This is a genomic window from Virgibacillus ndiopensis, from assembly GCF_900187325.1.
Taxonomy (GTDB): Bacteria; Bacillota; Bacilli; order Bacillales; family Amphibacillaceae; genus Virgibacillus_E; species Virgibacillus_E ndiopensis.
The window spans coordinates 920,602-978,272 of sequence record NZ_FZMZ01000004.1; the positions used below are offsets into that span (position 1 = coordinate 920,602).

Annotated in this window: 59 protein-coding genes and 3 riboswitches (2 of these 62 only partly in view); of the genes, 18 read left to right on the forward strand and 41 right to left on the reverse strand. The window is 37.1% G+C overall.

Annotated elements, in window-relative coordinates; genetic code table 11:
• The 14 genes from CS937_RS06950 to CS937_RS07015 all read right to left on the reverse strand — a co-directional run.
• Window positions 1–1,282: the 5' portion of an adenine deaminase C-terminal domain-containing protein gene (locus tag CS937_RS06950; protein WP_099157700.1), read on the reverse strand. It extends 461 nt beyond the left edge of the window; the window shows 1,282 of its 1,743 coding nt (coding positions 1–1,282); it begins with the start codon at window positions 1,280–1,282; the stop codon falls past the left edge of the window.
• A 208-nt stretch (window positions 1,283–1,490) separates the two neighbouring features.
• Window positions 1,491–2,741: a phosphoribosylamine--glycine ligase gene (gene purD, locus CS937_RS06955; RefSeq protein WP_099157701.1), complete on the reverse strand. Its 1,251-nt coding sequence runs from the start codon at window positions 2,739–2,741 to the stop codon at window positions 1,491–1,493.
• A 21-nt stretch (window positions 2,742–2,762) separates the two neighbouring features.
• Window positions 2,763–4,289, reverse strand: coding sequence for a bifunctional phosphoribosylaminoimidazolecarboxamide formyltransferase/IMP cyclohydrolase (gene purH, locus CS937_RS06960; RefSeq protein ID WP_099157702.1), 1,527 nt, complete (start codon window positions 4,287–4,289; stop codon window positions 2,763–2,765).
• Between the two features lie 250 nt (window positions 4,290–4,539).
• Window positions 4,540–5,133 carry a phosphoribosylglycinamide formyltransferase gene (gene purN, locus CS937_RS06965; RefSeq protein WP_099157703.1) on the reverse strand — a complete coding sequence of 198 codons (594 nt, stop codon included), beginning with the start codon at window positions 5,131–5,133 and terminating at the stop codon, window positions 4,540–4,542.
• Window positions 5,130–6,149 carry a phosphoribosylformylglycinamidine cyclo-ligase gene (gene purM, locus CS937_RS06970; protein WP_099157704.1) on the reverse strand — a complete coding sequence of 340 codons (1,020 nt, stop codon included), beginning with the start codon at window positions 6,147–6,149 and terminating at the stop codon, window positions 5,130–5,132. Before purM ends, purN begins: the two co-directional genes overlap by 4 nt.
• 43 nt (window positions 6,150–6,192) lie before the next feature.
• Entirely contained in the window at window positions 6,193–7,602 is a 1,410-nt protein-coding gene (gene purF, locus CS937_RS06975) for an amidophosphoribosyltransferase (RefSeq protein WP_099157705.1), read from the reverse strand.
• On the reverse strand, window positions 7,578–9,821 hold the full coding sequence (gene purL, locus CS937_RS06980; protein ID WP_099157706.1) for a phosphoribosylformylglycinamidine synthase subunit PurL: 2,244 nt from the start codon (window positions 9,819–9,821) through the stop codon (window positions 7,578–7,580). Before purL ends, purF begins: the two co-directional genes overlap by 25 nt.
• Window positions 9,805–10,488, reverse strand: coding sequence for a phosphoribosylformylglycinamidine synthase subunit PurQ (purQ, locus tag CS937_RS06985; protein ID WP_099157707.1), 684 nt, complete (start codon window positions 10,486–10,488; stop codon window positions 9,805–9,807). The genes purL and purQ overlap by 17 nt, the downstream gene beginning before the upstream one ends.
• Complete coding sequence (gene purS / locus CS937_RS06990) at window positions 10,485–10,736, reverse strand: phosphoribosylformylglycinamidine synthase subunit PurS (RefSeq protein ID WP_099157708.1); 252 nt, start codon at window positions 10,734–10,736, stop codon at window positions 10,485–10,487. Before purS ends, purQ begins: the two co-directional genes overlap by 4 nt.
• Entirely contained in the window at window positions 10,733–11,446 is a 714-nt protein-coding gene (purC, locus tag CS937_RS06995; protein ID WP_099157709.1) for a phosphoribosylaminoimidazolesuccinocarboxamide synthase, read from the reverse strand. Before purC ends, purS begins: the two co-directional genes overlap by 4 nt.
• 1 nt (window position 11,447) lies before the next feature.
• Window positions 11,448–12,752, reverse strand: coding sequence for an adenylosuccinate lyase (gene purB / locus CS937_RS07000; protein WP_099157710.1), 1,305 nt, complete (start codon window positions 12,750–12,752; stop codon window positions 11,448–11,450).
• Window positions 12,752–13,879: a 5-(carboxyamino)imidazole ribonucleotide synthase gene (gene purK / locus CS937_RS07005; protein WP_099157711.1), complete on the reverse strand. Its 1,128-nt coding sequence runs from the start codon at window positions 13,877–13,879 to the stop codon at window positions 12,752–12,754. The genes purB and purK overlap by 1 nt, the downstream gene beginning before the upstream one ends.
• Window positions 13,866–14,360 carry a 5-(carboxyamino)imidazole ribonucleotide mutase gene (gene purE, locus CS937_RS07010; RefSeq protein WP_099157712.1) on the reverse strand — a complete coding sequence of 165 codons (495 nt, stop codon included), beginning with the start codon at window positions 14,358–14,360 and terminating at the stop codon, window positions 13,866–13,868. The genes purK and purE overlap by 14 nt, the downstream gene beginning before the upstream one ends.
• A gap of 128 nt (window positions 14,361–14,488) precedes the next feature.
• Window positions 14,489–14,588: riboswitch (purine riboswitch) on the reverse strand.
• Window positions 14,589–14,773: 185 nt separating this feature from the next.
• Window positions 14,774–15,388, reverse strand: coding sequence for a DUF2179 domain-containing protein (locus CS937_RS07015; protein ID WP_099157713.1), 615 nt, complete (start codon window positions 15,386–15,388; stop codon window positions 14,774–14,776).
• A gap of 138 nt (window positions 15,389–15,526) precedes the next feature.
• Between CS937_RS07015 and CS937_RS07020 the strand changes: the two genes are divergently transcribed.
• Complete coding sequence (locus CS937_RS07020; protein WP_099157714.1) at window positions 15,527–15,961, forward strand: Hsp20/alpha crystallin family protein; 435 nt, start codon at window positions 15,527–15,529, stop codon at window positions 15,959–15,961.
• A gap of 39 nt (window positions 15,962–16,000) precedes the next feature.
• Here the strand turns inward: CS937_RS07020 and CS937_RS07025 are convergent, their stop codons facing one another.
• The 4 genes from CS937_RS07025 to CS937_RS07040 form a co-directional block, all read right to left on the reverse strand.
• Window positions 16,001–16,135 (reverse strand): YvrJ family protein, encoded by a 135-nt coding sequence (locus CS937_RS07025; protein ID WP_099157715.1) that lies wholly within the window; start codon window positions 16,133–16,135, stop codon window positions 16,001–16,003.
• 328 nt (window positions 16,136–16,463) lie between these two features.
• Window positions 16,464–16,679 carry a DUF2922 domain-containing protein gene (locus CS937_RS07030; RefSeq protein ID WP_099157716.1) on the reverse strand — a complete coding sequence of 72 codons (216 nt, stop codon included), beginning with the start codon at window positions 16,677–16,679 and terminating at the stop codon, window positions 16,464–16,466.
• A 36-nt stretch (window positions 16,680–16,715) separates the two neighbouring features.
• Window positions 16,716–16,937, reverse strand: a complete 222-nt coding sequence (locus tag CS937_RS07035; RefSeq protein ID WP_099157717.1) for a DUF1659 domain-containing protein — start codon at window positions 16,935–16,937, stop codon at window positions 16,716–16,718.
• A 283-nt stretch (window positions 16,938–17,220) separates the two neighbouring features.
• Complete coding sequence (locus CS937_RS07040; RefSeq protein WP_245835709.1) at window positions 17,221–17,931, reverse strand: MOSC domain-containing protein; 711 nt, start codon at window positions 17,929–17,931, stop codon at window positions 17,221–17,223.
• Window positions 17,932–18,037: 106 nt separating this feature from the next.
• Here CS937_RS07040 and msrA point away from each other — a divergent pair, with 106 nt between their 5' ends.
• Complete coding sequence (gene msrA / locus CS937_RS07045; protein ID WP_281251882.1) at window positions 18,038–18,568, forward strand: peptide-methionine (S)-S-oxide reductase MsrA; 531 nt, start codon at window positions 18,038–18,040, stop codon at window positions 18,566–18,568.
• 133 nt (window positions 18,569–18,701) lie between these two features.
• Window positions 18,702–19,880 (forward strand): MFS transporter, encoded by a 1,179-nt coding sequence (locus CS937_RS07050; protein WP_099157720.1) that lies wholly within the window; start codon window positions 18,702–18,704, stop codon window positions 19,878–19,880.
• 82 nt (window positions 19,881–19,962) lie between these two features.
• On the opposite strand, the gene CS937_RS07055 is transcribed toward CS937_RS07050, so the two are convergent.
• From CS937_RS07055 to CS937_RS07095, 10 genes are all read right to left on the reverse strand, one after another.
• Window positions 19,963–21,336, reverse strand: coding sequence for a DUF2254 domain-containing protein (locus tag CS937_RS07055; RefSeq protein ID WP_099157721.1), 1,374 nt, complete (start codon window positions 21,334–21,336; stop codon window positions 19,963–19,965).
• A gap of 169 nt (window positions 21,337–21,505) precedes the next feature.
• Window positions 21,506–22,840, reverse strand: a complete 1,335-nt coding sequence (locus CS937_RS07060; protein WP_099157811.1) for an NCS2 family permease — start codon at window positions 22,838–22,840, stop codon at window positions 21,506–21,508.
• 152 nt (window positions 22,841–22,992) lie between these two features.
• Window positions 22,993–23,094, reverse strand: a riboswitch (purine riboswitch).
• Between the two features lie 89 nt (window positions 23,095–23,183).
• Window positions 23,184–24,722: a glutamine-hydrolyzing GMP synthase gene (guaA, locus tag CS937_RS07065; protein ID WP_099157722.1), complete on the reverse strand. Its 1,539-nt coding sequence runs from the start codon at window positions 24,720–24,722 to the stop codon at window positions 23,184–23,186.
• 114 nt (window positions 24,723–24,836) lie between these two features.
• Window positions 24,837–24,938: riboswitch (purine riboswitch) on the reverse strand.
• 75 nt (window positions 24,939–25,013) lie between these two features.
• The gene (locus CS937_RS07070) at window positions 25,014–27,041 is read right to left on the reverse strand and encodes a DUF4129 domain-containing transglutaminase family protein (RefSeq protein WP_245835710.1); all 2,028 of its coding nucleotides are present in this window, start codon (window positions 27,039–27,041) and stop codon (window positions 25,014–25,016) included.
• Window positions 27,042–27,211: 170 nt separating this feature from the next.
• Window positions 27,212–28,480, reverse strand: a complete 1,269-nt coding sequence (locus CS937_RS07075; protein WP_099157724.1) for a DUF58 domain-containing protein — start codon at window positions 28,478–28,480, stop codon at window positions 27,212–27,214.
• Window positions 28,480–29,442, reverse strand: a complete 963-nt coding sequence (locus CS937_RS07080; RefSeq protein WP_099157725.1) for an AAA family ATPase — start codon at window positions 29,440–29,442, stop codon at window positions 28,480–28,482. The genes CS937_RS07075 and CS937_RS07080 overlap by 1 nt, the downstream gene beginning before the upstream one ends.
• Window positions 29,443–29,675: 233 nt before the next feature.
• Window positions 29,676–29,840, reverse strand: a complete 165-nt coding sequence (locus CS937_RS19415) for a hypothetical protein (protein ID WP_176555774.1) — start codon at window positions 29,838–29,840, stop codon at window positions 29,676–29,678.
• Window positions 29,840–31,024, reverse strand: coding sequence for a Ger(x)C family spore germination protein (locus CS937_RS07085; RefSeq protein ID WP_099157726.1), 1,185 nt, complete (start codon window positions 31,022–31,024; stop codon window positions 29,840–29,842). The genes CS937_RS19415 and CS937_RS07085 overlap by 1 nt, the downstream gene beginning before the upstream one ends.
• Window positions 31,017–32,123: a GerAB/ArcD/ProY family transporter gene (locus CS937_RS07090; RefSeq protein ID WP_099157727.1), complete on the reverse strand. Its 1,107-nt coding sequence runs from the start codon at window positions 32,121–32,123 to the stop codon at window positions 31,017–31,019. Before CS937_RS07090 ends, CS937_RS07085 begins: the two co-directional genes overlap by 8 nt.
• Window positions 32,120–33,694, reverse strand: a complete 1,575-nt coding sequence (locus CS937_RS07095) for a spore germination protein (RefSeq protein ID WP_099157728.1) — start codon at window positions 33,692–33,694, stop codon at window positions 32,120–32,122. Before CS937_RS07095 ends, CS937_RS07090 begins: the two co-directional genes overlap by 4 nt.
• A gap of 158 nt (window positions 33,695–33,852) precedes the next feature.
• On the opposite strand from CS937_RS07095, the gene CS937_RS07100 reads away from it, so the two are divergent.
• The 3 genes from CS937_RS07100 to CS937_RS07110 are packed head-to-tail and all read left to right on the forward strand — an operon-like array spanning window position 33,853 to window position 36,389.
• Window positions 33,853–34,860 carry a DUF3231 family protein gene (locus CS937_RS07100; protein WP_176555775.1) on the forward strand — a complete coding sequence of 336 codons (1,008 nt, stop codon included), beginning with the start codon at window positions 33,853–33,855 and terminating at the stop codon, window positions 34,858–34,860.
• A gap of 14 nt (window positions 34,861–34,874) precedes the next feature.
• Window positions 34,875–35,882 (forward strand): DUF3231 family protein, encoded by a 1,008-nt coding sequence (locus tag CS937_RS07105; RefSeq protein WP_099157730.1) that lies wholly within the window; start codon window positions 34,875–34,877, stop codon window positions 35,880–35,882.
• Window positions 35,883–35,891: 9 nt separating this feature from the next.
• Entirely contained in the window at window positions 35,892–36,389 is a 498-nt protein-coding gene (locus CS937_RS07110; protein ID WP_176555776.1) for a hypothetical protein, read from the forward strand.
• 148 nt (window positions 36,390–36,537) lie between these two features.
• Here the strand turns inward: CS937_RS07110 and CS937_RS07115 are convergent, their stop codons facing one another.
• Window positions 36,538–37,602 carry a lactonase family protein gene (locus tag CS937_RS07115; protein WP_099157731.1) on the reverse strand — a complete coding sequence of 355 codons (1,065 nt, stop codon included), beginning with the start codon at window positions 37,600–37,602 and terminating at the stop codon, window positions 36,538–36,540.
• Between the two features lie 115 nt (window positions 37,603–37,717).
• Between CS937_RS07115 and CS937_RS07120 the strand changes: the two genes are divergently transcribed.
• From CS937_RS07120 to CS937_RS07135, 4 genes are all read left to right on the forward strand, one after another.
• Complete coding sequence (locus tag CS937_RS07120) at window positions 37,718–38,410, forward strand: response regulator transcription factor (protein ID WP_099157732.1); 693 nt, start codon at window positions 37,718–37,720, stop codon at window positions 38,408–38,410.
• 166 nt (window positions 38,411–38,576) lie between these two features.
• Window positions 38,577–39,500 carry an ABC transporter ATP-binding protein gene (locus CS937_RS07125; RefSeq protein ID WP_099157733.1) on the forward strand — a complete coding sequence of 308 codons (924 nt, stop codon included), beginning with the start codon at window positions 38,577–38,579 and terminating at the stop codon, window positions 39,498–39,500.
• Window positions 39,493–40,245: an ABC transporter permease gene (locus CS937_RS07130; RefSeq protein WP_099157734.1), complete on the forward strand. Its 753-nt coding sequence runs from the start codon at window positions 39,493–39,495 to the stop codon at window positions 40,243–40,245. Before CS937_RS07125 ends, CS937_RS07130 begins: the two co-directional genes overlap by 8 nt.
• 38 nt (window positions 40,246–40,283) lie before the next feature.
• Window positions 40,284–41,168, forward strand: a complete 885-nt coding sequence (locus CS937_RS07135) for a sensor histidine kinase (protein WP_425445456.1) — start codon at window positions 40,284–40,286, stop codon at window positions 41,166–41,168.
• A gap of 113 nt (window positions 41,169–41,281) precedes the next feature.
• Here the strand turns inward: CS937_RS07135 and CS937_RS07140 are convergent, their stop codons facing one another.
• The 3 genes from CS937_RS07140 to CS937_RS07145 form a co-directional block, all read right to left on the reverse strand.
• Entirely contained in the window at window positions 41,282–41,608 is a 327-nt protein-coding gene (locus CS937_RS07140; RefSeq protein ID WP_099157736.1) for a CotD family spore coat protein, read from the reverse strand.
• 472 nt (window positions 41,609–42,080) lie between these two features.
• Window positions 42,081–42,194: a hypothetical protein gene (locus CS937_RS19950; protein ID WP_425445457.1), complete on the reverse strand. Its 114-nt coding sequence runs from the start codon at window positions 42,192–42,194 to the stop codon at window positions 42,081–42,083.
• Between the two features lie 273 nt (window positions 42,195–42,467).
• Complete coding sequence (locus CS937_RS07145) at window positions 42,468–43,091, reverse strand: CGNR zinc finger domain-containing protein (protein WP_099157737.1); 624 nt, start codon at window positions 43,089–43,091, stop codon at window positions 42,468–42,470.
• Between the two features lie 364 nt (window positions 43,092–43,455).
• Between CS937_RS07145 and CS937_RS07150 the strand changes: the two genes are divergently transcribed.
• Window positions 43,456–43,917 carry a hypothetical protein gene (locus tag CS937_RS07150; RefSeq protein ID WP_099157738.1) on the forward strand — a complete coding sequence of 154 codons (462 nt, stop codon included), beginning with the start codon at window positions 43,456–43,458 and terminating at the stop codon, window positions 43,915–43,917.
• Between the two features lie 390 nt (window positions 43,918–44,307).
• Here the strand turns inward: CS937_RS07150 and groL are convergent, their stop codons facing one another.
• Together groL and groES are read right to left on the reverse strand one after the other, a co-directional pair.
• Complete coding sequence (groL, locus tag CS937_RS07155) at window positions 44,308–45,948, reverse strand: chaperonin GroEL (protein WP_099157739.1); 1,641 nt, start codon at window positions 45,946–45,948, stop codon at window positions 44,308–44,310.
• Window positions 45,949–45,996: 48 nt separating this feature from the next.
• Window positions 45,997–46,281 carry a co-chaperone GroES gene (gene groES / locus CS937_RS07160; RefSeq protein WP_099157740.1) on the reverse strand — a complete coding sequence of 95 codons (285 nt, stop codon included), beginning with the start codon at window positions 46,279–46,281 and terminating at the stop codon, window positions 45,997–45,999.
• A gap of 295 nt (window positions 46,282–46,576) precedes the next feature.
• Here groES and CS937_RS07165 point away from each other — a divergent pair, with 295 nt between their 5' ends.
• Both CS937_RS07165 and CS937_RS07170 read left to right on the forward strand, forming a co-directional pair.
• Window positions 46,577–47,290, forward strand: coding sequence for a CPBP family intramembrane glutamic endopeptidase (locus CS937_RS07165; RefSeq protein ID WP_099157741.1), 714 nt, complete (start codon window positions 46,577–46,579; stop codon window positions 47,288–47,290).
• A gap of 7 nt (window positions 47,291–47,297) precedes the next feature.
• Window positions 47,298–47,501 carry a YdiK family protein gene (locus tag CS937_RS07170; RefSeq protein ID WP_099157742.1) on the forward strand — a complete coding sequence of 68 codons (204 nt, stop codon included), beginning with the start codon at window positions 47,298–47,300 and terminating at the stop codon, window positions 47,499–47,501.
• Between the two features lie 21 nt (window positions 47,502–47,522).
• On the opposite strand, the gene CS937_RS07175 is transcribed toward CS937_RS07170, so the two are convergent.
• The gene (locus CS937_RS07175; protein WP_099157743.1) at window positions 47,523–48,242 is read right to left on the reverse strand and encodes a ZIP family metal transporter; all 720 of its coding nucleotides are present in this window, start codon (window positions 48,240–48,242) and stop codon (window positions 47,523–47,525) included.
• 212 nt (window positions 48,243–48,454) lie between these two features.
• Here CS937_RS07175 and CS937_RS07180 point away from each other — a divergent pair, with 212 nt between their 5' ends.
• The 4 genes from CS937_RS07180 (at window position 48,455) to CS937_RS07195 (ending at window position 50,982) form a co-directional block, all read left to right on the forward strand.
• Window positions 48,455–48,760 (forward strand): ArsR/SmtB family transcription factor, encoded by a 306-nt coding sequence (locus CS937_RS07180; protein ID WP_099157744.1) that lies wholly within the window; start codon window positions 48,455–48,457, stop codon window positions 48,758–48,760.
• A gap of 99 nt (window positions 48,761–48,859) precedes the next feature.
• The gene (locus CS937_RS07185; protein ID WP_099157745.1) at window positions 48,860–49,792 is read left to right on the forward strand and encodes a cation diffusion facilitator family transporter; all 933 of its coding nucleotides are present in this window, start codon (window positions 48,860–48,862) and stop codon (window positions 49,790–49,792) included.
• A gap of 367 nt (window positions 49,793–50,159) precedes the next feature.
• The gene (locus CS937_RS07190; protein WP_099157746.1) at window positions 50,160–50,747 is read left to right on the forward strand and encodes an SCO family protein; all 588 of its coding nucleotides are present in this window, start codon (window positions 50,160–50,162) and stop codon (window positions 50,745–50,747) included.
• A gap of 97 nt (window positions 50,748–50,844) precedes the next feature.
• Entirely contained in the window at window positions 50,845–50,982 is a 138-nt protein-coding gene (locus CS937_RS07195; protein ID WP_099157747.1) for a YpzI family protein, read from the forward strand.
• Window positions 50,983–51,070: 88 nt separating this feature from the next.
• Here CS937_RS07195 and CS937_RS07200 read toward each other — a convergent pair whose 3' ends face one another.
• Together CS937_RS07200 and moaC are read right to left on the reverse strand one after the other, a co-directional pair.
• Entirely contained in the window at window positions 51,071–51,709 is a 639-nt protein-coding gene (locus CS937_RS07200) for a redox-sensing transcriptional repressor Rex (RefSeq protein ID WP_099157748.1), read from the reverse strand.
• A gap of 3 nt (window positions 51,710–51,712) precedes the next feature.
• Window positions 51,713–52,207: a cyclic pyranopterin monophosphate synthase MoaC gene (moaC, locus tag CS937_RS07205; protein WP_099157749.1), complete on the reverse strand. Its 495-nt coding sequence runs from the start codon at window positions 52,205–52,207 to the stop codon at window positions 51,713–51,715.
• A gap of 138 nt (window positions 52,208–52,345) precedes the next feature.
• Here moaC and CS937_RS07210 point away from each other — a divergent pair, with 138 nt between their 5' ends.
• Complete coding sequence (locus CS937_RS07210) at window positions 52,346–54,268, forward strand: ABC-F family ATP-binding cassette domain-containing protein (RefSeq protein WP_099157750.1); 1,923 nt, start codon at window positions 52,346–52,348, stop codon at window positions 54,266–54,268.
• A gap of 35 nt (window positions 54,269–54,303) precedes the next feature.
• On the opposite strand, the gene CS937_RS07215 is transcribed toward CS937_RS07210, so the two are convergent.
• The 4 genes from CS937_RS07215 to tsaB form a co-directional block, all read right to left on the reverse strand.
• Window positions 54,304–55,476, reverse strand: a complete 1,173-nt coding sequence (locus CS937_RS07215; protein ID WP_099157751.1) for an FtsW/RodA/SpoVE family cell cycle protein — start codon at window positions 55,474–55,476, stop codon at window positions 54,304–54,306.
• 234 nt (window positions 55,477–55,710) lie between these two features.
• Window positions 55,711–56,721: a tRNA (adenosine(37)-N6)-threonylcarbamoyltransferase complex transferase subunit TsaD gene (gene tsaD / locus CS937_RS07220; protein WP_099157752.1), complete on the reverse strand. Its 1,011-nt coding sequence runs from the start codon at window positions 56,719–56,721 to the stop codon at window positions 55,711–55,713.
• The gene (gene rimI, locus CS937_RS07225) at window positions 56,708–57,169 is read right to left on the reverse strand and encodes a ribosomal protein S18-alanine N-acetyltransferase (protein ID WP_425445458.1); all 462 of its coding nucleotides are present in this window, start codon (window positions 57,167–57,169) and stop codon (window positions 56,708–56,710) included. Before rimI ends, tsaD begins: the two co-directional genes overlap by 14 nt.
• Window positions 57,159–57,671, reverse strand: partial view of a tRNA (adenosine(37)-N6)-threonylcarbamoyltransferase complex dimerization subunit type 1 TsaB gene (gene tsaB / locus CS937_RS07230; RefSeq protein WP_099157813.1) — the 3' portion only. Its footprint extends 192 nt past the window's final position; the window shows 513 of its 705 coding nt (coding positions 193–705); the start codon falls outside the window, past its right edge — the gene reads right to left on this strand; its stop codon occupies window positions 57,159–57,161. The genes rimI and tsaB overlap by 11 nt, the downstream gene beginning before the upstream one ends.

Below are 57,671 nucleotides of genomic sequence, written 5' to 3' on the forward strand. Positions count from 1 at the left end.
CAGGTAGCATTTCAAGTGTAATATCTGTTTCGATTGGATATGGTTTGATAATAACATCATTTATCATATCAAGCCCAATCGGTAATGAAAATTGCAGGTCAGTCGTTTGTAAATTCCAATCTAGCTTCAGTGGACCTATTTCATGCTTCTCCCAATCGATACGTAACTGTTTATTTTCTTCCTTGCCATCCCGTTTAATCCACTTGCCACTTGCCAAAACGCTAATTGGATGCGGATTCTCTTTTTCTTGCAATATATTAATATGTGCAATTCGACCAGGTGCGATACTTCCTATTTGTTCGGTCAATCCAAAATGTTTTGCAACATTATAAGTTGCCATGCCATATGCTTCTTCAAGTGGCACTCCCTTTTTAATAGCAATTTCAAGACAAACATTCATTAAACCATTTTCATAAAAATCTGGTGTTGAACCATCCGTGGTCATAGTTACATTTCCAAACGTGTTTATACCTTCAGCCAGAATTTCATCTAGTAATTTTGGTAAATCAGGTCTGATCGATGAGTGTCTAAGTCCCACTTGATATCCAAGCTGCATTCGTTTAATCGCTTCTGCACCAGTCATTGATTCATGATCAGCATTCACACCTAGAAGCTTCATCTTTGTTAAGGTAGCTTCAGACGCTCCAGGTAAATGACCCTCAACCGGTTTTCCTTTTCGTTTGGACTCCTGCATCCAATATAATAATCTATCATCACCAGCAAGTAGACTCGGCCATGATGTCAGCTCTCCACCTTGGACGACAGAATGATGAGATAGCCAACTAAGTACTTCCTCACTGTTGAACAATGATTCTTCATCCTGCAATGCTGTTTGTGAATCAAATCGCGCCCACCAATACATGGATATTGGTATATGGTTAAACTCTTCCAATAAAGAAAACGCTTTCTTTTTATCTAACAAAAAATGCCACATTAAACTATCATTAATTAACGATGTTGTTCCAAATTGAGCTGCATGGTTCGCAAGTTCTTCAGGATTATATAATTGAAATGGGTGTGCATGTGGTTCAATATAGCCTGGTACAATATATTGATTTTTGCAATCTACTATTTCTGTTGATGTACTATTCTTTGGAAGATTCTCTCCTACATAAATAATACGATTTTCAAAAATCCAAATATGCGCTTGTAACCATTTCATTGTAAACATATTCAAATAGGTGCAATTTTTTAAAATAAGTGTAGGTGCTACCTTGCCATCAATAACAGCAACGTGTTCACGTAATTCGCGATTTCGCCAGTAATACCCATTTTCGTGCATATACAACTCTCCAATTTATAATTTTCTCTATCGTACCATATCTTGTGCTTTAATACTGTAAAGTTACTGTTAATTGAGATGAATTTTTTGTGACAGAGGATGATGTTTCTTTTTTTAGGGATTATTTTTCGCGGATCGGGATGATGCAATGCCGCTCGTACTTGTTGCTCTTTCCCAACATAACAAAAAAGACACCCCTTAGGATGTCTTAACTGTCTTTCCCTATATCTTTCCGATAAAAAAAATCATCCATCTTCCCTACTGGTGCAAGCACTTGATATACATTGTCAATTGCCCCACTAAGAGAGGTGTTTTTTGACCCGACCAGCAAAACTCTGCCGCCATCAGATTGAAAAATATTATCCACTTGTTTAGTCCCTGCATGCACTACAAACGATTCCCCATCCGTTTTAAAATCAGGAAGTTCAATTCCTTTTTGATATGATGCCGGATAACCCTTTGAGGCTAAAACGACACCTGAACAAAAGCTTTCTTCCCAATCTAAATTAGGATTTTTTCCATCTAATACGTCTAACAAAACCTGATCTAGATCATTTTTTAATAATGGCAATACTACCTGTGTCTCTGGATCACCAAAGCGTGTGTTAAATTCAATTACTTTCGGACCGTCCTCAGTCATCATGAGCCCCGCATATAAAATACCAGTAAATGGACGCCCTTCGTTCATTAGCCCTTCAGCCGTTTTTTGCAGGATTGCACGATAGGTGTAAACCAATGTTTCCCCCGAAATATCAGGTACTGGGGCATATGCACCCATTCCACCAGTGTTTGGTCCTTGATCATTGTCATATGCACGTTTGTGATCTCTTGCTGGAATCATTGGATAAACGTTACCCTCATGAACAAATGCCATTAGAGAAAATTCCTTACCTTCCAAACATTCTTCAATAACGATTGTTGCGCCTGCATCAGCAAAAGTTTTAGATACTAGCATTTCATCAACCGCTTGGAGCGCCTGCACTTCTGTTTCAGCAACAACAACACCTTTTCCTGCTGCCAATCCATCAGCCTTAATCACAATAGGTGCACCTTTTGCTAAAATATAATTTTTAGCATCATCTACTTTAGTAAAAGTAGCAGATTCTGCAGTCGGAATTTGATATTTTTTCATAAATTCCTTAGCAAAACTCTTACTTCCTTCCAAAAGTGCTGCTTCTGCTGTTGGAGCAAAAATCGCGAGCCCCTCTTCTTGAAAACGATTCGCAATACCCGCGTTTAAAGGATTTTCCGGTCCAACAATAGTAAGGTCAATCGATTCTGACTTAGCAAAATCTACTAGTCTAGCAATATCCAATTCGTCAATCGCAACACATGTGGCAATCTCTCCAATACCACCATTACCTGGTGCTACGAATAATTGACTAACTCGCTTGCTCTTTGCCAATTGCATCACAATACTATGTTCACGTCCACCTCGACCGACAACTAATATGTTCATCTGAAAGCTCTCCTTATCGAATTAATGTTTAAAATGACGTGTTCCAGTGTAAACCATAGCAATCCCATACTTATCACATACATCAATTGAGTCCTGATCTCGTTTTGATCCTCCGGGCTGAATAATTGCCGTAATCCCTGCTTCGGCAGCTGCTTGAACAGTATCAGGCATTGGAAAAAATGCGTCTGAAGCAAGAACTGCTCTATTCGCTTTTTCTCCCGCTTGTTCAATCGCAATGTTCGCTGCACCGATTCGGTTCATCTGGCCTGCACCTACACCAATTGTTTGATTATCTTTCGCTAAAATAATTGCATTTGACTTCACATGCTTAACAGCCTTCCATGCAAACAGTAAATCCGTAAGCTCATCTTTAGTTGGTTTACGTTTGGATGCGAAAGTGATATCCGCTTCGGTAATTTTGCCATTATCATAGTCTTGCACTAACAAACCACCCATTACTGCAGTAACTTTTTGTCTATTATTTACACCATTGTTGTTCCTTTCAAGCTCCAGCAAACGGATATTTTTCTTTTTCGTTAACACCGAAAATGCTTCATCACTAAAGCTTGGTGCAATAACGATTTCCAAAAATATCTCACTTAGCTGCTGTGCAGTTTCTAAATCTATTTCTCTATTAATAGCTACAATTCCACCGAAAATGGAAACTGGGTCTGCTTGATATGCGCGCTTAAACGCATGATATATCGTGTCTCCGATACCAATTCCACATGGGTTCATATGTTTAATCGCAACAGCAGCCGGTTCATTAAAGTCAGCAATAATCTCAAGTGCTGCATTAGCATCCTGAATGTTATTATAGGAAAGCTCTTTGCCATGAAGTTGTCTTGCTGCTCCTAGTGTTCCAAATACTTCCTTTGGATTTTTATAAAATGCCGCTGACTGATGAGGATTTTCACCATAACGTAACGTTTGTACTTTTTCATACGTAGTTGTAAGTACTTCTGGGAAAGCTTCATCTGTAAAATGATCTGCAATCATTGCATCATAATTGGCTGTATGACGAAAAACCTTTGCAGCTAATTGTTTACGTTTTGTTACATCTAATGTATTTGTTTGGAGTGAATTTAGTACTTCATCATAATCATCCGGATCGACAACTACTGCTACATCCTCAAAATTCTTCGCAGCTGCACGAAGCATTGTCGGACCACCAATATCAATATTTTCAACAATTTCTTCCTCTGTTACCCCTTCCTTAGCTAACGTTTGTTTGAATGGGTATAGATTAACGACAACCATATTAATTGGGGAGATTTCATATTCGTTTAGCTGTTTTTGATGATTAGCATTTTCTCTTTTCGCTAATAATCCTGCATGAATATAGGGGTGTAATGTCTTAACTCTTCCATCTAATATTTCTGGAAACCCTGTAACTTCTTCCACTGCCTTTGCATCGATTCCAGCATTTTGTATAGCCTTTAACGTTCCACCAGTTGAGATAATTTCATAACCATTTTCAATGAGTCCTTTTGCAAAAGTTTCGATGTTTTCTTTGTCCGATACGCTGATTAACGCTCTCTTCTTCATAAAAAAACTCCTCGCTCATTTTACGTATTGTAAAAATACAAATTTGACATTATAGATGACTATACATATTCAGTCACGTCCAGCTCCAGTTCCCAGCGACCTTCTTCCCACCCTTACGATAAGTCAACATCGGTTCTTTTCAGCTCACCGTGTTTCCTTAATCTCATACGGTAGGTATGTTCGATTAAGTTCGCCACTTTGCCCGTGGCAACATCGAGCCACTCGTGTTGCACAGGCGCTCCATACATCGCTAATCGGTCACTTCCACTTTTAGTGATTGCTTGATTAGTTGGTTAATTATACGTGGGTACAACTTGTGTTCAACCTGTTGAATTCGCTTCTGCAATACTTCTTTTGTGTCATCCGGGAAAATTTCAACAGATTCCTGCGCGATGATTGGTCCAGTATCAATTCCAGCGTCGACATAATGAATGGTGACACCAGTTATTTTTACCTTTGCTTGAAAAGCTTGACCAACTGCATCTTTGCCTGGAAATGCCGGTAACATGGATGGATGAATATTAACAATTTTTATTTCATACGCGTTAAGTAAAGTTGGACCAATAATTCGCATGTAACCCGCTAGAAAAATCCACTCTACATTCATTAGTAGTAACCTCTTAACGACTTTCTGCTCGTATTCCTTTTTAGGAATGTTTTTTGGATCAAAGACAAATGTTGGAATATCGTACTCATTGGCAATGTCTATCACTTTTGCACCAGGTTTATCGCAAACTAGGATAGCAACGTCACATGCTAACTGGTTTTCGATTGCCTGCTCAATTATTGCTTCAAAATTACTACCTGTACCTGAGGCAAAAATAGCAACCTTTACTTTATTCATGATAGAAATTGCACTCCTTTTCCATCTGTCACTGCTCCAATACACTTTGCCTCTTCTCCTTTTTCACGTAAAACTTCCAGCGCACACTCTAAATCCTTTTTGTCAACAACAACCGCCATACCAATACCCATGTTAAAGATACCGTACATTTCATCATCTGACATATCTCCTAACTCTTGTAACAATGAAAATATCGCTGGTCGATCATAGCTTTCAGGATTAATAGATGCACCGAGTCCCTCTGGTAGCATCCTTGGAATATTTTCATAAAAACCACCGCCGGTAATGTGAGAAATTCCTTTTACTTCAACGTTTTTCATTAAAGCATTGATAGAATCAGCGTATATTTTGGTTGGCTCTAACAACACTTCGCCTAGCGGTTTATCAAAACTATCATACTGTTTCGTAAAGTCGAGATCCTTAATCAGATTTCTAACAAGCGAATACCCATTAGAATGGATACCACTGGACGGTAATCCAATGATACAATCACCCGCTTTTATCGATTCACCTGTAACAAGCTTTGATTTCTCAGCAATTCCAACGGCAAATCCTGCTAAATCAAATTCGTTATCTTGATACATCCCGGGCATTTCAGCTGTTTCACCGCCGATCAATGCAGCCCCTGCTTGGACACAGCCCTCTGACACGCCTGCCACAATTTGCTCTAATCTTTCTGGATTATTTTTCCCACAAGCAATATAGTCGAGGAAAAATAAAGCCTGAGCACCTTGAGCAACAATATCATTTACACACATAGCGACTAAATCGATACCAACCGAGTCATGTTTATCCAATTGAAAAGCTAGTTTAAGCTTCGTTCCAACCCCATCTGTTCCAGAGACTAGTACCGGTTCCTTATAGCTAAAGCCACTTAGGTCAAACAACCCGGCAAATGCACCAATGCCCCCAAGAACTTCTTTACGGTTTGTTCTTGCAATATGTTTTTTCATTAATTCAACAGCTTGATAGCCCTTTTCAACATCAACGCCTGCTTGCTTATAACGATTAGACATTTGGCATACTCCTTTTTTGAGGGTCAGACCCCGCATCCCATATTCAACACTTCGTATATTCGATCGTTTTTTGACCTTTTTCAACAACAGGATAATTTCCGGTAAAACATGCCGTACAAATTCCTTGATGAGGCAAATCTTCTCGAACAATCGCTCGTTCTAATCCTGCTTCAGATAAGTAGGCAAGACTGTCTGCACCTATTAAGTCTGCCATTCCATCCAAAGAATAATTTGCTGCAACAAGTTCTTCTTTAGTCGACATGTCAATTCCGTAATAGCATGGATTAGTAATCGGTGGTGAAGCAATACGAACATGTACTTCCTTCGCTCCTGCTTCTTTCAACATTCGGACAATTCGTTTACTTGTAGTCCCTCTTACGATTGAATCATCGATCATAATAACGCGTTTTCCTTCTACAATCCCTCGAACTGGAGACAATTTCAGCTTTACTCCTTGTTCGCGTAAATCCTGTGATGGTTGAATAAATGTTCTTCCAACATAGCGATTTTTAATTAAACCTAATTCATATGGCAAACTACTTTGCTCCGCATAACCGATTGCTGCCGAAATACTTGAATCAGGCACACCTGTTACAACATCAGCTTCTACTGGTGATTCCTTAGCCAGCTCAATCCCCATCTTCTTCCGTGATGCGTGGACATTAACCCGATTTACATCACTATCTGGCCGTGAAAAATAAACATATTCCATCGCACACATTGTTCGCGGCTCTGCTTCAGCGAATGTTTTCGATGTAAGACCGTTATCATCAATGATCACTAATTCTCCAGGAACTACTTCACGCTCAAACGTTGCACCAATCAAATCAAATGCACAGGTTTCAGATGCAACAACATACGCCCCTCCTAGTCTACCTATCGATAACGGCCGTAAGCCTCTTGGATCTGTTGCAATATATAATTTGTCTTCTCTCATAATAAGAAATGCATAAGCCCCCACTAAACTCCGTAATGCTTCCATTAGGGCTGTTTCATAATTCTTCGTGCTGTTTCGTTTAATTAAATGTGCAAGAACTTCAGTATCTGATGTAGTTTGAAAAATACTACCCTCTTCCTCTAATTCACCACGAAGCTTATAAGCATTCATGATATTACCATTATGGGCTAATGCTACACTCCCTGTCTGTGAACGGAATAATAATGGTTGAATGTTGTCAATGCCTCCATCGCCTTGTGTTGCATATCGGACATGACCGATTGCCGCATGACCCTGTAGCTCCTGAAAATTGGCATTTTTAAAAACATCATTTACAAGTCCTAAATCTTTATGAATCCTTAACCCTTCACCATCACTCGTCACAACACCTGCACCATCCTGCCCTCTGTGCTGCAGTGCATGCAAACCGTAGTACGTAATCTCTGCTGCTTTCTCATGACCCCAAATTCCAAAAACGCCACATTCTTCGTTTAAGCCTTTGATTTCAGCAAGCATGAAATAGCTCCTTTCCAACGTTTGCAAAGTGTATGAACATTTGCCTCTATTACCTTTTTACCATTTCCAGTTACTGAGTATGTGCTATCACTAGTTACAACGCCAATTTGTCTGGCATCATTAACTGCCTCAGTAAAACGTTTTTCATCCTCGGGTTTTACCGTTACTAGAAAACGCGACTGTGTTTCACTGAAAAGCTCAACCGTCATATCTCCATCTAAATAAGCGCTCACCCCAAAGCCTTTTTCATTAAAAATACTCTCCGCTAAAGCTACCGCGAGACCACCCTCAGCTAAATCATGTGCAGATTGAACTACCCCATGATGAATTGCATCCAAAAGCTGCGTTTGTCGTTTTGCTTCCGTCTTTAAATCAATTGCTGGTGCTTTGCCAGAATAAACTTCATCCGAGTCTTTTCCGGCCAATACATTTTGCAGTTCACTTCCGCCGAACTCTGCTTTTGTTTCACCGATCAAGAATACAAGATCACCCTCATGTTGAAAGTAGCTTGGTGTAAGATGGTCTAATGACTCTAGTAAACCGACCATTCCAACTACAGGTGTTGGAAAAATCGCTTTCCCTCTTGATTCGTTATACAACGAAACATTTCCACTAATAACCGGAGTCCCTAAAGCGCGACAAGCCTCACTCATGCCATCGACGCTTTTTTCCATTTGCCAAAATATTTCAGGTTTAGTCGGGTTTCCAAAGTTTAATCCGTCGGTAAGTCCTAAAGGTTTAGCGCCCGAACAAACAATATTACGGGACGCTTCTGCTACTGCAATTTTCCCGCCAGTTTCCGGGTCTAGATAGATGTAGCGTGAATTACAGTCCGTTGTTATCGCGAGAGCCTTATCGGTACCTTTAATTCGTACAATGGCTGCATCTGATCCCGGCGTCACGACCGTGTTTGTTTGCACCATGGAGTCGTATTGATTGTAAACCCATTCTTTACTTGCGATTGTTGGCTGCTCCAGTAATTTACCAAGCATTTCTGTGTAGTCTGTCACCACTGGAATTTCCATTTCCATTTGTTGAAATTCCTTGAAATACTCCGCTTTCTTTGAAGGCATCTGATAAACAGGAGCTTCCTCTGCTAATGCGTCAACCGGGATGTCGGCAACAATTCCACCATGCTGCTTAAGTCGAAATATTTTTTCTTCGATTACTTCCCCCACTGCAACAGCCTGTAGTCCATATTTTTCAAATACGTCGGTTATTTCCTGCTCGCGTCCTTTTTTAACAACGAGTAGCATACGTTCCTGCGATTCTGACAGCATTAATTCGTATGCACTCATGTTCAGTTCACGCTGTGGAACTAAATCAAGATTCATTTCCATACCCGTTCCTGCTTTACTTGCCATCTCACTTGCTGATGATGTGAGGCCAGCTGCGCCCATATCCTGCATACCAACTAAAGCATCGGAATGAATCACTTCTAAACTTGCTTCGATTAACAATTTTTCCATGAACGGATCACCAACCTGAACAGCTGGGCGGTCTTTATTCGCATCTTCTGCCAAGTCATCAGAAGCAAATGTTGCTCCGTGAATTCCGTCCCGGCCAGTTGGTGCACCTGCATAAAGAACCGTATTACCGATACCAGCTGCAATCCCTTTTTGAATTTCATCATGATTGATTAACCCAACACACATAGCATTAACTAATGGGTTCCCTTCATAGCTGTCATCAAATTGGACCTCGCCACCAACTGTTGGAACACCTACACAATTTCCGTAGCCAGCAATTCCATGAACAACTTCTTTGAACAAATATTTCACACGCTCAGATGTTAAATTTCCAAATCGAAGGGAATTCATTAAAGCAATTGGTCGAGCCCCCATTGAAAAAATATCACGTATAATACCGCCCACACCTGTAGCTGCACCTTGATACGGTTCAACTGCTGATGGGTGGTTATGACTTTCAATTTTAAACACTACCGCTTGATCATCACCAATATCGATTATCCCTGCACCTTCACCAGGTCCTTGTAATACATTTGGTGCTTTTGTTGGGAACTTTTTCAACAATGGTTTTGACGTTTTATAGCTGCAATGCTCCGACCACATAACGGAAAAAATACCTGTTTCCGTAAAATTTGGTTGGCGCTTTAAAATCACTTTAACCATGTCATATTCCTTGTCACTAAGTCCCATCTCTTTATATAGTTGTTCCGCTTCAATCTGCTCCGGACTTATATCAAACGTTTGCAACATGGGATTCCCTCCAGTTTCTGACTATTGACTGAAATACGTTTAGCCCATCATCACTACCGATGATTGCTTCTACTGCCCGTTCAGGGTGTGGCATAAGACCTAATACATTTCCTTGTTTATTAATAATGCCAGCAATATCTGCAGTCGACCCATTCGGATTGTTTTCATACGTAAAAACGATTTGATTATGCCGTTTTAAATCATTAAGTGTTTCCTCATCGCAGAAATAGTTGCCTTCACCATGTGCTATTGGGAATCGAACAACTTCATTTTCCACATATGACTGGGTGAAAAGTGTCCTGTTGTTTACCACACGTAACGCTTCCTGATGACACATAAATGCAAGATCCTTATTGCGCAGCATTGCCCCGGGTAAGAGACCCGCTTCTAATAAAATCTGAAATCCATTACAAACACCTAAAACCGGCTTCCCTTTTGCAACATGTTCTTTTATTTGCTTCATAACATCTGATGTTGCTGCGACTGCTCCTGAACGAAGGTAGTCCCCATACGAGAACCCACCTGGTAAAAGAATCGCGTCATAGTTTTCAAGATTACTATTTTCGTACCAAACGAGATCCGCTTCCTCGTTCAGTACTTCTTTCACTGCATGGTACATATCTCGGTCACAATTTGAACCTGGAAAAACAATCACCGCAAACTTCACGTGCGAACAGCCTCCTCCACCTCAAAACGATAATCTTCAATAACTGGATTCGCTAGCAATTTATCACACATTTCTTTCACACGTTCATCAACGTTTTCATGATCTTCAACTTGTAATTCAATATACTTACCAACACGCGCTTCTGCGACCTCTTGAAACCCTAATGAATGAAGTGAAGCTTGAATTGCTTTGCCTTGTGGATCTAAGACACCTTCTTTTAACGTAATAAACACAGTTACCTTTTTCATGATAAATCCTCCAGTCGTTGTAAAATAACGTTGTATACCTCTATTAAATCACCGGTGCCCTGGCGAAATACGTCTTTATCCATTTTTTCCTGTGTGTTCAAGTCCCACAATCTACATGTATCTGGTGATATTTCATCGGCTAATACAATTGATCCACATGCTAGTCGACCAAACTCGAGCTTAAAGTCTACTAGACTAATATTGATAGATTGGAATAGTTCTGTTAACGCAACATTGATTTTTAATGCTTTTTCTTTAATTTCTTGTAATTCTGATTCTGTAACACTACTTAAAAATAATGCATGTTCATCATTTATCAGAGGATCGTTAAGTTCATCATCTTTGAAAAAAAGCTCGACGATCGGCGGGTCAAATGGTGTATTCTCTTCAATTCCCAATCGTTTCGTAATGCTACCAGTTGCAAGATTACGAACAACTACTTCCAATGGAATTATCTCTGTTTGCTGAACGATTTGCTCATTTTCATTCCATTTTTCAATGAAATGGGTCTCGATTCCCTTATCGTGAAGGAACGAAAAAATCCGCGATGAAATTTCATTGTTCAATCTACCTTTACCATCAAAGCTTTCTTTCTTTTTTCCATTAAAAGCAGTTGCATCGTTTTTATAAGATAAGACAAGCTGATCCATGGTTCCCTCTAACCGGTATACCTGCTTTGCTTTTCCTTCATATAAAAGTTCTGCCTTCACCTTATTCACCTCGTTTTAGTCCGATTCGGTCAAAAATTTGATCAACATTTTTCAAATGGTACGTGTAATCAAAACAATCCTCGATTTCCGCTTGTGATAATTTGCTCGTTATTTGTTCATTTTGTTCCACTAGTTGCTTGAAATGAGTTGCCGTTTCCCATGCTTGCATAGCTTTTGGCTGAACTAAATCGTATGCTTCTTCTCGTGTCATACCTTTGTCGATTAGTGCTAGCAGTACGCGCTGAGAAAAAATAACTCCATGTGTTTTATCAATATTTCGTTTCATATTTTCCGGAAATACGGTAAGATTTTTCACGATATTTGAAAAACGATTTAGCATATAATTAAGTGCTATTGTTGTATCAGGTAAAATAACCCGTTCTGCGGATGAATGGGAGATATCGCGTTCATGCCATAGTGAAACATTTTCATATGCTGTAACCATGTGTCCGCGTACCACACGTGCAATTCCTGTCATATTCTCGGAACCAATTGGATTACGTTTATGCGGCATTGCGGAAGAACCTTTTTGACCTTTTGCAAAAAATTCCTCCACCTCGCGTGTCTCCGTTTTTTGTAATCCGCGAATTTCCGTGGCGAATTTTTCAATTGACGTTGCAATCAACGCTAAAGCTGAAATGTAATTTGCATGACGATCACGCTGTAACGTTTGTGTCGATACCGGTGCAGGCGATAAACCTAATTTTCCACATACATATTCTTCAACAAATGGATCAATATTGGCGTACGTTCCAACTGCTCCCGAAAGCTTACCGAATTCAATCATATTTGCCGCTAATTCAAAACGCTCTAGATTACGCTTCATCTCCTCGTACCACAATGCGAGTTTTAGCCCAAACGTTGTTGGTTCAGCATGGACACCATGTGTTCTCCCCATCATGACTGTATGCTGATGTTCAATTGCTTTATCTTTTAAAATTTGAATAAAGTTTGTAACATCTTTACGGATAATTTCATTTGCTTGTTTTAAAAGATAAGATAGTGCTGTGTCCACTACATCTGTAGACGTTAAGCCATAATGGATCCATTTACGTTCTGTGCCCATTGTTTCCGAAACTGCACGGGTGAATGCCACTACATCATGTCTTGTTTCCTGCTCAATTTCATAAATTCGATTTATATCGAACGAAGCGTTCTTGCGGATTTTACCAACATCTTCTTTTGGAATAATACCGAGTTCACTCCACGCTTCACATGCTAAGATCTCTACTTCCAACCATGCTTTAAACTTATTTTCTTCTGTCCAGATATTACCCATTTCTTCTCGTGTATAACGATCAATCATTATTCTTCCCCCTCGTATGTACTGACTAGCTTGTTTACTTCCTCAATTGTTTCTGCGATAAATGTAATATGCCCCATTTTCCGTTTTGGCTTGATTCCATCTTTTCCATACAAATGGATTGAGGCATTACCTAGTGCTGGCATCATGTTTAAAACATGCTCCATGTCTTCGCCAAGAATATTAACCATCGTTGCTGGTTGAAGAAATTTAATTGGTGTTAACGGTAATCCACAAATGGCTCTAATATGCTGGCCAAACTGTGAAATATTACACGCCTCTATAGTGTAATGACCAGAATTATGTGGTCTGGGTGCCATTTCATTAAGGAAAATTTCATCCCCTTTTACGAACATCTCAATCGCAAATGTTCCAACAATCTGCATTCTTTCAGCCAGGATAGTTGCTGCTTGAACTACCTTCATTTCTACTTGGTTGTTAATCGAAGCTGGCACAACTGTTTCATAGAGAATATGATCTTTGTGTGTATTCTCTGCAATTGGGAAAAATTCTAATCCTCCATCTTGTGTACGACTAAAAACAACTGATATTTCTTTATCAAATGGAACCCACTGTTCAATTATGCAGTGCTCATTTTTCTCAGCAAATTCCATTGCCTCTGTTCCATCACTTTTTGCTGACAATTTAATTTGACCTTTGCCATCATACCCACCCCGACACGTTTTTATTACGCATGGAAATGTTGTGTTTTCTAAAGCCCTTTTACACTCCTCACCATTCGTGACGATAGAAAATGCAGGAACTGGTAATCCCGCTTCCTTCATCAGTTGTTTTTCTTTTTCACGGTTTTGTGTGATTTCCAATGCAAAAGCACCTTGTGGTAATTTGCCTTGTTCTTCTATATATTTAGCTGCTTTAAGATCAACATTTTCAAATTCATATGTGATCACATCACTCATTTCGGTTAATTTCTTGATCGCTTGCATATCATCATAAGCAGCAATAATTTGCTCGTCAGCCACTTGTGCTGTTGGACAATTTGGTGTTGGATCAAGAACCACAATTTTATACCCCATATACCTTGCAGCAATAGCCATCATTCTTCCGAGTTGGCCACCGCCGATAATCCCTATTGTCTTTGGTGGTAAAATTGTTCTATTTTCCTGCAAGATCATCCCTCATTTCCGCCACTTTTTCCTTCATGCTTACACGATAAGTAAGTAGTCTTTCCGTAACATCCTCATTAAAAGCACCAATTATTTGTGCTGCAAGAATCCCTGCATTGGTTGCTCCAGCTTTTCCAATTGCCACTGTTGCAGTTGGGACCCCACCAGGCATTTGCACAATCGATAATAGGGAATCCAAACCGTTTAATGTTTTACTTTGCACCGGGACACCAATGACAGGCAGAGTTGTTTGAGATGCCACCATTCCAGGAAGGTGCGCTGCGCCACCAGCTCCAGCAATAATCACTTTTAGTCCGCGTTCCCGAGCCGATTTTGCATAAGCAAACATGTCGTCAGGTGTACGGTGAGCAGAAATAACTTCTTTTTCATATGAAATTTCTAGCTCGGCTAACATGTCGCATGTATGTTTCATCGTTTCCCAATCGGATATACTCCCCATAATCACGCCAACTTGTGGTGTCATCAAATCCCTCTTTCTATTTGGAATATATTTGTTTATAAGCATTAAAAAAGTCTATTCGAATCCTCAAAAAATGAGAGAAGACGAATAGACATTATCTTGACATAGCAAAACGTATCATTGCTTACGCACAACGATTCACCCTCCCTCATAGTCCAGCATTTACGGTGCTGGGTAGAAACTTCGAGCCATATTCTCAGGAAATATATGAGGAACCGTATTTATTTGTGTCTTAAGCATACCAAATAGCATAATTACATGTCAATAAAATATCGAACAATGGTAAAATATTTATATTTAATGTTCGGTTTTTGACCGAGATTGATGTAGTTACGTTCAGATAAGGACTCAATACCTATTAAGAACTTACCATTTACCTTGTTTATATGAAAACCCTACCAGAACATAGAACGAATCTATTCAGGCTTTTCATTATTTGTTTCTGTAAATTGCTGCTGAACGCTAGGCTTGCTTGCCGCAGCTACGTTCTTCTTTCCCAATCTTCCTTTACGTACTTGCTTCACCCAAAACCCGCCATTGATTTGCTTAGGTTCGTAAGAGATAATAAAAGCTTTCGGATCGATTGTTTTGATTGTTTCATATAACATCAGCTCATATTTTCTTGGAGTTAAAATCTGCATTGCTAATCTATCACCTTCCATTCCATAAGCAAACCAGCTCGTTACACCATACCCCTTTTCCCGTAATTTACGTGTAAATTCGATATCTGGATTAGATGAAATGACATTTACTGTTATGTAACCGAGAGCGAGTTTTTCTTCAATCTTCGTACCAACAACAACACCGATTCCGAATCCAACAGCATAGGCAATAATATTTTGAACTTCATTTAAATTATCAAGCACAAGACCTAACCCTAAAATATAAACGACAACTTCAAACATACTTACAAATGCCGCAAGATACCTGCGCCCTTTTAATGTTAATATCATTCGGATTGTAGAAAACGAGACATAAACAATATTTATTGCCAGAATGATGATAACCATTACATATGCATTACTTAGCAAAATGAACCCTCCAAGACTGTTATTATTATAAGAATACCTTAATTCTTTCTAAAGTTAAATACTATTGAATTCACCCAAAAATTATGTCACGCATATACATATTATTAATTCTAAATTGCAATAGAAGAGGTGATTCTCATGGACCCTTTCAAACAGATGGGTGATTGGAAAAAAAATATGGATCATTTTTTTGGCGAAAATTTTTGGAATGAGTTTGAAGGCATTATCAAACCTACTATTCCACAAATCAATGTCTATCACACTGAAAATGAAATTACATGTATTTTAAATATCCCCGGATTAACGGATTTAAACAAAATAGATATATTTGTCGATTATGCAGCACTTGAAATTAATGGGGTAATAGATATACAACATCAAGGTGGAACAGTTGTGAAAGAAGAAATTCTCCAAGGTGCATTTGATCGAAGAATTAGCTTACCTTTTCCTGTACGCTCAGATAAGATAAAAGCAAGTTATAAAAACGGAATTGTGCTTATCCAATTATATCGATTAATTTCGGATGCAAGCAGTAAACATAGGGTTCCTGTACGATTATTAGAAGATAAGTAAGAAAGAGGCTGGATACCAATTGAGTTCCAGCCTCTCTTATTACTTCATTTTTCCCGGTAATGCATGTATCGATTCAATCAATGTATTGAGCTTGCCTTCGATTCGGTGTAACAAATAAAAGGTTACAACGATTGGAAAGCCAACATCTGTCACAAAAGATATCCACGCTTCCATGTACTCGACCTCCATTTCAACTGTAAATAATAGAGTAAAACGTTTGTTTTTTGCTTTATGGAGCTATCAACAGCGTAAGCAACGTCCAGAGACTGATTTAAGTTCCCTCACCTTCATACGATAAATCAACATCGATTCGCTACACTTATCGTATTCCCTTTATCTCTTACGGAAGGGATGTTCTGTTAAAACCCCGCTTTACGTAGCAATACCGAACCTCCCGTATTGCACTGGCGCACTACACACGTCGCTAAACGGCGCTTGTGCTTTTGTACTAAAAAAACCAGTGGCGAGACATTTGCCAAGCCGCTGGTCTGTTTGCAAGTTATTATGCTAGTTCAATATCAACTACATTTCGTTCCACAATACGTGCACTTTTTGTTGATACAAGATTCCCACCTGAAGATGTGAAAGCATTTTGTGTAATGATTTCTTCCATAGCAGCTTTCACAGCGGCCGGATCGACCGGTTCAACTGGTTGTTCCAGTGAATATGTGACTGTTTTCCCGTCTTGATTCAAAAACTTAAGCTCTAGCTTTTTCATCGTCTAACCTCCTTTCTTTATTTTACTGTTGAAAAACTAGCCTTGAATTTCGAAGCTATCATCGCGTTCAATACTGTAAAGCGGACGCTCTTGTAAACCTGCAACAGCTTGTGCAATTGTATATAATTGGTCAGCTGTTGCATCGGTCTTTACATTGTTGAAGCTTTTTAATTTAAAAATTTGTTTACCAGATTCGGGATCAATACCTTCATCAAGCACTAACTGTAACGTAGATTTATATTTTTCTGCTACTGCCATGTTCTCCCCCTCCTTTCACCAATACTATCGAATGGTAGGAAGGAAAAGGTGGCATGCATTTATGATAAGTTTAAATACTTTTGACAATATTGTGCCGACGGGGGGATGTTCTCGCTCTCGGGATGATGTTCTCGCTCTCGGGGTGATGTTACTACGCCCGGGACGATGTTTACACTCTCCGGACGATATTCCAGCTCTACGGGAGATATTTTCACTCTCGGGGTGATAAACTTGATATCCTCATATAAAAAGGGCTCTCTGCACTGCAGAAAACCCTTTAACCTTAATCTTTATTCGGTCCATATATCCGCTTCTCAATCGAAGACTTTTTACCATTTAATCGTTTATGTAAAGTACGCTTCCAATTTTCCGCCAAAGCTTCACAAGCAGCAAGTTCCTCAGTAAGCTTTACATCATCCTTTTTCACATGCATAACATCATTACAATTTGCGATTGTCCATCGTGGGTATGGACGTTCTAATAACGTTAATTCCACCTCTCCTTGGACATAAGCCTCTTTCAATACACGAAAATACCAACCCGTTCTACCTGACTGTTGAATCCTTAAGGCGAAATCCATCACGCGAAAGCGACGTGCTGGTTTCCAGCATGGTTGACGTGGTTGTGACACCTGAATAACTGCATCTCCAAATTGATACGTATCACCAATACATACCGAATGTTCATCCATATATTCAACAGCTAAGTTCTCCCCCATTGCACCGATTCCTATCGTTTCCATATCGAGGTTCCCTCTCCAAAATTCATAATGCTTTGCGGGATACGTAAATATCGCTTTTTCCGGGCCACCGTGGTTTTTCTTATCTGCTACTTCATCACCAGATAGTCCCGTTTTCCCCAACCATATTTTACCCTCAGCACAATCTTTAAACATTCCACTTTCCCACTGCCTATCCAACCGATTTGTTGCATTAGGTTTTCCGACCTGTTTAACTTTTCCAGTTAGTAGTTTTATAATGTATGGTGCATTCACCGTGCTTCCCCCTTTCAACTTATGGTATAGTAAATAAAATTCTACACTTATTTTACTTGAAATACAGTTACATTGTAAGAGGAACATTATTATGGAGGTATCGGGCGTGGATAATACATTAAAAAAAGCTACATTTGCTGGTGGATGTTTTTGGTGCATGGTAAAACCATTTGATCAGTGGGAAGGAATTCATCGTGTAGTCTCAGGCTATACAGGTGGCCATGTAGAAAATCCAACATACGAGGATGTTAAAACAGGTAAAACTGGTCATTATGAGGCAGTTGAAATCACCTATGACCCAACCGTTTTTTCCTACCGTGATATTCTTAAAATCTATTGGCAGCAAATCGATCCAACAGATGATGGTGGACAATTCCAAGACCGTGGCGATTCATATCGGACAGCTATTTTTTACCATGATACAGATCAAAAAGAATTGGCTGAAGCTACCAAGCAGGAGCTTGAACAAAGTGGTAAGTTTCAAAAGCCAATCGTTACAAAAATAGTACCTGCAGTAACTTTCTATCCTGCTGAGGACTATCATCAGGATTTCTACAAGAAAAATGAAACAGAATACAAAGAGGACCGCGCTAAGTCTGGCAGGGACGAGTTTATCGAAGAGGTCTGGAAAAACTAATACCTTAAAAGAGCTTCCATCAATTTGGAAGTTCTTTTTCATATCTTCCTTCTTCCTCTTGTTTGTTCGGTTTAGTACAGTATAATAGTATAATATGCTTTTCAATGTCGTTCAGAGATTAGGAGAATGTGATTTGCTAAATAACGAATCATTAACACCATTAAAAATGCTATTGTTTTGTTTTCATGCGACAAACACAATTATTATTAGTTTTTTACCATTATATCTAAAGCATAAGGGGTTGAATGGCACAGAGATTGGTTGGGTACTAGCTGTTGGACCACTTGCTTCCATATTTGCACAGCCTTTTTGGGGATATATGAGTGATAAATATAAGACGGTAAAGCGAATGCTAGTAATCTGTATCGTTGGTCTTCTCATTAGTAGTGTGCTTTTCTTTCAAATGAGTAGTTTAATTGCAATCATCCTAATGGGAGCAGTGTTTTACTTTTTCACATCCCCGATTGGCGCACTCGGAGACAGTTTAGCACAACGACGTGCAGATGATCTCAACGTTTCTTTTGGCGGCATTCGCATGTGGGGATCAATTGGATTTGCTACATCTTCCCTTATTGTCGGTGAAGTTCTCTCTAAGATTGGTGTTCAATATATGATATGGCCATACGTGTTCTTTGGAACGATCGCATTACTGGTCGCATTCCGCTTAACCGATGTAAAAGTTGAATCAGATCCTATCCAACTAAAAGATATTAGTAAAATACTTACCAATAGACCGTACATCATCTTTTTAATAATCATTATGTTTTTAACCATTTCACACCGGGCGAATGACAGTTTTATTGGGTTGTACATTGCACAGCTTGGTGGAAGTGAGAGTCTAATTGGTTTAGCATGGTTTGTTGGTGTTATTAGTGAAGCAGCAGTATTTGCTTTTGCACGATTTTGGTTCAGAAAATTCCATACATTAATATTTATTATTATAGCTGGTGCTCTCTACAGCTTGCGTTGGTTTATTTATTCTGCTGTTGATGATCCAAGTTACATCATTGCACTACAAGTATTACATGGCTTAACATTCGGTATATTCTACTTATCTGCATTTCAATATATTACTAGATTAATTCCTAAACTATTGCAGTCTACCGGACATCTAGTATTTTTTGCCGTATTCTTTGGAGTTTCTGGAATAATCGGATCCCTTACAGGCGGCGCATTGATCGACTCCTATGGTGGAAATACCCTTTATCGAATAATGGGATTCTGTGCATTAATTGGGACTGTTGGAATGATTTTATATCATATATTACCGTATGGCAAGGAAGTGCAACAGCGTAAAAGTGAACAAATTTAAAGAGAACTTTCTCGAATGAAAGTTCTCTTTTTTTGTACCATCAAATTATCTCCATAATTCCAATGGATACCAAGGCAACTATTTAGATTTGTGCCTTCTCCATTAGCTTGTGATAAGCATCAATATTATTGGTAGTTTCAGCGATATTATAGATAGCATTGTAAAATTTTCGTTTATCCAATTCATATACAAAATTATTTTCAAACCCCTTGGTAGTATATACCACGAATTCCCATATCGGTTTATAATCTCGCCTGCACACTGCTTTTGCAATTCCATTTAGCACCCCTAAAAGTTCTAAGGTAACTACTACATTTTCCCTAGCATAATGTCGAATTGATGCAAAAGCAATATATAAGTAATCATCAAATTCCAGTTCTTCTAATATCAAACGCAGATTCCCATCTTCATCTCCTAAATAAGGTGTAAAATTTACTTCCTTAGAGATATGGATAAGCAAATCACCAATTTCAGACATAGTACCAATAGCTGTTTTGGGATCATCATTACCTAGTGCATGGATAGCAATCTCAACAAATTTATTAATGCTGAATTCAATGTCTTGTATTTCTTTCTGTTGTTCTCCAATATGGAACATGTTTAAATACTTTTCTTGATTGATGTCCTCCTCATTTCCGTTCCAATAAGTTATGAGCGGGGTCGAACTATAAACATACTCGCCAACTTTGTATTCAGATTGAATTACCAAACCATCTTTTCTAGCTTCATGAATTATTGAATTATAATCTATTGTTTGTAAATACCCTGAACAATTGCATACAATTTCTACTCCCTTTTTTACCTTAATGTAATCCTTAATTTTACACATATTATTTATACGGTTAGGCTCAATTTCAGTCAGAAGTGAATTTTTAATAATCGAAACTGATTCTTTCTTCATTTGTCCTGTCATTTTTGTGACTTGCATCCAACTAACGATATGATTAATAAAAAACACGAATGTTCCTAATGTTACCGCTGCTAGTAAAGTAGCTGTAACAGGAATCATGCAATATTGCTCTGTGGCCTCATCATTAATAAAAAATAGACAAAAAAGCATATAAAGGAAACTTCCACTAAATATCCCCAAAGACTGTTGAGTATATTTATGTCGCATAAAATTACTTAATACCCTAGGAGAAAACTGAACGGAAAAAGTTGAAAATGCTCCCATAACACCATAAAAGGTAAATGATGTTAAGGATAAAATTCCACCAGTAAGCGTAGCTAAAATTGATTTTGTCAGCTGATAGTTTACAGTTAGTAAAGAATCTATGCCTTTCCCTATCTTTATTCCTATATCTATCCATACCGTAATAGCAATTAGAGGTATTGTTATTAAGAGGTAAATGGTTGGCGTAACCCAAAGATTACTAAAAATTTCATGCCATTTTTCTCTTTTAGACATGCTTTTATAGCTTTTTATAATTAAAGGGAGATTAAGCAATTTATACATTGATACCACATCCTGATGTTATTTGTTCTCTATTAATACCCTGTATATTCTATAAATTAACTTAAAAAGCTCTCTTTTCTCCGACTTCTATAATTCAAAATATTAAGATTTAATACCGTAAAAAAATACTAGTGCTTTCTAACACACTAGTATTTTATCGAGATCCTATTTAACTCAAGAAAATAAAGTACAAAATAAATATTACAAACAACAAATACATAATGCCGTTAATTTCTTTTCTACGGCCCTTCATAATCATTGTAATCGGATAAAAAATAAATCCCATAGCAATCCCAGTAGCAATACTATACGTTAATGGCATCGCAACGATTGTTAAAAACGCTGGAACAGCAATTTCAAATTTATCCCAATCAATGTTTTTTAAGGACGATGACATTAACACCCCTACGATAATCAACGCTGGCGCGGTTACCTCTGCTGTTACAACACTTAGCAATGGTGAGAAAAATAATGCTAGCAGGAATAATCCAGCAGCTACAACTGCGGTAAATCCTGATCGACCACCTGCACCAACCCCAGCAGTTGACTCAACATAAGAGGTTGTTGTTGATGTCCCAACAACTGAACCAACAACAGTTGCAGCAGAATCTGCGAACAATGCCTTTCCTGCACGTGGTAATTTATTATCTTTCATTAATCCAGCCTGTGTAGCAACTGCTACCAACGTTCCTGCTGTATCAAAAAAGTCTACGAATAAAAACGTTAAAATGACGACAAGCATTTCAATTGAAAAAATGTCACCAAAATGAGCAAACGCCTGACCAAATGTAGGAGCTAAGCTTGGTACTTCTCCAACAATACCATCAATTCCTGATGGTGGTGTGATCAATCCAGTAATGATTCCAACAATAGCAGTTAGAACCATTCCATAAAAAATTCCACCTTTTACATTTAAGCTTAGTAAGATAACAGAAACAATAATTCCAAATATCGCTAGTAATACTGTAGGCGATGTAAGATCACCTAACGCCACCAATGTTGCATCATTTCCAACAATAATTCCAGCACTCTGAAAACCAATAAATGCTATAAACAAACCAATTCCTGCACCTACAGCCATTTTCAAATTAGCCGGAATCGCATTAATAATTTTTTCTCGAAGCCCTGATAATGTTAATACAATAAAAATAAGTCCAGAAGCTAATACACCTGATAGTGCTGTTTCCCAGGGAATCCCGTATCCAAGCACAACCGTATAAGCGAAAAATGCATTTAACCCCATACCCGGAGCAAGCACAACAGGATATTTTGCAATAATACCCATGAACAATGACCCGACGGCTGCTGCGATTGCAGTAGCAGCAAAGACAGCGTCTGCATCCATCCTAGTAACTCCAGCTGGTAAATCTTCAATTCCAGCTAATGAGAGCGTAGATGGATTAACAAATAAAATATATGCCATTGCTAAGAACGTTGTTAGTCCTGCGATAAATTCTGTTCGATAGTTTGTTCCTAACTCATCAAATCGGAAAAACTTCTTCACGTTTTCTCCTCCTTTTTCTTTAAACAGCTTTGTCTTACCACTTTTCTTTAAAAAATAAAAGCACCCTTGATTGAATACCAAGAGTGCTACCTTCACTATGCAAGAAAAAGTAATCGGAAAGAAAATGTAAGTAGCTGTTGATCTCTCATTTTCACCATTACTGTAATCTGCGTAGTCAGACCATTTACGGCAGTCTGGTAGAAACTCATGGGCCATATCCCCGAAATTATACGCGTAACATTTATTCGATTTTCGCCAATTTCCAATACTATAGTACTACTAGATAAATAATATGTCAACAAAATACGAACTAAATTTACATTTTAACTAATAATGTTCGTTTTTATTCCCACTCAATCGTAGCAGGTGGCTTACTGGTTACATCATACACAACACGGTTAATATGTTCTACTTGATTGACAATACGTGTAGAAATCTTTTCCAAAATATCCCATGGGATACGTGCCCAATCAGATGTCATTCCATCAATTGATGTAACAGCACGAATTCCTATTGTGTAATCATATGTCCGTGCGTCCCCCATTACACCGACACTGCGAATATCCGGAAGCACGGTGAAGTATTGCCATATATCCCGATCTAATCCTGCTGTAGCAATTTCTTCACGTAAAATTGCATCTGACTCCCTAACTATTTCCAGTTTTTCTTCTGTTACTTCACCTAAAACTCGAATCGCTAAACCCGGACCCGGGAACGGCTGGCGCCAGACAATATTTTCAGGAATGCCAAGCTGAATACCAAGTTCTCGAACTTCGTCTTTAAATAATGTGTTTAAAGGTTCAATCAACTCAAACTGCATATCTTCAGGTAGTCCACCAACATTATGATGGGACTTAATTGTTTGTGCAGTTTCAGTACCACTTTCAATAATATCTGTATAGAGGGTTCCTTGTGCCAGAAAATCTATATCCTTCAATTTTGCCGACTCATCGTCAAACACATAGATAAATTCATTACCAATTATTTTCCGCTTCTTCTCCGGATCATCGACACCTGTAAGCTTAGATAGGAAGCGATCTTTAGCATCAATTTTAATAATGTTCATGTGGAAATCATCAGCAAATGTTTCCATTACATCATCTGCTTCATTCTTACGGAGTAATCCATGATCAACAAAAATACATGTCAGTTGGTCACCAATTGCTTTATGAATAAGTGCTGCAACAACAGACGAGTCAACCCCACCGCTTAATGCGCACAATACTTTCCGGTCCCCAACCTTTTCTTGAATTTTTTTAACTTCCATTTCAATAAAGTTCTCAATCGTCCAATCCCCGTCACATTTACATACGTCATACACAAACTGCTTTAACAGATGATTTCCATATTCTGAATGACGCACCTCTGGATGAAATTGTACACCATATAATTTTTCGCTTGGATTACTCATTGCAGCAATTGGTGTTGACGGACTGGTTGCATCAATTTGAAATGAAGTCGGTTCCTCCATCACTTTATCACCATGACTCATCCATACGGTTTGATTTTTTGGCGTATCTTTAAAAAGAAATGCATCATGACTAAGATCAATAAGCGCTTTTCCATATTCACGATTTTTTGCTCTTTCAACCTTTCCACCAAAGTGCAAGGTCATAAGCTGCATACCGTAGCATATCCCTAAAATAGGAATGTCTAAATCGAAAATTTCCTCATCGCAGCGAAAGCTATTTTCATCATAAACACTGTGCGGTCCACCAGATAAAATAATACCTTTAGGGTTCATGCGCTTAATCGCTTCAGCAGTCAGTTTATGTGAATGAAGTTCACTATAAACACCCAATTCCCTTATTCTTCTCGTGATTAACTGATTGTATTGACTACCAAAGTCTAGTACTAAAATCATTTCATTGTTAGTATCCATATCTTCTCTCCTCCATTAAAAAACCTGAATTCCTTACCTAAAATGTAATCTAGACAAATAAAATTCTCATCTAAATACAAAAAGGCAGAAATCCAGGTTAATTATATTCAAACCATACAGATATTCCGCCTTCATAGTCAGAGCATTTACGGCGCTCCGGTAGAAACTTTCGAACCATATTATCGAGGATATACGAACGGCGTATGAATTATTCAATTGACTTTAATTGTTGGCGAATTTGGAAGCATCCGCTTTTACTCTTTCTAATTCTACTAACCTACATTAACTTGGTCAAGCCATTATTCGTTTGATTAAATTTTTCCATAATTGTGTGAGTTTTTTTGTTTCTGTTTCGCTTATTTCATTATTATATAACATTCGCTCATAATAATCGGTTAAATGTCCCATTTCATCTGAACTGTACCTGGAATCAATCCGCTTAGCATATTCACGTAACGTTTGGTTAGGGTTTCTTGACAAACCATTATATGACAATAATTGTAACAAGTAATGATAGGCATCTTGATACGTCTTAGCATCATGTTTACTTCTGAACCTCATTGATAATATAATTGCCTTTATATGATATCTTTTACGATACAGCAAAAATGCAAGGATGATAAAGACAGTAAATCCGATAGCAACATAGCCCCAATTTATATCAAGTTTCTCTATCGTATTGTTTTTAACCACAGGTGCCGTATCTTTTTCTTCCTCTTTTTCCATTTTCTTTTCTGGTTTTTCTTGTTCAGGTGCCTCTAATGTGTCATCTTGTTCGTCAACATTATCCAGGTTAATTTCAAAGTCAGTTAAATTGGAAAATCCTTGTGTTGGTTCAAATGGCACCCAACCATACTCAGGGAAATATGCTTCCACCCATGAATGGGCATTGGCATTTGTCACCTCGTATACATCATACGATTCGTCTGTGCCACCGATATTTTCCGCTACCTTCTCACCACTAGTAAATCCTTTAACCCATCTTGCTGGTATATCTAGAGTTCGTAACAGTACAACCATCGAAGTGGAGTAATTATCGCAATAACCCACCTTTGATTCGAATAAAAATTGGTCCACATAATCCTGATTTTCTTTGGGAATTGGGACGTCATTCGTTTGATATTGAAACCCATTTTGTCCAAAATAATTTTCAACTGCACGTACTTTGTCATAACGATTATCGCCTGATGCTGTAATCTCTTTCGCTAGTTCACCAATTCTTGCAGGTAGATTTTCTGGTAGTTGTGTATACTGGTCATTTATCTCACTCGGATCGTCAAGACTTACTTTACGTAATTTATCTATAGCAAAAGATGGCATATCATAGGTGATTCTATATTGAGCAAGAGCTCTATCGACATTATTCACTTGCGTACGAATTTCACCCGAATTTTGATCTAGTAAAAACGATGTTGCTTCCCTAGCTTCTACTTGATTAATTCCATATGGATATATAAGTTTCTCAATCACATTATTGCCTTGAAATTCTATTACGGTATCATGTTCTTCTGTTTTAACATTATCTGAAAAAGTATCAAGCTCTATATAACCATTAACCTGTGTCTCATAGTTGGGATCGGCAGACCTTTTCCAACCTTTCCCAGTATAGACGTCTTTCGTCTCTATACGCCAATAATGTTCTTCCTTAACAGCTGCCTGAAAGACAGGAGTATAATCCTGGACAAACGAACCACCTAACTTGGAATCATCCTCGCCATATCCTACTCTGCGAACGGTAGAACTGATATCTGAACCTCCCGCATTTTCAGCAGCACTTTTTAAAAAAGGCACTGGGTCCGGCCATTGCGGATCATACTTTGGTGCCGCATAGCCTACAAGCGATGAAAATAATACAACAGCTATTAAAGGAAAAATCCATATCGATGATTTCTTTGTCCATACAAAACGAATAGACTCTCTATCGATCTCTTTAAACAAGTTAGCCATACCTAACGACACAAATGAGATAATAAATGTTCTTACAATAGCCCCATCAGCATCGTAAACAGTGAACGTATCCAATACAGTCAAATATATTATTGTAAAAAGAACAAATAGAAATATACGTTTCATGATGACAAACCAATAGTGTAGTAGATAGCTCATAAGCCATATAAGCAACAAAAATAAGAAACTACGAAACAATGGGGTTAGCTCATACCACTCCTGATTAAATAATCCATTTATATTAAAAGAAATTTCCATGAAAATATACTTAAACCATAGCTTACTTAGAAAAGGATACGTTGTCATAAATAAACTATTCATAATAAAAACAAGAGCAAATCCTTTTAATAGAAAAGAAAACCACCACTTCATTTGTAGCATCGATATAAAAAAGCAAAATACCGTGAACAAAATAAAAACGTTCAAGTCACTCGTGTCGGTAACCTCTTGAAGAGGATATAACCACTCTAAAAACAGAAAAAAACCGCATAAATAAAGAATTGAGGTGTATAGTAAAGGAATTTTGTTGTCTCTCACGAAATTCATAGTACATTCACCTCAATCGTATTTTGTACTAATTGTTGCTCTGTCAGCATTGTGACAGCTACTCCTTCAAACTGAAGTTGTTGGATGATAGAATATTCTTGTTGCGAGACTAAAGAATGTGCCTGAATAAATATAACGATAACGCGTTTAGATCGTTGTTTAACCTGTTGTAACGATTCCTTTAATGCGTCATCCAGGAGTGTCGTAATAATCATAACAATATTACCACTCGACAACTTCATCGTTTCCTCTTTTAGTTTTACAGCGAAAGGTCGTTTACCACTTGGTTGAATCCGTGTTAAATGTTGTCTCATCCATTCTTTCTTGGTTGGATCATGATGCAATGGAAAATAGACAGCATCTTCACCAACAGATACCAACCCTACTTGTGATGCTTGTTTTCGAATTGCCTCCAATAATGAAATGGTGACTTCAATTGCAGCTTCAAAGGCTAATGGATTAATCCCCTCATGATAACAACAATCCAAAATCAACATTGTATCCGTGCTTTTTTCTTGTTCAAACTCTTTTGTCATAACGGAGTTTTTTCTAGCGGTTTGTTTCCAATCTATCCACGAAAACTTGTCACCAGGCATATATTCACGAATCCCTGTTGCTACATTAGTGTTTTTCAAATTTAATGTATAAGATGAAATTGACCCCTGTTCAAAGCTACTTATTCGTTCCGTCATATGAATTGGGCATTCATTTGGGTATGCAACAAGCTGGTCCGCTACAAGGAAAACGTGTTCCTTTTTTATAAATCCGAATACATCTCCTGTTTTAATACGAATCGCATGTAGCTGGTGTTCACCACGAGGAACTTGCTCAATTCGATATGGAAGTTCAATCTCCTTACGAAACCCTGGAAAAACAACCTTCTTTATCATTCTATTAACCTGTAATTCTGCTGGTTGATCCAAATAACGGTATTTTTCTTTACGGTCATCAACCTTGTTCAGTGAACTAGGGAAAATTTCCTCACAAATACAGTAATATAATGGATATGGTACTTTCCTTTTAACCCTAACCGCCACAGATACACTATCCCCCGCACGGATGACATGATGGGATAAGCTTCGTGTAACCTCCCATTTCTTAATTGGGTAAATGAGTAGTCCAAAATGATAAAGAAAGATTGGTAGATAGCCAAAAAATAAAAACCAGCTTACAAATCCGCCTTGGAACATCGCAAATGAAAAAAGTAGTAGCAGCAAAATTACGATAAAAATGAGCTTGCCAATAAATCGCATTGTGCCATTCATTAACGAAATTCCTTTCGTATCGGGATATTTGTATTTTTAATAACTGAATGAATAACCTGTTCAGTTGATAATCCATCATATTTTGCTTCAGAAGTTAAAATAATCCGATGCGAAAGAACAAAAGGCGCCAAATACTTCACATCATCCGGTATTACATAATCGCGGGCATGAATATACGCATATGCCTTTGCCGCTTTCATTAAAGCCATTGATCCCCTTGGACTAACCCCAAGATAAATTGCTGGATGTCTTCGTGTTCCTGATGTTAAATTTACAATGTAATGCTGGACATTTTTATCAATGTATACACTTTTTACTTGTTCTTGGATGTTGACTAATTCATCTTTGTCTATCACGGCTGAAATTTGTTCAATTGGATGGTCCTTAGCAGTTCGTTCTAAAATCATTAATTCTTGCTGCAATGAGGGGTAGCCCATCTTTAATTTTAGAATAAACCGATCAAGCTGTGCCTCTGGTAGAGGGTACGTACCTTCATATTCAATCGGATTTTGTGTTGCCATGACAAAGAATGGCTGCTTTAGTGGAATTGTGTTTCCATCAACCGTGACATTCTTTTCTTCCATACCCTCCAGTAATGCTGATTGTGTTTTTGGAGAAGTACGATTAATTTCATCCGCCAGTACAATATTTCCGAGAATGGGTCCTCCACGAAACTCAAATTCTAGTTCTTTTGGATTATAGATGGAGATTCCAGTAACGTCCGATGGCAGTAAATCAGGGGTGAATTGAATTCTTCTAAAATCACAATCTAATGATTTGGCTAATGTCCGGACGAGCATTGTCTTACCCACCCCAGGAACATCCTCCAATAAAACATGACCTTGTGCTAATAACGCCACTAAACTGAGTGTTGCCACATCTTCTTTGCCAATCATTACTTTACTTATATTTGTTAGTACCTTTTCAATACTCTCATTATAAACAATCGTCTCTTGCATCATCCGAAATCTCCTTCCTGATTCAGCTAATATCCACATTATTAACTATACTAAAAATGTCCTAGTAAGTAAAAGCACAATAATATGTAGTTTTAGATAATTAAAACTATTTTAAATCTAGTATTTGTTGAATAGCATGATTTTATACTTAGGATTTGAAAAGGAGAGACCGAAATTCCAACCACTCCTTTTCTAAAAACTATCTAAATCATAAAACGGTTGTGATCTATAACTAATTACGTGTTTTCATCTACACCTTTCTCATCCTTTTTCCAAGGCGGATCACCAAAACCGTGCAACTTCCTATTTAGTTTATAAATAGTAAATGGTATTAAAAACGCTAATACGGTACAAAAAATTACTAATGAATCGGCCAATCCCCCCATATATTTATCCCACATCACCTATCACTCCACTGGTTTTTGGTTTGATTTGTTGAACCTGTTGCACGAACTTTGGCATTTGCTGAAACGTTAAATTTACTCTTAGCAAAATAGTTTTCACCATGATCCCATTCATTCTTTACCGTTTGCCAAAATTCATAATGCCTTTGCTTTAATATATTTCCAATCCCAAGCACGTCCGCCCTTAATTCTTCTTGTGCTTTTTTTATCGTGTGATTAGCTATTTTTTCTATTTCTTTCTCCACTTGTTTTTGAATTTCAGTTAAGTTTTTCTTTTTTAAAAGACTTTGCGTTCCAAACGTTTCCGCAATCGAACCTTCAACATTTATTTTTACGGAGATCGTTATATTATCCTTAGCTTTTGTATCCACCCTTATCTCGCTTTTCACTTCCTCTAGCTCGTAGGCTATAATTTCTTCATCCAATTTAATTTTTAATGTCCCTTTTTTTGAATTACCGGTAATTAGATTAAAACCTTTCGTTTCATCCCCATCAAGCTCTCCAATCATTTTATTATCATACCCATGAAAGACAGCTGCCCCCTCGTAGCGAAGGCCCTTCTCGATAGCAGCAATTTTGGGAATCACATAACTATTTTGATCTAATAGATGTGCATGCACTGCCCCAATCCTAACTGGTTCTAATACAGAAGCTATTTTAAAGCTATTTTCCATAATTGACTCGATATATATTGCAGTGAGTTTTTCATTTTCAGGTTTGACATCAAGTATATCTTTCGCATCCCCATCTGATATTAATACTTTTATTCCTCTTCGCATTTCCGGATCACGAAGAAAAATGTCCATCATTTCGGCAAACAAATTTGGAATTTCTGCGACATCTTTAGAAATGACAATAATCTTTAAGTGTTCGAAAAAAGGGGAACGACTCGTAAGCTGTGCCATTTCCTGATCAATTGCGTACATACTTTCGCCTGTTGCAGATATATTTGAAAATGCTTTAGATTCACCCCCACCTTGTGCCGGTGTCCCTAAACTTGATGGTACAACGAACTGATTCGTCAATTTTATTTGATATTCACCATTTTGTTTTTTATCCATTAGATCAATACCTGCTCCAACTACGAAGCCACGCTCTTCAATATCCACTTGATCCCAACAACCCGTTAATAAAAAAAGAATCACACTAGAGATGAGGAAACAAATTTTACGTCTAATCAACCTGTCTCACTCTCCTTAATTTTGCAATTACCGTTAATAATACAGTGATAGATATGGTGACAAAAGCTGTTATATAACCTATTATCTTCCCAAATGTATCTACTTCAGTCAGGTCTTCAGGGTACATTGCAACCGCGTAAACGAGCGGAGTTAAAAAAAGCATTAGTGTCATTTTCGCCCTGTTTTTGAAAATAGAACTCAACGCTAGAACAGCAACATCAAATGCCATGACAGTTGTATTAAAAATTGCCATAATCCAAATCACAAAGAAAACGGATTCAAACCGTTCAAAAAAACCACCTGGGATATCCACTTCCTTCGCTAATTCAATTGTTGGAAATAAAAGATTAGATGCAACAGAATGACCAAACACTCCGATACATGTTACAAAAAGTAAGATATAAGCAACAACAGGTATACACATCCCCATCACCGCATATTTTGGTGTTTTTTCCGGTTTTTCGACTAGGGACACATAAAACAAGATAATGCCAAAACCCATATAGGATGTAATACCAGTACTAATGCCCTTAGCATACCCAGTAAAGCTAGTTTGAAAAAAGGGCATTAAATTAGACAATTTAAACCAACCTAAATTAAAAACAAATACAGACAACGTAATAAAAAGAATAATCGGTAAAAACATCATATTTAACCGGAATATCCCAGCCCTTGAACCTGATACAGCATAAACAACAACTAACAAAAAAGACAAGGCAATTACTGCAACAGGTGTACGATCAAACAAATATTGCTTTGCTATATCCGAGATTTCCCGCACCTCATAAGCGGTAATCATTAATGATGTGACAGCAAACAGGAAAGTTAATATAACTGCTATCGGTTTAGTCACGATAAGGGTGCTATAGGAAAGAAATGATTTATTTGGGAAACTAGATGCTAACTTAGCGGTCATCCATGTGAGAAAAATAATAACAATACCGCTAACTAGAACTGTGATCCAGCCATCAGAACCTGTAGTTGCTGCTGCAACTCCTCTTGGTAACGAAAGGATTCCTACACCGATTACCATGGAAGGAATAGCAATCATAATTTCTCGTTCACTAATTTTTTCATCCCCATACTCAAACCATTTCACGTCTTTTGTCCCCCTTTATTTGCTGATTCAGGGTCAGTTGTCTTTAAATACGTTGGTCGTTTCGTCAATACTTGAATTGGCGCCCGTAAAACAAGGTCCTTCCAATCACTGAAAAAGCTAGGTGCAAACGGTGCTGAATAAGGTACTCCGATACTTTTTAGGTTTACAATATGAATGTTAACCATGATATACGCAATAATAATCCCGTATAAACCAAAAATGGCCGCAGCGAACATAAAGCCAAACCGGATTAATCGAAACGAAATAGCAACACTATACGCTGGTAACGAAAAAGAAGCTATCGCAGTAAGTGCAACTACGATTACCATGATTGGACTAACAACACCAGCCTGTACTGCCGCATCACCAATAACCAAACCACCAACGATACCAATCGTTTGACCAATTGTTTTCGGCAACCTAGCACCCGCCTCACGCAATAATTCCATTGTCACCCCCATCAGAAAAGCTTCAACAAATGCGGGAAATGGCACCCCATCCCTTGTTGCTGCAATGGAAAAAGCAAGCTTTGATGGAATCATCCCCTGATGAAACGAAACGAGCGCAATATACAATGCAGGTGCAAATATCGCGATAAATGCCGCAAGATATCGTAATGATCTTAGTAATGTACCAATTGTCCAGCGCTCATAATAGTCCTCAGGAGATTGTAAAGCATTACCTATGCTGATAGGCGCAATCAAGACAAATGGGGTTCCATCTAACAAAATAGCTACTTTTCCTTCCAATAATGAAAAAGCAACTCTATCGGGTCTTTCCGTATTCAAAAATTGCGGGAATGGAGATAGAAAACTGTCCTCAATCCATTGTTCGATATAGCCTGATTCCGGAGCGTCATCCATATCAATTGTTTTTAAACGACGGTTAATTTCTTTTAAAAGATCAGGATGGGTAATACCGTCTATATACGTTACTACGAGATTTCTTTTGGAACGTCTACCAATCTGATGTGTTTTAAAACGCAGATTTGGATCTTGAATATGACGTCTAATAAGTACCATATTCGTTCGTAAATTTTCTACAAATCCTTCCCTTGGACCACGAATAACCGGTTCTGTCATCGGTTCTTCTATTGACCGACTTTCCCAGCCTTTCGTATCCATTATGAGCACATCATCAATACCATCTAAATAAAACGCCGTACCTCCATAGAGAATGGCGTTTGACACATCATCCAATGTTTTTGACCTTTGAATGTCACTAACTGATATAATTTCCCGGTATATAATATCAAATAGCTTGCTATCACTACTAGGTAAATCTCTTCTTTCATTTACCCTTTGCAACCGTAGTAAAATTCTATTGTTTATGACATCCTTATCTACCAAACCATCAATAAAGACAAGAGCTCCTTTATGATCGCTATGTCGTATCGTAAACTCTCGTATTATTAAGTCATTTGGCTTATCTAACATTTTCCGAATGTTATCCAGGTTCTTCTCTAAATCTTTACCTATCTCAATAGAAAAATTCTCTTGTTCGTTATTCGTTTTCTCCTGTTTTTTATCCTTTTTGTCCTTATTCCGTTTAAAAAATGAACCCCGTACCATTTAATCCCCCTCATTCGGACAATATGTTGTCTCCCTTTTGTTTCCCTATTTGAAGCGATTTTATACGAAAGTAAAAACCGGATAAAAAGTGTATATAACAAGAAGGATTCGACAAACTAAGGAAACACAGGAATGTAAAAAGGAGGAAAATGATTCAAATGGACCAAAATATAAGTCTAACTGCTTCGGAGATCTCACAAATATGGGGAGCATATCAGAACGCAAGCATAACATCTACTGTGCTTAGATATTTTAATAAAATAGTTGAGGATGAGGAGATAAGACCAGTTATTCAGGATGCGCTTTCGTTAACACAATCTCATTTAGAACAACTTACTCGAATCTTTGAAAAAGAGGGAAAACCTGTCCCAAATGGCTTTAATGATCAAGATGTATCTCTTGATGCACCACGATTATATTCTGACAATTACATGTTACAATATACACTCCAGCAAGGGTCGCTTGGTATGTTTGCATTTACACAATCTTTATCCCTTTCCACACGTGAAGACATTTATTTATTTTTCTCGGAAGGTTATCGTGATTATAACAAACTTCATCAGAAAGCTTTGCTTGTTTCATTAACAAAAGGATTGTATATACGCCCCCCTTATATCCCTACACCGGATAAAGTCGACTACGTTAAGAAGCAAAGTTTTTTGACAGGATGGTTTGGCGAAAAAAGACCATTAACTGCAATCGAAATTGCCTTCTTATTTTCCAATATACAACGAAATAGTTTGGGAATTGCAACGTTAACAGGATTCAGTCAAGTAACAAAATCCAAGGAAATAAGAGATTATATTGTCAGGGGCGTCGAAATAGCCAAAAAACATGTAAATGTATTTACCTCCATATTGAAGGACAGTCAAGTACCTGTTCCAATGTGGTCAGATTCAATGGTAACCAATGCTGCTACGTTTGCACCCTTTTCTGATAAATTAATGATGGCTCATGTTACTGGGATGATCAGCCTAGGAATCAGTTTCTACGGTATGAGTATTACCGCAAATCCAAGACGAGATCTCGTAACCCACTATACACGGCTTAGTGGAGAGATTGCACTGTATTCGGAAGATGGTTCCAACATTATGATTGACAACGGCTGGTTAGAGGAACCACCTCGAATGGTTGACCGGGATGAATTGGCAAAATCTAAAGGGTAAGGGAAGTGTACTTTATGGAAAACAATGAACAACAAACAGAACTTACTGCATCGGAAATTTCCAGTCTTTGGACTTCTTATCAAAATGACACAATGTTAATTTGCGGTTTGCGATATTTTTTAAAGCACGTAAATAACGAGGACGTACAGTCAATACTGGGACAGATGTTATCTATTTCAGAGCAACACAAAAAGAAGTTAACTCAAATTTTTAACAATGAAAACTATCCAGTTCCACAAGGTTTTTTAGAAAAGGATGTTAATTTGGACGCACCACGCCTTTTTTCAGACAGGATTTATGTTGAATTGATGCTGCAAATGGGCGGATTCCATATGGCAATATACGGACTTGCGTTATCACAAGTGGAACGAGATGATATTATCCACTTTTATTCAGATGCATTAAAAGAATCACATGAAATGAATAAGAAAATAAAGGAAATAGCAAAAGAACAAAGACTTTATGTGCGTTATCCACAAATCCCTAAAGCGAAGCAAATTGATTTTGTGACAAATGACAGATTTTTGACAGGGTGGTTTGGAGATCGCAGACCGCTACTTGGTGTTGAAATCACAGCTCTTGTATTGAATGCAAGACGCAATGCACTAGGTCAAGCAATTATTACCGGTTTTTCACAAGTAGCAGGCTCAAAGGAAGTAAGAAAGTATTTTGAAAAAGGTAGAGATATTTCGTCAAAACAATTGGACATATTTACTTCTATATTACGTGACGACTATATTTCTGATGGTGCTCGCATATTAACATCAGAAGTAACGAATTCAACAACCCCCCCTTTCTCAGATAAACTGATGATGTTTCTTATTACAACACTTATTGCTTCCGGTATGGGGCAATATGGTACGTCCATGTCGCTCAGCCCAAGACATGATTTAGGCGTTCACTATACCCGATTAATAGCGGAAATTGCCAAATATTCCAACCAGGGAGCACACATATTAATTAATAATGGATGGATGGAACAGCCACCAATTGCTGCAGATAGAAAAAATTTGGCGAAATAAGGTGGATATATGATGAAAAAAACAGAAAAAATTAAAGATCCATTAGAATTAATGCTATGGAGTATTGCTTTTCCAGGGTTTGGGCAATTATTAAATTCGAAATATGTAAAAGGTATTATTTTAATAATCGCAGAATTTGCTGTAAATGTTTTTGCAAACTTTAACCAGATTATTATTTTCAGCTTTCTTGGTGATATTTCAAAAGCTATTGAACAAACAAATTATCCTTGGCTTATGTTTTATCCATGTTTATACTTTTTTTCAATATGGGACGCCTACAAGGATGCTGGAGGTGGAAAAAAGCCTTACGCATACATGCCATTTGTATTCTCTGCATACTTTGTAACAGTGGGTTTGATATTTTCACCTAAACTTAAACTATTCGGCCAACTGATCGGTCCAATGTGGCTACCAATTTTATTTTTACCAATAGGAATATGTGTCGGAGCGATTGTTAGGAGGATAATGTTGAAGTTTGGTGGTGAAAAGTCCCGTGCAATGGAATAAGATTTCTAATTATCAGCAAACGTAAAGACCACAGTTAGAAAAAATGTGTCTTTACGTTTGATTTTGTATACAACTTATTTTAGATAAATTTATTTATAAACTATAATACATAGATTAATGATAATCTGTTTTTAATATAATATCATTTCTAAACGTTTAAAAACTTGACACATACTGGATAAGGAACGGATATATCGGATTGTACTAATGTTAACTTTCCAGTAGAGTCATCTCTTGAAAATAATACAAGATTGCTGGATTCTTGATTGGATACGATAAGGAATCTTCCAGTAGGGTCTAACGTAAAATCCCGTGGCCAATTGCCTTCTGTAGGTGTATGCTCAATAAATGTCAACACCCCCGATTCTTGTTCGACTCCAAATGCAGCTATGCTATTATGTCCCCGATTTGATACGTACACAAAACAACCATCGGATGATACATGAATAGCACTGCCTTGATTATTTTCCGTAAAGTCTTCTGGAATGGTAGAAATGGATTGAATATCTATAAAACTGCCATTATTACTGTTGTAGGATAGCGTAATCACTTCTGAACTAAGCTCCGTCATTAGATAGGCGTATTTTCCATTAGGATGAAACGCAAGATGTCTCGGACCACTACCCGGGTTGACAGATAAGCTACTCACTTCCTTTAAAATCCCGTTATTTACTTCATATGTAATAAGTTTATCGATACCTAAATCGATAACAGAAACAAATTTCTCATCAGGAGTAAACCTTGAATAATGGGGGTGAGGTTTTTCTTGCCTTTCTTTGTGAGGACCAGAACCAGTATGTTCAATAATGGATGATGCAGGTGCAACCAGTCGATTTTCTTTATTTATTTTGTATAACTCAACGGTACTTTTATGGTAATTAGCTGTAACGATATGACCATTTTCACTATCAACACTAATATGACAAGGGGATGTCCCCTCTACTAGTTGGCTGTTAAGATGTTTTAACTCTCCTGTTTCGCTGTTAATTGAATAAGCTGCTATACCACCTAATTCACCTTCTTTTCTGACAGAATAGAGATAACTGTTGTCTTGACTAATGGCTAAATATGTAGGGTTATCTAAATGGGCTGCATTCTTTACATTCAGAATTTGGGGTACCTCCGTATCTAAAGTGAATGTGTAGATTCCCGTACTGTCCCCTTTTGTGTATGTTCCAATATAACCGATAAACGCATTGCTGGATTTACTCATGTGTAGACTCCTTTCCTTTCCTCAATATTATCATACATAACCTATATATTATTCAATTCCTTGACATTGACCTTATTTTAACGAATGATAATAATTGATTGCGAGGTAGAATAAAATGAATGACTCCGTAAATATATTAATTATTGAAGATGAGGAAGATATTAATCATTTACTTTGTAATATAATCAGAACAAACGGTTATACTCCTAAACCTGCTTACTCTGGAACTGAGGCAATCATTTACATAGAAAGTCAAAAATGGGATATGGTCCTACTTGATTTAATGCTTCCCGGTTTGTCTGGCGAAGAGATTCTAAAGAAAATATCAAAAGAAAGTAGTGTCCCGGTCATTATTATTTCGGCGAAACTGGAGACACAAACAAAAATTGATGCTTTAAGGGCCGGTGCGGATGACTATATTACGAAACCTTTCGATATTGAAGAGGTTTCTGCCAGAATCGATTCCTGCTTAAGAAGATATCGGCATATGCCCGATGTATCCATAACCAATCAGATTCACCACAAAGATCTCGTACTTGATACAGATACAAAAATGGCCATTGTGAATGGAAATGAACTAAATTTAACAGCGCGAGAATATAAGATATTGTTTCTGTTGATGTCCTCCCCAAAGAAGGTATTCACAAAAGCCAATTTGTTCGAAAGTGTTTGGCATGAAGACTTCTATGGAGATGATAATACGATTAATGTTCATATGAGTAATCTAAGAAGTAAACTCTCGAAAGCAAATCCAAATGAGGCGTATATTGAAACGATTTGGGGCATGGGATACCGGCTTAAATCTTAAGGTTTTCTTAAGATTTATCTTAAGACTTTTTTATGTTTTCCTTCTTATAGTAAAAGAGTGTTCAAAATAAAAAAAGAAGTTCTTGGAAGGATAGCCTTGAATTCTTTAGATAACAATAATCGTTTTGGACATGTTGTAAAAGTATTGTTTAAGGAGGAAAAACTATATGAATGATTATATTCTTAAAACCAATCATTTATCTAAGAAGTATCATCATACAACAGCTCTCAATAAAGTTAATTTATCGATTAAAAAGGGATCCATTTATGGTTTTATTGGGCAGAATGGGGCTGGAAAATCAACGTTGATTCGCCTTGTATGTGGACTTGCCAATCCGACAACTGGAACGATTGAGTTATTTGGAGAGAACAATGAACGAGAATTGATCGAATTTAGAAAACGAATCGGGACAATCATTGAAGGCCCTGCTTTATATCCAAATATGACAGCTGCTGAAAATTTAGAAGCACATCGGCTTTTAAAAGGAATACCTGGAAAAGATTGTATTGCAAAAACACTTACTCTTGTAGGGTTACTGGATACCGGGAAAAAGAAAGCCAAGAATTTTTCCCTAGGGATGAAACAGCGCCTTGGACTTGCCATCGCTTTATTGGGGGATCCTGAATTTTTGATTCTTGATGAACCTGTGAATGGACTAGATCCAATGGGAGTAGTCGAAATAAGGGAGTTATTAAAGAAGCTTAATCAAGAATATGGAATTACAATTTTAATTTCAAGCCATATTTTAAGTGAACTTCATTTATTGGCAACCCATTATGGAATTATTCATAATGGTGAGTTATTAGAGCAGTTATCTGCAAAAGAACTCGATGAAAAATGTCAGCAATACTTGCATATTAAAGTGAATAACCCAAACAAAGCAGCCACCGTTATAGAAAGGCATTTTGAAACGCAAGATTTTGAAGTCATGCCTGACGGTTCGATTAGGTTATTTGCATCTGTGGACTTACCTGGGCAGGTTTCAAAAGCTTTGGCAGATGAGGGATTGGTGATCGAGCAATTTATGCCAATGGGAGAAGATCTAGAAACCTACTTTGCTAATCGCATTGGGAGTGGACATTATGGGTAACCTCTTGAAAACAGAATGGTATAAATTAAAAAAAGATCGATCGTTTTGGTTACTAACAGGGCTATTGATTGCTTTAGCTGTTCTGTATCCTATTGATAAAATAGGGACGTCTGACTTACCTAATGAAAATGACTATTATCGGGGTTTTGTTCTTTCAATCAATAGCGATATAGTAAGACTTTTACCAGCCATATTGGCAGGTTTCTTTTTTGCAAGTGAATTTTCATTAGGAACGATGAAAAGTATCGCTTCCTCTGGCCATAGTAGAATACGAATTTATTTTGCTAAATTGACTGTGTTTTCGATTGGATCCATCATCATTTTATTACTATTACCGATTGTTATGATGGGCGTTAGTGCAATATATATAGGTTTTCAAATTTGGCCAGAGTGGACATTTTATTTCCAAACGATAGGATTAATTGCGCTTTACGCAGTAGCTTTCGCCTCAATTATGGCACTGTTTTCGGTCATTTTTGCTGATAGTGGGAAAGCTATAGCATTTCTACTTCTGTTCCTTGCATTTATCGAGAGCATGTTAAATATTTTAAGTGCTAAAGTTCCATTTTTGGAACCAATCATTACGCATTCGATATTTATTTCACATGGATCAATATTAGCCATTGATAAAATCGGTAATTGGAACGGTGATGCTGTGTTGACGTTCATAATTGTTCCAATCTTGACTTTCGTAGTATTAGGGATATTAGGAAGTTTCATTTTTAGAAACAAGGAAATTAAGTAATAAGAAGGCGGGTGAGTAGTGTGCTCTATGTAACGATCATGATAATAGCCATTATTGTTTTCATATATGCTCTTACCCGTCTATATTTTTTAAAAAAAGAAATCAAACGAGCAGCCCAACAACTCAATGAACTAAATAATAATGTGACCGCTAAAAAAATTGATATTCACTATTTCGATAGAGATTTTGAGAAGCTGGCAAACGAAATAAATAAGCAAATTGATTTAACAAAGAAGGCAACTGCAGAAAAGCGGTCGACTGAAAGTGAGTTAAAAAAGGCAATATCATACATTTCACATGATATTCGTACCCCTATGACGTCAATTTTAGGTTATATTCAGTTCTTAGAATCAGATGAAATAACTCCAGAGATGAGAAAAGAATATACCATTATCATTAAAAATAGTGCAAAGAGATTAAAAGCTTTACTTGAGGATTTTTTCGAGCTTTCGATTATCGAACAAACAGACTATTCAATGAAAATTGAAATGATTAAATTAAATCAGTTGGTTTTAGAAGTACTATTAGGTTTTTACGAAGAATTTAATAATAGAATTTTAGAGCCAACTATAACTATTCCAGATCGTGATATCATCATTATGGCGGATCCATCTGCTGTAAAACGAGTCATCGAAAATATAATTGTCAATGCAATTAGATATTCAAGCGGAAATGTAACCATCCAGCTTGAAAAATTAAATACAACCATTCAACTAACTATTAGTAATTCGGTTTACACATTAAGTGAACAAGATTTAAATCATATGTTTGACCGATTTTATAAAGCAGACCAAACAAGAACTGGAAAAGGTACTGGCCTAGGTTTACCAATTGCAAAAAGCTTAATGGAAAAAATGGACGGTCGCCTTACTGCTGAGTTAATAGAAAACCAATTATTTATGAAGTGTGAATGGAAAAAATAGAACCGAATTTCATACTGATACAATACCAAGGATTCCCTAACAACATATCAACCACAATTTATGCTTGGAATATAAGACATAAAAAAGAAGCACCATTTAAGGTGCTTTTAGGATTACATCCAACCTCTTTTTTTACATCCACAGTTACGTCTGTTGCTATTATTTGCAGGACTAGTTCGACGACGACAATTTGGAGAGTTTACATCACTTCCACAATCATAATCCCTTACTACGGTTTCATTTACCTCTGAATTCGAAACTGGATAATAATGTTCATTTCGAATAATAGTTCTATTAACATTTTCAACTTCGGTTGGGTGGATATTCTTGACAGTTCTGCGATTCGTTCTAGTATTTACTACTCTTTCAGTAGGATTAACAATAACTTCGTCTTGGGCAGGCGAGACGGAATTCCGTCTCGAATTACAATGACGTCTCACAAATTGACCCCCTTTCCTCTATTTTTTGTTACATAGTATTGTATGTAACAGAAGAAAGTTTGTCCTAGACAAATAACTTGCCGATAAAAAAATGTACGCATCTACTAAACAATTTCTTATTAGGCACTGTCGTACAATCTTCCTTAATTTTCTCGAAGAATAAGTTGTAACCTTGTGTCCCCCCGTCATGACTAGTTTTGAGGCATGACAGAATGTAATCGGTAGCCTTTTTTTACATATTCGTAAATCGTCTTTTTAGTTTCTTTTCTAAAACTCACTAATTCTAAAGAGCTTCATAAGGCTATAAGTTAAGGATCTGATGAAGAAGATTAAAATATAACCTATCTATAAAGGAAAAAATATAGAATATTGGTCACTTTTCAAGACACTAAAAATAATTAGATTTGAAATAATGAGCATCTTAACATTACTATTATTTTTTTGTTGGATATGTTTTTACTCTCTCAGCTATTCAATTCCACACTAAACATCCTTCTTTATATGATTCTTTAACATTTATTTCGTATTCTCCCTTAAAACGATACTTCATTATACCTAAAGAATCTTTCACCCGTATAAAAACAATTCTTTAATGTATATCTTTATAAATGTGATAATTCATGTGTTCTCTAACTTTAGTTGAATCAACAGATTGTTCATATATTATAGTTTCATTAGTAGAAATAGTATTAACCCAAGTATCATTAGGATACATTACATCCTTAATTAAATCAGCTAATGAATTTAGTTCTAAAGATGTTCTAATCAATGTAAGAATTGTAATAAAGCAATCTTACCGGCACGCCTCCTTAACGTAATATTTGATTATCAGAAGCAAAATAACTCCGCATTAAGATAATTACTTTTTATTATGATAAAATCGCTTTGCTTTTGCACGATTCCCGCAGTCTGCCATCGAACACCAACGTCTGCTACGGTTGCGGCTTGTATCCAAAAACAGCCAACCACACGGATCCCCTTCACACTTTTTCACCCTACTTAGTTCTTTTTCAGAAATAAGAATTTCTATAGCAGATTGAACAATCGGTGGAAGCATTCCGTCTAATGTTTCTTCACAATTCAAAAATTCCAATGAAAATTTATTTTCACCAGGCACTAATCGCATCATCCCGTAAGCATTGACTAAGGCCTCATTCAAAATAGAAAGATCCTTATAGGCTGGTGTTTCATTGTTTAATACTAAACTAAATATTTGGTAAATCGATTCCCGTAGCTCAATAGCTTGTTGGAGAGACTCTTTTGCCTTAGAAGGTTGACTTTCTGCCTTTTTTAGTAGTGAAAGCGCTTGTTGTTTCTTAAGAATATTAGCGTGCAAACTCCAGTTTACCAGCTTCTCATAACTCGTCAGCAACTCCTGTGATTTCTCACTGCTATCGTGCCAACTTACTGTATTGGCAAAATCCAAACACAAACGTCCACCTAGAAATTCATGCTTGTGTACATCTTTATTTATATCAGACATGTGACTTCTCCTTGTCTTACCTTAAGTATTTGACAGTCCAGACAATATAACTTCTAATTTTTTCTTATAACCATTATAAAAGTTATTGACAGTTAGAATCAACCACTTTATAATATAACCATCAAAATGATTATAAACGGTTATATACATCTGGGAGTAATGTACTGATTTCATTCGAAAGTCGTATTGCAAAGGTCCATAAAACAGTCGTTGCAATCGTAAACGTCCCATTATGAGATATGAAATTAATTAATGATTTCAAGGTTTACGGAAAGATACTTACCAAAAGATTGTACTATCTTAACTGTAATCATAAAATCTCCCTTATGAATACGGTTAAAATTAAAATACAAGGAGGAATAAAATGGATCATCTATTAGCAATTGCAGTTAATGAATGTCTAAATGAAGCTTTCGAAGGACCTAGAGGTGTTGGAAGTATGTTCACAGATCCGAACACTGCTATATTTGAGACACTTGAGCAGTTGTCTGCAGAAGAAGCCTCAATGTCGGTTCACGGGGCGACAGTTGCAGCACACGCCGACCATACTCGCTTTTATTTATGGGGAACCAATGAAGTCTTAAGAAAAGGGAAACAGCCAAAAATGGATTGGGAAGAGAGCTGGAGGATTACCTCAGTTAATGAAACCCAGTGGGACCGAATTCAAAATGAATTAAGAAACGAATACTTAACGCTTATGAAAAACATTGATTCCGTTGATTGGAACACCCAAACAATCAATGAGGCTCTTGGCTCACTTGCCCATTCTGCCTACCATCTCGGAGCCATACGCCAGATGGTAAAATCCGTTAAAGATTCTCAATAAGACACTTTAAATTTATACACACCCTAGAAATGAACAATCTTTATTATAAATTTATCAAACAGGGAATTATAACTGAATAATCATTAGTTAAAATAATATTTTCTCTTACTGTACGTACCGATTTTTGCATTATGTATTGGATTAATTGGTACAATTGCAGGTATTATCTCTAATAAAAATCATAAAGAAAATATAAAAGTGATTATTAGTCTTTGGAGTAGTAATTGTATTTTTGACAATGATGCTAAGTGTATAAAAAGAGGTTCCTTTAAGTCCTTTCGACTTTTGGGAACCTCTTTTTTGAAAATCTGCAAAACATGAGCAAAAGCATGAGCATTTACAAGGTCATCAACTCATAAATACTAGTATTACAAGGTTTTAAAACCTAGCTTACATCATGCCGCCCATTCCGCCCATGCCACCCATGTCTGGCATGCCACCGCCTGGAGCGCCACCATCTTCTTCAGGTTTGTCAGCGACTACAGCTTCTGTTGTTAGGAACATAGCTGCAACAGATGCTGCGTTTTGTAATGCAGAACGTGTAACTTTAGTTGGGTCAACGATACCTGCGTCAATCATGTTTACCCAATCGCCAGAAGCTGCATTGTAACCAATACCAACTTCTTCACCTTTTAAGCGTTCCACAATGATTGATCCTTCAAGACCTGCATTGTGTGCGATTTGACGTACTGGTTCTTCAAGTGCACGAAGTACGATGCTAGCACCAGTTGCTTCATCACCAGAAAGCTCTAATCCGCCTACTTTCGTGTAAACATTGACAAGTGCAGTACCACCACCGGCTACGATACCTTCTTCAACAGCTGCACGTGTTGAGTTTAATGCATCTTCGATACGTAGTTTACGTTCTTTAAGTTCAGTTTCAGTTGCAGCACCAACTTTAATTACTGCTACACCGCCTGATAATTTTGCAAGACGTTCTTGTAATTTTTCTTTATCAAATTCAGAAGTAGTTTCTTCTGCTTGCGCACGAATTTGTGCTACACGTTGAGAAATTGCTTCTGGGTTTCCAGAGCCTTCTACAACTGTAGTATTTTCTTTTGTTACAACAACTTTAGATGCGCGACCTAGTTGTTCAATTGTCGTGCTCTTAAGGTCTAAACCTAGATCTTCTGTAATAACGTCAGCACCAGTTAGTACTGCGATATCTTCAAGCATTGCTTTACGACGGTCACCAAATCCTGGAGCTTTTACAGCAACAGCATTAAATGTTCCGCGAAGCTTGTTCAAGACTAATGTTGCTAGTGCTTCACCTTCAATGTCTTCAGCAATTAAAAGAAGTGGTTTACCTTGTTGAACAACCTGTTCAAGAACAGGGAGTACTTCTTGGATATTTCCAATTTTCTTATCTGTAATTAAAATATAAGGGTCATCTAAAACTGCTTCCATTTTATCTTGGTCAGTAACCATGTATGGAGAAGAGTATCCACGATCGAATTGCATACCTTCAACAACTTCTAGTTCCGTGTTGAAACCTTTTGATTCTTCGATTGTGATAACACCATCATTGCCAACACGTTCCATTGCTTCTGAAATTAGGTTACCAACTTCTTTATCGCCTGATGAAACTGCAGCAACTTGTGCGATAGACTCTTTACTTTCGATTGGTTGTGAAATTGTTTTTAGTTCTGTAACAGCTGCTTCAACAGCTTTTTCAATACCACGACGAACACCTACAGGGTTAGCTCCAGATGTAACGTTTTTCAAGCCTTCACGGATCATTGCTTGTGCTAGAACTGTTGCAGTTGTTGTACCATCACCAGCAACATCATTCGTTTTAGATGCTACCTCAGATACAAGCTGTGCACCCATGTTTTCAAAGTGATCCTCTAATTCAATCTCTTTTGCAATTGTTACACCGTCATTTGTAATTAACGGAGAACCGTATTTTTTATCTAAAACAACATTACGGCCTTTTGGTCCTAATGTTACCTTAACCGCATCTGCTAATGTATCCACACCGCGAAGCATTGCACGGCGAGCGTCTTCACTAAATTTAATTTCTTTAGCCATTTTTAAATGCCCTCCTTAAAAATCTATTGATTATGATATTTATCGTTTTTAGCCAATTACTGCTAAAATGTCATTTTCACGAAGAATTAAGTATTCTGTGCCTTCATATTTCACTTCAGTACCAGCGAATTTAGAGAAAATAACGCGGTTTCCTTCTGTTACTTCAAGGGCAACTTTTTCTCCATTGTCTGTTACGCGACCAGAACCAACTGCAATAACTTTACCTTCTTGCGGTTTTTCTTTTGCAGAGTCTGGAAGTACAATACCGCTTGCTGTTTTCTCCTCTTGTTCAACAAGCTCGATTACAACACGATCTCCTAGTGGTTTAATCATGTAGACAACCTCCTTAATTCATTTCTATAATGTATTTTTTAATTTATTAGCACTCGTTCATAGCGAGTGCTAATTCCACTTTATATAATAAATAATACCGGTAAAAAATGCAAGTAATCTAATTTATTTTTTTCTGATTTTTTATCATGTACACACCCCCCACAAACCATACTATTATTACCGAACATAAAAATATGCTAAAATGTGTACTAGAGTTTTTTATTTTTGACAAATAGAGAAGCTATTCCATACATAGACTATAGTAATAATAGATTTTAAAAGGAGTCGTTAGATTTTGACGAAACGATATTGGTATGTCATTTTAACCTATATTATCATGCAATTTTCCGGGATTATTTTTGCTCCACTACTATATGCTTTGTTACCTGTTACAGAAGACCAAGCGGTTGTTTATTGGTCTATTTTTAGCTTTATAGCTGGACTAGCAGTTGTATTACTATTAATGAGACCTGACATGAGAACAGGAAATGACCGGGCTGCTTCTGACGTGGGTAGTGCAGTATTATGGTCAATTGGTGGGGTATTTATGGCATACTTTTCCCAAGCCATTGCTTCATTTATTGAATCAGAGTTATTTGATATTTCGATTGGGTCAGAAAATACGCAGATGATTATGGATATATCACGTACATTCCCTTTATTTGTAATTATCCCTGCGTTAGTAGCACCAATTTTAGAGGAGATTATTTTCCGAAAGATAATCTTCGGTGGACTATATAAGAAAATGAACTTTTTTATAGCAGCGTTATTATCTTCTTTTATTTTCGCTATCATCCATGGTGAACCTGAACATATTCTCATATATGGTTCAATGGGGTTTGTGTTTGCATTTTTATATGTAAAAACAAAACGGATTATCGTCCCTATTATCGTTCACATGTCGATGAACAGTATTTCCGTCATTGTTCAGCTTTCACTTAGTCCTGAGGATATAGAACGAATGCAGAAACAATTAGAACAGTTACAAATGATTTTTATTGGGGGCTAATAATTTTATGAGAACATCGCCAAAAACAATGGCCATCGTATACTTTGCAATGGGTATTTTATTTATATTCATAGCAGTACGAACAACGGAGGATACCGTATGGAATTTCTCAACTATCGTTCTTGCGGTAATCGCAACGCTTGATTTTGGAGTTGCCATACGTTTAATGTCGGTCCATTACCGTTTAAAAAATAAAAATAAGAAGGAGTAGTGAAATTTTGCTACTCCTTTTTTATATAGTCATATATAAATAAATACTCCCGAATCCTACCGTTCCAATTGCTGTACTGTATACGATAGAGGAATTCTTGACTGCCACCACAAATATCTCTTTGACTGCAATCATGAAAATAATCGCTATAGCAAGATTTACGATGAAGGCAAGTAACGATGGTACAAATACTCCAACATATTGCCCAACCATCCCCCCTACAGCAATTGGTAATGTAATTAGAACTGTTAACAATACCCATGTAAAAAAACCAAAACCCGCCAAAAAAAGCGGTGTGAATATAATTATCCCTTCTGGTATGTTATGCAGTACAAGTGTCGCCAGTAATGCGTTCCCGACATCTGTACCTATTGTTGAACCAAGCGCCATACCTACTGGAAAGTTATGCAAAGCAATACTTACTGCTAACAATAAGCCGGCTCGAATAAAAATATCTTTTTGTTGACTGCCGGTTATAATTGTAATCCTATCCAATCCATAATGAATTAAGTAAAAAATTAATACACCTGCCATCATGCCAATCACCAGAATTCCCCATCCACCTAACGCAACACTTTCAGGAATCATTTCAAAAACTAATAATCCCATTATTAGTCCTGAAGACAATGAATAAATGAATGCGAAATTTTCTCTTATACCTTTCATTATCCAAGCTAGTCCACCGCCAACCCCGACTCCTATTCCTGAAGCAAAAACCCCAATTAACCATCCGACATCCATTCAATTCGCTCCCCATAAAATGCTTGTACTTATTTATATGTCAACGCCGATTAGATATACTGTTACAAGGTATCTGTAAAAGAAGATTTGAATTTGACAGTATACTTCATTATTTTTATAATATGAACATATACTAATATATACATATTTAAATTGGATTCACTGCTTGTTATATATTTCTAAGAATTTAGTAAGAAAGTGGGGGAAATATAATGGAAAACGATAACAATAATGACTTAGATGAGGAAACGTTATTTGTTGTATCACAAACATTCAAAGCACTTGGAGATCCAACAAGAATTCGCATTCTACATCTTCTTTTTCAAAAAGAGTACTCGGTAAATGGGATTGCTGAAGCGTTACATTTAAGGCAATCAACCGTTTCCCATCAATTACGCTTTTTAAAGAATTTGCGTTTAGTAAAATATCGACGAGAAGGAACAACATTAAACTATTCTCATGACGATGAGCATGTCATGAATATGTTAAAACAAACAATTGATCATGCTTGTCACTAGTTAGCTCTACTTTTTATTTAAATCGGAAGTAATTCACCAATATTGTTATATGAACATATACAAATATAACGAGCAGTAGTTAATAAGGAGGAAATACACATGGGGCATGATCACGGCCATGACCATACACATGGAGCAAATAAGAAAGCCTTAATGATTAGTTTTTTTATTACCACTGGCTACATGATTATTGAGGCAATCGGAGGATTTATAACGAACAGTCTGGCCCTAATTTCAGATGCAGGACATATGCTCAGTGATTCTATTTCACTTGGGGTTGGTGTATTGGCCTTTATAATGGGGGAAAAAGTTGCGAATTATAGTAAAACCTATGGCTATAAACGATTTGAAATTCTAGCTGCCCTCTTTAATGGCGTCACGCTTTCGTTAATTGCACTTTATATCTTTTATGAAGCCTATCATCGGTTTATGAGCCCTCCCGAAGTTGCATCAACAGGAATGCTGGTGATTGCAATCATCGGACTGATTTTAAACCTTGCTGTTGCATGGATTTTAATGCGAGGTGATACAGAGGAAAACTTAAACTTACGAGCGGCTTTCCTCCACGTTCTAGGAGATCTATTAGGGTCTGTCGGCGCGATTGTTGCCGCGCTATTAATTATGTTTTTTAACTGGGGTTGGGCTGATCCACTCGCAAGTATTATTGTAGCCGTTCTTGTATTAATAAGTGGTATTCGTGTTACAAAAGACGCAGTCCATGTGCTAATGGAAGGAACGCCAAGAAACGTTGATTTAAATGATGTAATTAACACGATGGAAAATGTTCCAGGTATACTGGGAATACATGATTTACATGTTTGGAGTATTACAAGCGGGCAAAATGCTCTTTCCTGTCATGCTGTTGTAGATGGAACTATATCTGTTGGAGAAAGTCAAAAATTGTTACGGTCCATTGAACATGAATTGGAACACAAAGGTATTGGTCATGTAACAATTCAAATGGAAAATAACAAACACCCACATGGTAATTCTGTTATGTGTCAAAATGAACACGAAGAACACAACCATTAAAGTCAGAATCGGGGCTTGAGACATAACTAAATTTTTTAAGTATATAGACGAACAAAGTGCTGTTTTAGTGGAGGAAATATACGTAGACTCCTGCGGGAGGAAAGGCATAGGTGAGACCCCGCTGTGCGCCAGCACGAGGAGGCTCAACAGCCGCCCGCGGAAAGCGAAGTATATTTCCGGAGCGGATTATACACCAACCATTATATCATTCAGATTTTTCTTTGGTTAAAACACTTTTGTCTCAACCTCGTTCTTTATTTCCAATACGATTTGTCACACATCGTTCACACCAAATTTATTGTATGATTTACTTTATCCATATAAACTAATAGTAGAATGTACTAAAATAGTAAGGTAGGTATGTATAATGAAACGAACGTTATTTACAACAGTTTGTCTTATCCTAATTATAATTCTTCAAGCATGTGGGAGTGAAAAAACGATACCAGAGAAACTTGACTGGAAGGTACAAGATTTTGAAGCAACAAATCAAAATGGAGAAACTGTCTCATTTTCTGATCTAAAAGGAAAAGTGTGGATTGCTGATTTTATATTTACAAATTGTACTAGTGTTTGTCCACCAATGACAGCAAATATGGCAAAATTACAAGATAAACTAAAAGAGGCTGATGTTCCAGTCGAAATAGTTTCATTTACGGTCGATCCTAAACGCGACACACCAGATGTTCGTAAAAAGTATATTACAGAACGTGGAGGAGATTTATCGAACTGGTCATTCCTAGGTGATTATTCCTTCAATTACGTGAAAGATATCTCAGAATCCTCTTTTAAATCATCGGCAACAAAACCAGCAGAGGGAACTGATCAATTTACCCATGGGACAAGGTTTTTTCTTGTCAATAAAGAAGGAACGATTGTAAAACATTATAGTGGCGTTCAAAATGTTCCATACGATACAATCGTTGAGCACGCAGAAATTCTAGCAGAAAAATGATTACTTTTACCCCTGTTCAATATGGTCAGGGTTTTTTTGTATTAATTTGAGGAAACAAGAAAACCTAAGATAAGAACAGTTCTTAGGAGGTAGAAAAATGGGTAAGGATCGGCAGGAAAAGAAGCTTAGGAAATCAGGCAAAGTTGCTTCAGACCGTGATGAATCACTTCATTATGGAGGATCTACACACTTAGAAGGTCCCGAAGAAGCTCGTAAACGTAATCAGAAAGGTTAACTTATAATCAAGTAAAGAGGTTTTCTGCTAATAGCGAAAACCTCTCCTTCTTACTTTCGTTTCAAGCTATGTATAATCAATATAAATGCTATTCTTCCGTATTTAATGGATAATGCTTCAAAAAGTATACTAATGCTTGAAGTTCTACAGCTAAATCAATATGATGAACTCGAACACTATCAGGTACTGTTATTCGTGCTGGTGTAAAGTTAAGAATACCCGAAATACCTACATCTACAAGTCTATTTGTAATACCTTCCGCAACACTTGCAGGAACTGTTAAAATTGCCACTTGTACCCCATTAATTTTTTCCTCTAACTCATCAATATGATAAATTGGTACTCCACCAATGTCTTTTCCTACTTTTTCTGGATTAGCATCAAACGCCATCATGATCTTCGTATTATTGTTTTTCATAAAATTATAATGTAAGAATGCTGTACCAAGATTACCGGTACCAATTATGGCAACTTCAGTTAGTTCATCCTGATCGAGGGTCTTTCGGAAAAATCCAAGTAAATATTCAACGTTGTATCCATACCCTTTTTTCCCTAACGCACCAAAATAACTAAAATCACGCCGGATAGTCGCAGAATCAACTTTGACAGCTTCACTTAGTTCCTTTGATGATACTCTCAATTTACCCTGATGATGTAAATTATTTAAAAACCGATAATATAATGGTAAACGTTTCGCAGTAGCTTGTGGAATCTTATTTTGATCCAAATGTTACTCCTCCTTGCCTTCCAAATAGTAATCACCAGATTTACCACCTTTTTTCTCAAGTAAATAGGTTTCACCGATTACCATCCCTTTATCAATAGCTTTACACATATCATATATCGTTAAAGCAGTTGCGGTTGCTGCCGTCAACGCTTCCATTTCAACACCTGTACTACCTTTAGTTTTAACAAATGCATCTATTTGTAAAACATACGAATTATCCGAAATCTCCCATTCAAAAGAAATATCAACACCCTTTAATTGTAATGGATGACACATTGGAATCCAATCCGATGTCTTTTTCGCAGCCATAATTCCTGCAACTTGAGAAACTGCGAGCACGTCACCTTTTGCAATTTCATTTCCTGTTATTTTATTATAGATTTCCTCCGTCACATGAACGCTGGACCTAGCAATGGCTGTTCGTTCAGTATCACTCTTCCCAGTGATGTCAACCATACGTGCTCTTCCTTGTTCATTAAAGTGCGTGAAATCTGCCATATACTCATCTCCAATTAAACATTTCAGTATGTACACCTTATTTTAGCAGAAAAAAAATGATAAGTCGTGATTAAATTCACAATTATATTGATAGCTTAATTCATAGTACGGTACACTTATGTAGATGAGGTGAACGAAATGATTATAATGCAAATAAATGGAATTTCCAAATCCTTTGGTGCGGAAAAGATTTTATCAAATATAAAGCTTGAAATAAAAGAAAAGGACCGAATTGCGATTGTCGGCAGAAACGGTGCCGGTAAATCAACATTACTCAAAATTATGGCTGGTGAGCTATCCTATGATGAAGGAGACATACACAAGCCTAAAGGTCTTACAGTCGGCTATTTGTCACAGCATACAGGACTTGAATCTGGCAAAACCATTTGGGATGAAATGCTCGGTGTTTTCCAAAACCTCCTTGATCAAGAAAAGGATATACGCGCATTGGAAAAAGAAATGGAACGTGCCTCTTCTCTATCAGATGCTAATTATGAACAGCTTTTACACGACTATGATAAGAAACAACAAGCATTTGAAGCTGGTGGTGGATACCGGTATGAGGCAGATATTAAAGCAGTTTTAACAGGGTTAAATTTTCATAACTACGATTATCAAACACCTATTAATGAATTGAGTGGTGGCCAAAAAACGCGTCTTGCAATGGGAAAACTATTATTAATGCAGCCTGAGTTATTGATTTTAGATGAACCAACAAACCATTTGGATATCGAAACATTATCATGGTTGGAAAATTATTTGGTCAATTACCCCGGCGCGGTTACAATCGTTTCCCATGACCGTTATTTTTTAGATAAAACAGTTAATGTTGTATATGAGATTTCATACCATCGAACAAAAAAATATTACGGTTCTTATAGTAAATTCCTTAAACAAAAAGCCTTGAACTTTGAGCAGGAAATGAAAGAATTCGAAAAACAAAAAACAGAGATTAAAAAAATGGAACAATTCATTCAAAAGAATATTGTTCGTGCGTCCACTACAAAACGTGCCCAGAGCAGACGCAAGCAACTCGAAAAGATGGAAAAACTTGATAAACCACTTGGCGAGGAATCATCGGCGACATTCTCGTTTCAGATTAATCGACGAAGTGGAAATGACGTGCTAAAGATTAATGATCTATCTTTTCGATATGACGATGAAAACGAGCCATTGTTTTCTAATGTTAAACTTCATGTTAATCGTGGCGAACGGATCGCTCTTGTTGGACCAAATGGGGTTGGTAAAACGACGCTATTAAAAACAATTCTAGGAAAGCTTAAACCAACAAGTGGAACATTACAGCTTGGTACAAATGTCCAAGTTGGGTATTATGATCAAGAACAAACAAATTTAACAGCCTCAAAAACAATTTTACAAGAGCTGTGGGACGAGCATCCATTGATTAACGAAAAGGATATCCGAACTGTTTTAGGGAATTTTTTATTTTCAGGTGATGATGTTCTAAAGCTTGTCCATTCCCTTAGTGGTGGTGAAAAAGCACGATTATCGTTGGCAAAATTAATGATGCAACAAGCGAACCTGCTTGTTTTAGATGAACCGACAAACCATTTAGATATTGACAGCAAGGAAGTATTAGAAGCAGCACTGATGGATTTTCCGGGAACGATTATTTTTGTTTCACACGATAGGTATTTCATCAATAAAATTACTGATCAAGTCGTTGAAATGCAGCATGATGGCGTAACTATCTACTTAGGGGACTACGACTATTATATGGAGAAAAAGCAAGAAGAAATAGAACGGGAGCAGCTTCAACAAGTAGAAGAAACTGTTCAGAAAGCAGAGCAAAAAAAACTAAGTTATAAAGAAGAAAAAATACTGCGTAGTGAACAACGTAAGAAAGAACGTCAAATTGCTGACCTTGAGGCAAAAATTGAAGAACTTGAAAATAAACTAGCACATCTTGAGCAAAAAATGACTGAACCAGAAATCTACCAAGACCACGAAAAAGCACTCGAATTAACTAAGCAAACAAGTGAAATGAAGCAGCGTATTGAACAGTTAATGGAAGAATGGACAGTTCTGCAAGAGGAGTAAAAAAAGAGGATGTCACCAACGAATGGGACATCCTCCTATTTAAATAAATAATCATTTTGAATTGTATGTTCAACTGCAACACGATAAACTAGTCCAATCCCTATCATCGTTGATAAAACAGAGCTACCACCATAGCTTATTAATAATAATGGTATTCCTGTTATTGGCATAATCCCAATTGTCATCCCCATATTTTGGAACGCATGGACAAGTAGTAAACTTAAAAAGCCAAAACATAAATAAGATCCGAAACTATTATAATTAAAACTTTTTAAACCAAGTGTAACTAGTTTATAAAGTAGGATGAAATACAGAAAAATTACTACTGCGCACCCAATAAATCCGAAGCTCTCTCCAATAACTGAGAAAATAAAATCAGTATGTGCTTCAGGTGTTGGAACCTGAAGTTTATCCATACCTTTTCCAAACAATTGCCCTGAACCTAATGCAAGTAATGATAAATCAAAATGATAAGTATCACTAGATGTTTGCTCTGATGAGTCAAACCATGTCATAATTCGATCAATTTGATATTCTTCAATCCCAATAATATTCTGTGACAATTCGGGTAATTTTATGATCAATGCTAGCATTCCAGCAAGTAACAGCGATAGTCCTAAAATAAGGCCGACAATAATTTTCCAATCTATCCCTGAAAGAAGGACTAACATCCCTGCGATAAATAAATAAACCATTGATGTCCCAAAGTCAGGCTGTTGTAAGATGAAAAAAACAGGAATTACGGTAACTAAAACAATCTTTATCAATAGTAAACTATCACTTTTCAATGTACTTATTTCATATTTTGACTTATGTCGACTTATTACCGCGGCTAAAAACAGGATTGTGGATATCTTTGTGAATTCAGCAGGCTGCAATGACAATCCAGGTAATGTGAACCAGCTTTTTGTATTATTGATCGTCCTTGCAATACTTTCCGGACTGACTAATAACAGAATTAACAGAAGTACACCAAATCCGTATATATACATACTTGCCTTATACAATTGATCTAAATCAAATAATTGAATAATAGCCACAATCCCAATACCTACACAAAACCAAACTGCTTGCTTTAATACAAAATTATCTCCTTCATATTGCTCTAATTGTTGAGCATTAAATATTGCAAGCAAGCTGACAATAATAAAGAATAGTAGTAACACGATAAGATCCATCTGGAAAAAGTAAGATTTTCTTTTTGACATTACAGCTTCACCACCTTTCCACATTCCACTTTAGATCAAACGTTTGATCAATAGAATTAGCAAATTATACACAAACATATCCACAATTATTACTGCTTTTTTATTGACTTTGTAAAAGTTATTCACATTATCCACATGAATATGTATAGTTATCCACATATTTAATCCACAGATTATATCTTCTTGTATGGGCTTTTCGTAAAAAATACCCACAGCTCTGTGGATATCCCTATTTTATTCTAACAGTAATGCTGGATTTGCATTCAAATCCCAACCAGATCGTTTACCTTGTTGATAAGCAATGGTTCCCGCTGCTGCTATCATTGCTGCATTATCTGTACATAGCTTTAACGGTGGAATAAGTAAAGAAACATCTGTATCTGAAAACTTTTCTTGTAATGCTGCCCGCAAGCCTTGATTTGCTGCAACTCCACCGGCAACTATAACCTGCTTCGCATGGTACTGCTGCGCTGCTTTGAATGTTTTTTCCGTTAGGACTTCAACAACACTTGCTTGAAAGCTTGCAGCAATATCTTCATTTTTCAATTGTTCTCCACGCTGTTTCGCATTGTGGATAGTGTTGATAACTGATGATTTTAAGCCACTAAAACTAAAATCATAGCTCCCTTCTTCTAGCCATGCACGCGGAAACTTAATATTCTCTTCACCGTTACTTGCTAAACGATCAATATGTGGTCCGCCAGGGTATGGCAAATTCAACATACGAGCGACCTTATCATAAGCTTCTCCTGCAGCATCATCTCGTGTTTCTCCTATAACTTCAAAATGGCCATGCTCCTTCATTAAAACCAGCTCTGTATGCCCACCTGATACAACTAAAGCTAAGAGTGGGAATTGAAATTCTTGTTCAAAACGGTTTGCATATATATGACCAGCAATATGGTGAACACCAATAAGCGGTTTTTGTTTGGCAAAAGCAAGTGCCTTTGCTGAATTTACACCAATTAATAATGCCCCGACTAGACCAGGTCCTTCCGTAACGGTGATGGCATCAATTGCCTCCCATTCAATTGCAGCCTGTTCGAATGCTTCTTCCAAAACAATCGTTATCTGTTCGACGTGATGTCTGGAGGCAATTTCAGGCACAACCCCACCAAAACGTTTGTGACTTTCAATTTGCGAGGCAACAACATTAGATATAATTTCTCTTCCATTTTTAACAATTGCAACTGCTGTTTCATCACAGCTTGTTTCAATTCCTACAATATAATTATCTTTTTTCATATAAATTCACCCACATAACTATAGCGTCTTCTTGATTATCTGTGTAATAATTTTTTCGAATTCCTCCAGGGACAAGTCCAAACTTACGATACATACGTTGCGCAACAATATTTGAAGTCCTTACCTCCAACGACAAATGGTTTGCTCCTAATCTTATTGCCTGTTGCATAGTATATAGAAAAAGCTTTTCACCTAGCTTTTTCCCACGGTAGATAGGCATAACCGCTATATTTGTAATTTGAGCGTCATCAATAACTACCCAAAGACCTGCATAGCCAATTAGTTGATTATCTAATTCCATTACAAAGTAATTCGCAAATTGGTTTTCGATTAATTCTTGATAAAAAATATCCTTTGTCCAGGGTGTTTCAAATGACGCTTTTTCTACCTCATAAACATTATCTATATCAGTAGCTTCCATTTTTCGAATGACTAACTCAGCCATTATTATTTTCCTTCTGCATTTTTAGCCAGTTAGCTTCTGCTTCTGCTAAACGCAAGTAATTAGGCGTTAAATTGTGAGTACTATCCGCCTCTTTATGCAAACCAGCAAGTGCTAAATGTGATGGTTTTGCTAAATGGAAAGGCATTTCTGGAATAATCGTTAAATCACCCATCGTTTCTAAAATAACCTCTCGATACATGTGGATGTCAGGGCTTAAGAAAAGAACCTCTTTCTGTTTAGCAGCTAGTTGCTTCAGCCAATCTTCCATTAAAATGTTTTTTTCTTCCTGTTGTTCCCTCATCTCACCATTTTCCCATTGATATAATCCGGTAAATACCATCCCTCGTCTAGCATCAAAAAATGGACATATGTACGAAGAGGAAAGACGTCCTTGATAGGATAAAACTTCTAAGCTGGAAACTCCAACAACAGGGACGTTTAAAGCCCATGCAAGTGTCTTAGCCGTTGCTAGTCCAATTCGAACACCCGTATAGGATCCTGGACC

Coding starts and splice junctions, on each gene's coding strand:
- purD (WP_099157701.1), bottom strand. CDS start 2,741: ATGAACATATTAGTTGTCGGTCGAGGTGGACGTGAACATAGTATTGTG.
- purH (WP_099157702.1), bottom strand. CDS start 4,289: ATGAAGAAGAGAGCGTTAATCAGCGTATCGGACAAAGAAAACATCGAA.
- purN (WP_099157703.1), bottom strand. CDS start 5,133: ATGAATAAAGTAAAGGTTGCTATTTTTGCCTCAGGTACAGGTAGTAAT.
- purM (WP_099157704.1), bottom strand. CDS start 6,149: ATGTCTAATCGTTATAAGCAAGCAGGCGTTGATGTTGAAAAGGGCTAT.
- purF (WP_099157705.1), bottom strand. CDS start 7,602: ATGCTTGCTGAAATCAAAGGCTTAAACGAAGAATGTGGCGTTTTTGGA.
- purL (WP_099157706.1), bottom strand. CDS start 9,821: ATGTTGCAAACGTTTGATATAAGTCCGGAGCAGATTGAAGCGGAACAA.
- purS (WP_099157708.1), bottom strand. CDS start 10,736: ATGAAAAAGGTAACTGTGTTTATTACGTTAAAAGAAGGTGTCTTAGAT.
- purB (WP_099157710.1), bottom strand. CDS start 12,752: ATGATTGATCGTTATACACGAGAAGAAATGGGTAATATCTGGACAGAA.
- purE (WP_099157712.1), bottom strand. CDS start 14,360: ATGACACCACAAGTTGGCGTGATTATGGGGAGTATATCCGATTGGGAA.
- CS937_RS07020 (WP_099157714.1), top strand. CDS start 15,527: ATGGACCCTTTCAAACAGATGGGTGATTGGAAAAAAAATATGGATCAT.
- CS937_RS07025 (WP_099157715.1), bottom strand. CDS start 16,135: ATGGAAGCGTGGATATCTTTTGTGACAGATGTTGGCTTTCCAATCGTT.
- CS937_RS07030 (WP_099157716.1), bottom strand. CDS start 16,679: ATGAAAAAGCTAGAGCTTAAGTTTTTGAATCAAGACGGGAAAACAGTC.
- CS937_RS07035 (WP_099157717.1), bottom strand. CDS start 16,937: ATGGCAGTAGCAGAAAAATATAAATCTACGTTACAGTTAGTGCTTGAT.
- CS937_RS07055 (WP_099157721.1), bottom strand. CDS start 21,336: ATGTATAAATTGCTTAATCTCCCTTTAATTATAAAAAGCTATAAAAGC.
- guaA (WP_099157722.1), bottom strand. CDS start 24,722: ATGGATACTAACAATGAAATGATTTTAGTACTAGACTTTGGTAGTCAA.
- CS937_RS07070 (WP_245835710.1), bottom strand. CDS start 27,041: ATGAAGTGGTGGTTTTCTTTTCTATTAAAAGGATTTGCTCTTGTTTTT.
- CS937_RS07075 (WP_099157724.1), bottom strand. CDS start 28,480: ATGAATGGCACAATGCGATTTATTGGCAAGCTCATTTTTATCGTAATT.
- CS937_RS07080 (WP_099157725.1), bottom strand. CDS start 29,442: ATGATGCAAGAGACGATTGTTTATAATGAGAGTATTGAAAAGGTACTA.
- CS937_RS19415 (WP_176555774.1), bottom strand. CDS start 29,840: ATGTGGGATAAATATATGGGGGGATTGGCCGATTCATTAGTAATTTTT.
- CS937_RS07095 (WP_099157728.1), bottom strand. CDS start 33,694: ATGGTACGGGGTTCATTTTTTAAACGGAATAAGGACAAAAAGGATAAA.
- CS937_RS07100 (WP_176555775.1), top strand. CDS start 33,853: ATGGACCAAAATATAAGTCTAACTGCTTCGGAGATCTCACAAATATGG.
- CS937_RS07105 (WP_099157730.1), top strand. CDS start 34,875: ATGGAAAACAATGAACAACAAACAGAACTTACTGCATCGGAAATTTCC.
- CS937_RS07110 (WP_176555776.1), top strand. CDS start 35,892: ATGATGAAAAAAACAGAAAAAATTAAAGATCCATTAGAATTAATGCTA.
- CS937_RS07115 (WP_099157731.1), bottom strand. CDS start 37,602: ATGAGTAAATCCAGCAATGCGTTTATCGGTTATATTGGAACATACACA.
- CS937_RS07120 (WP_099157732.1), top strand. CDS start 37,718: ATGAATGACTCCGTAAATATATTAATTATTGAAGATGAGGAAGATATT.
- CS937_RS07125 (WP_099157733.1), top strand. CDS start 38,577: ATGAATGATTATATTCTTAAAACCAATCATTTATCTAAGAAGTATCAT.
- CS937_RS07130 (WP_099157734.1), top strand. CDS start 39,493: ATGGGTAACCTCTTGAAAACAGAATGGTATAAATTAAAAAAAGATCGA.
- CS937_RS07135 (WP_425445456.1), top strand. CDS start 40,284: ATGATAATAGCCATTATTGTTTTCATATATGCTCTTACCCGTCTATAT.
- CS937_RS07145 (WP_099157737.1), bottom strand. CDS start 43,091: ATGTCTGATATAAATAAAGATGTACACAAGCATGAATTTCTAGGTGGA.
- CS937_RS07150 (WP_099157738.1), top strand. CDS start 43,456: ATGGATCATCTATTAGCAATTGCAGTTAATGAATGTCTAAATGAAGCT.
- groL (WP_099157739.1), bottom strand. CDS start 45,948: ATGGCTAAAGAAATTAAATTTAGTGAAGACGCTCGCCGTGCAATGCTT.
- groES (WP_099157740.1), bottom strand. CDS start 46,281: ATGATTAAACCACTAGGAGATCGTGTTGTAATCGAGCTTGTTGAACAA.
- CS937_RS07170 (WP_099157742.1), top strand. CDS start 47,298: ATGAGAACATCGCCAAAAACAATGGCCATCGTATACTTTGCAATGGGT.
- CS937_RS07175 (WP_099157743.1), bottom strand. CDS start 48,242: ATGGATGTCGGATGGTTAATTGGGGTTTTTGCTTCAGGAATAGGAGTC.
- CS937_RS07180 (WP_099157744.1), top strand. CDS start 48,455: ATGGAAAACGATAACAATAATGACTTAGATGAGGAAACGTTATTTGTT.
- CS937_RS07185 (WP_099157745.1), top strand. CDS start 48,860: ATGGGGCATGATCACGGCCATGACCATACACATGGAGCAAATAAGAAA.
- CS937_RS07190 (WP_099157746.1), top strand. CDS start 50,160: ATGAAACGAACGTTATTTACAACAGTTTGTCTTATCCTAATTATAATT.
- CS937_RS07195 (WP_099157747.1), top strand. CDS start 50,845: ATGGGTAAGGATCGGCAGGAAAAGAAGCTTAGGAAATCAGGCAAAGTT.
- moaC (WP_099157749.1), bottom strand. CDS start 52,207: ATGGCAGATTTCACGCACTTTAATGAACAAGGAAGAGCACGTATGGTT.
- CS937_RS07210 (WP_099157750.1), top strand. CDS start 52,346: ATGATTATAATGCAAATAAATGGAATTTCCAAATCCTTTGGTGCGGAA.
- CS937_RS07215 (WP_099157751.1), bottom strand. CDS start 55,476: ATGTCAAAAAGAAAATCTTACTTTTTCCAGATGGATCTTATCGTGTTA.
- tsaD (WP_099157752.1), bottom strand. CDS start 56,721: ATGAAAAAAGATAATTATATTGTAGGAATTGAAACAAGCTGTGATGAA.